Raw genomic sequence first — 57,671 nt, 5'->3', positions numbered from 1 at the left:
GGAAAAGGCATATCCCAGGGACCCTCCAATAATGACCCCCAATGAAACAACACGGATGAATTCCCACAACCCGCTGCCGAGTCCAGCCCAGCCAGCGTCTATGTATGATAATAAATAGAAAGCAGAAATATTGAATAAGACAACCGCTAACCCATCATTAAATAAACTCTCACCTTCAATCACGACTGCCAGCCTCTTCTTCACTCCTACACTTTTGAAGATGGACAGCACACTCACAGGATCCGTCGCACTCATTAACGCACCAAACACAAATGCCGCAGGAATCGGAAAACCAAAGAAATAATAGGCAGAAAACCCGATGATCAAAAAGGAAAGAAACGTTCCTCCGAAAGCAAGCGCCAAAACCGGTTCCTTATTTGAATTTAGTTGAGAAAATGGGAGTTTTAACGCTGCCTCCCCTAACAATGCAGGCAGAAAAAGTGTGATGATGACAAAATTAAAGACTTCTCCCTCTGTGATGAATTCCTTTAGGGGTTCTAAAATAGGGATGTTCAATAATCCTATTGAAGCTCCTACAATGACAAGTGCAATAGGGTAAGGCTGCTTGAATTTCTTAGCAATCGCCGTTATCCCCGCAGCGATCATCACTAATATCAGTCCGAGTTCAAAGATATGATGCAAATCTATTTCTTCCACGATACAACCTCCAATAAAAAGCATCTTCAGCTTATGATTACATTAATAACCCATCCGCTGTTACCTAAACCTTAAACTTTCCATCTACTACAATATTATGAAAAAAATAAACCCCTATCACATAAAAAGGCGATATCACCTATTTTGGTGAATCGCCTGAAATTCATTCATTTTATATACTTTTATAAAGGAGCTTACGGAGCAATGGAAATAACACGTCAGGAAGCTCTTCTATATCTGAGACCAAGATACTGTAGTTTCCATATATATTTCGGATGGTATTTCGCTGACCTTCATCAATAGGTCCATTTGATAAGAACACGTTGATGACTTCGATTCCTCTTTTCCTGGCATCAAGTACAGCTTCATGCGTATCGACGATTCCATTTTGATCATAATCCATCGCTGCCGGTTCACCGTCTGAAAAGACAAGAAGAAATTTTTGTTTTTCATTTCTTCTTAAGATTCTCTCCGTCATTAGTCTGACGGCAAATCCATCGCGGTTATCTTCTTCAGGTTCCAGTTGTAAAATCTCCGCTCCGGAGGATGGTTTCAGGGAAGCTGAATAATCCAGCACGGGCTTCAGATAATTAGGCTGGCTGGTCCTGGTTGCCTGATTGGTATCTTCCCAGAAACCCACTACTTCATGAGGGACCCGTACGGATTTCAAAGACTCGTGGAATAAAGTGATTCCCAATTTTGTTTGATCCATTTTATCAAACATCGATCCTGAGCAATCAACCAGGAGAGAAAAGACAGCATCTATTTCAGTCGATGGATTTTGCTTTTTGTAAAAAAGTCTTGGATTATCATCGGTTAAAAACCGCAGCAGTTTGTTGTTTAAGCGTCCAAAATGCAGGTCTGACCTTGGTTGAATCCTTTTATGCTCGAGCGTTTTTTCAATCATCTTCTGAAGTTTTTTCTGGAAAGGAGAGATTTCAGCTTTATAAGTGCGATAAAGCTGCTGCTCTTCAAAGCTTGGAATCGAAGGTGAAAGAAAATATGGAACTGCATAACGATTATCTTTTCCGTATTTACTTTCCCCCCCTCCTTTCAGTTCTTCATGTTCTTTCTCCGCTGATTTCACATTCTCATAATGTTCTTTGTCAGTTTCTTGAGCGGATCCCTGAACCATTGCAAGGGCCTGGTCTCCATCATCCCCTTCACGGACACCCTCACCCATTAAATCCGATTGTGACCCCTGATCCAAGTCGAATTGTAAAAAGGATTCACCTTTATCCTCCGTTTCCCTGTGCCATGTACGGAATTCTTCATCGATCACTTCTTCATCGCCTGTGCTTGCTTCCTCCAGGATATCGTGATTAGCCAGTGGATCCTTCCGTTTAAGGTCATCAAAGGTTTCAGCAGGCAGATCTATTTGTTCATATGCATCTTCCGGTAAATGAAAATATTCATTAAGCATATCTTTCTTTACGATTTCATTGACAACGTCAATGATTTCCAAACAAATCCTTACAACCTCGGCAGTTGAATCCGTTTCATAGAAGCGGGTAAGCTGGGATTGGAGGAACGGCATGGCCAAGTCGAGTTCTTCGTTAATGGATGGAGGCTCTTCCAGCGGCGACTGGGCATTCAACATAAGAAATAACGCATTAAATAAGGAATCAGTAAAAACGCTTTTAGTTAAGTTTACTTTGAGTTGAGCTTTAAAATACTGACGATATAACTCTCTTCTTGTTGAAAATGCCTGTTTGGTTCCCGGTCTTTTAGCCTTGCAAATCTCTTCCAGCCGCAAGTCTTCCCCCATTACAAATAATTGCTTTGAAAACTTCGGGATGGACGTTGTCTTAATCTTCTTAAGGTACTTCACCACTTCGTTATTGTCGGTTTCCGCTAGGTTTCCAACTGTCCTGAGGTATATATCACTTTTTAAACCGTTTACCTCATCGACTCTATTCCTATGATCCCAAAAATGGCTGACATACACGGTCTGCTGTTTATAATCTAAATAAGAAAAAGGCCCATATTTGAGTTCCATATCACCATTTTGGGAAAGGGTCTTTGCTAAATCAGCCATTTCCATAAATAGAAATGAATCAATGTTTTCATCGTTGAATTGAATAAACCTTTCCATTATTGATCCCTCATTCAAATAAGGTTTCCGCAATATTTTTTATGGCCGCTTTCTCGCGGTCATCTTCCAATTTATCGATAATACCACGCTGAATGGCCCGTTTAGCCGGTAAGAATACTGCCAGGTCACAAGCATCCAGCAGGGCGCGGATCGATGCCGCTTCCTCTGAAACCTGACCGTTTTTCACCTGAATCAATAAATCGGAGGACAAATCAACGAATTTACCGATCAGTTTCTCATCATTTAACTGGCTTTGGCTTTTAATGACTGAGGTCAATACTTCACCTTCGATATAAGGGACATCAATAACAACGAATCTGTTTTTCAGCGCTTCATTCAATGGGACAGTTCCTACATAGCCTTCATTGATTGCGGCGATCACTCCAAATGTGGGTGCAGCTTTGATCACTTCCCCTGTAAACGGATTCGTGATGCTTCGGCGGTAATCCAGTACACCATTTAGGATCGGCAGAGTTTCAGGCTTCGCCATATTGATTTCATCAATATATAAAAGGTGCCCTTTTTTCATTGCCTGGATGACAGGACCCTCAATGAATTCAATCGAGTTTTTGCCGTTTTTATCCGCGATTGTCTTATAACCAAGTAAGGCTTCCGCATCCAGATCGACGGAGCAGTTTATACTGTGCATCGGCTGTGTGAATATAGAGGATAAGGTTTCTGATAACTTGGTTTTACCTGAACCTGTAGGACCTTTTAAGAGAACGTTTTTCCCCATTGATAATGAGATGATGCTGTCTTCAATGATGTTATGATCACTTGAGGAGTAGCCTCCTTCCCCTATCAGGTATCCATATTGTGATCTATTAAATAATTCTTTTCTTTGGTTAACTATATCCATTACCGTTTCCGGTAGGGCTGTTTCGTAATTCATCCATGACATCCTTTCCAATTCATCTACTAGACACATCATACATGTAAGAGCGCTTACACTGCAAAAAAGGAGCTTTGAAATAAAGAGCGGAGGGGACAAAAATTAAAAAACCAACACAAAAGTACCAACAACTTCAGAGTAGTCCCTTAATACCGCTAATGATTTCCGTAACAAAACTTCGCTTTCCGCGGGCGGTTGGTGAGCCTCCCTCACGATAATGACAGGTTACTTAAAATACCTTTGTTTTTCTCTGGATTTCTTAAGTGTTCAAAAGAAGATACATGACATGGTCAAACAGATACACCCAGATTTAAATATATCTGGAAACATACTTGGCACTTAAATAGACTGGAAAGGGTTATTTCCAATAAAAGGTACTAAATAATATGATCGCACCTTTGGATCTCCACAAGCGACATGGTGGTGGACCCTCCCATTTCTCTCGGCGTCTATGCGCGCAAATTCCTTCGTTCGACCTGACCATGTGTGGATGCCGGATATGCTCCTCGGGTGGGTCTATGCCCTAATGCTCGGAATGTTGACCGGCTTATCCGTGCTTCTTTTGATTTACAAAAAAATTCGTTAAAAAACAGAGTATAATGTGAAACTATAACCTATTACGTATTAAGCAGCCTGCACATCAGTAATATGCGGGATATCACGAAGCATGCGTTCTTCACTAAAGGCACACTTCCGTGTCCCCATCACAAATAGAATTTTAATCAGTTTACGACCTAAAGCGACATAAGATTGTTTCCCCTTTAGAGGATTGTTTCTACGGTGTTTGTAGTAATTGTGCAGGGCCTTAAACCCTTTATTATGAAAGGCTAATGGGCGAGCGACTTGATATAAAATTGTACGTAATCTCCGCCGCCCTCGTTTGGTGATGGTCGTCTGCCCTTTATGCTTGCCGGATTGGTTTATCATCAGATTGAGTCCTGCTAATTTGATAATTTGTCGTGGATCTCTATAGTTTGAAAGGTCACCAATCTCGGCAAAGAAGCCAACAACTGTCATAGGCCCGACGCCTTTTATAGCCATCATACTATCGGCCCCAGGAACCATTCGAACAAGCTCTTCAAGTTCTCCCTTAAGGGCTTCTAGACGACCGTTTAATAATTCATACTGATCGACAAGATAGCGAAGTTCTTCACGAGCCATTCGAAGACCTACGGTCAGTCCAATACTGGAGGCAGCTGCCTTTTTCAGATGGCGCATACGCGCTATCCCAATATTTTTAGTTACTTTAGTTTTCACTTCTTTTAGAAGTTCATCTTCTGTTTTCTGTTGAATATCATCTGGAAGATATCCACACTTCAATAAATATAAAGCTGTTTTCCCATCCCACTTTTTAAATACAGTTAAGAATTCAGGGAAATAGCGATCCAGCGCATTATGAATTTGAGCTTTAATGGATGACAAATCCTCTTGGATGATGTCATAGAGTTTGACTCCTTCACGTAACTCGGCATACAACCCCTCAGGTAAGATGGGCTCATGATAACGACCCGCTCGCATGACTTGAGCGATGACTTTCGCATCTTTGGTGTCATTTTTGGTGGGCGAATCATCATCCAGTTCTTTTGATTTCTTCACCTTCATCGGGTTTACCACGACTGGCCTTTCACTCTGAGATTTCAAGAAATACGCTAGATTAATCCAATAATGCCCTGTGGGCTCCATACCGATCATCAGGTTGGGACGGGATGTTTGAGCGCTTAACTGCTTAGCCCACTCGAGTAATAGTTTGAATCCTTCTAACGTGTTAGGGAAAACCAAGCGCTTGGATAAGTCGATTCCCCGATCATCAATCGCCCTGGCAACATGCTTATGTTTGGCGATATCAATTCCTATAATTAGTGTCTGTTCATTGATTTGCTTAAGTCGTTCATTTTGTGTAAAATCCATAATAGAAGTCTCCCTTCGGTACTTAATTCGAGGTCATGCATGACACTCTCTATCGTACCAAGGGGGCTTTTTTTATGCACATCGCAAAAACTTCGATATTAACGCAATTTACTTTATAACAGGAATGCTCCTCGTCGCATTCGCTCCTGCGGGGTCTCACCTAACTCGCTTTCCCGCAGGAGTCTTCGTTTTGCACTCCAATCAACCGCTGGAAAGAGCTGACACCTAAATCTACATGTAAATTGAAAAACCAAACTAACTGCCAGCTAGAAGGCGAATTAATTCGGTAATTAGGATTTTACGGGGGCTAAAGCACTTTTGTTCCATCCCAGCCCCCATAGGATATTATACGGTTAAGTCGCAGCGGGTGAAGCTTCTTTGGACATGCATACCTGCCTTTTGATAGACGACCGTTGCATCGGTCAGGGAGTCACTGTCCACAGAGAGTGCGGCAGAAGTCATTCCTTTTTGTTTAAGGGCTCTGAATGCATGATGCAGCAAAACATTGGCAAACCCTTTTTTTCTCCATTTTTTCTGCACACCTAAATGAGTGATTTCACCTATTTTCGTTTCATCATTAACCGTGCAAAGTATAAAGCCAATCACATCACTTTCATACTTCAATAAGAACCACAGATGGGGATCAAATGAGTCCCTCCCGAATCTCTTTTTGAACTCTTCAAGACTCGTTGGGTGGTAATCAAAGTGATCCGAGAACACTTCTTCAAATATTGCATGCAGTTTCTCTGTATCACTCAAATGGAAGGTAGATATTCCTGGCTCCGACACAATCTGACTAATACCCTGCCCCTCCTTGTAATCATTCAAATCTAATTTCATTTGAAACCAATGGCGTAGAGGTTTGAAACCATATTCTTCAAGGGTTTCTTTTTCGGTCTCAAGGTTTGCCGATAAAACAATCACCTTTTCATCCTTAGAATCTTTCTTTTTTCTAACAGCCGATTGGCAAAGCTCATCCAGCAATTCATTCATATAAAGATTCATACTTTCATCAGGGGAAGTCAATAAAAGAGAAGGCAGGCGGTGATCTTTCACTGTCAGAATGGAAAAACCTTTCAATTCCCCATTTTCCCACAATCCTTTACGGTCCTTTTCGTCTATCGATGTTAACATTTCGCGAATTTCCATTTCGCTGGTTTGACTTTCTCCATATACCTTCGTTTCGTATTCCTTAAATAACCCTGTTATGGAAGACAAATCTTCAAGCATTGCCGTTTTTATAGTAAATGAATGCCGCACCAACCATATCCCCCTTTATGACAATTTAAAAAAAGCTGATTTCAACTCAAGAGAGAAATCAGCTTTATGATAATCTTATTTTATTTCCTCGAAGTATTCTTTATAGAATCCTCCCATTTTGCCGCTTTCATCAATTACAAAGTAATAATCTTCTGATTCATTTTTCACTTCGTATTCTTTCCCGATTTCAAGAACGTTTTCCACTGTGTATTTTTTCGCATCGGTATGTACACATTTAACCAGCTTCACTGCGCTGTTTTCTGTCCAAGTATGATGTATCATCTGAATCCTCCTAGTACCATTGTATGTATTTAGTATATTCTTCCCCAGTCTATTGTTCAACTGCAAACTTCACTGGTCCAAAGAATATTTCATTAACGTTGATCATTATTCTATTCTCATATCCAACCTGTCATTCTCTCACAATATATGGTATATTATAGGAGAAAATAACTCGAAAGGCGTTATTCAATGAAAAAAGCGATCTTCCAGATTCTCTTTATCTCTATCCTTTTCCTTGGCTATTATATGACCACTCATCGTCCGTCAGAAGAGCAATTTTACACATGGCTGGAGGAAAAATACCAGATAGACTGTAAAGAGAAAGTAACCTGCACAAGAAAAGCAGATGAAAACTCTGTATATACCCTGATCGAGACAGGCTCCAATATTAAGAGTGAATATTTGATATTTAATACAGTGGGAAAAATATACGAAGACCAACACGGAGACCGTACCACCATCAAAGCAATTGGTGTATTTGATCATTTTTACACGATTATTAAAGATGAATCCTCACCACATAGTTAAACCGATTTAACGATTCCGTTAAATCGGTTATTTATTTTCGGTACCTTATCCTTTTTCGTGTTAGTGAAGGATACCTCTTTTTCAAAAACAGATAGAAATAATAAAGAAGTACCGCCGAAACGATTACCCCGGCTATCATTCCAGCTTTTAAACTGACTTCTTCCACGATTGATTGAAAACTCACAGGAAAGTATCTTCCTATCTGAAAATAAACCAGTGCCCAAATGCCTGCAGAAGGTACGGCATACAACAAAAATTTTAATAATGTGATGCCCTTACCAGTACCTGCTATATAAGGCATTACAAGACGGATACCGGGTATGAAATAACTGATGGAAATAGCAAATAATCCATATTTATCAATCCATGTCTCACTTTTCAGGATAAGCCCCTGTGTCTTACTGCTTTTAAAGAAACGAAGCAGCAGTCTGGTTCCATATCGCTTTCCTATAAGAAAGCCGAACATACCATAGCTTATTAATCCGCTGTACATGAACAGAAAAGAGGTGTATGGATTGAAATGCCTCCATTCAGAAATATATCCCGCAAAAGCAGCTGCTATTTCATTAGGGACAGGCAGGCCCAAAAAAACGATCCAGCTAAAAAGAAACATGGCTATATATCCGAATTGGTCGACTAGATCAAGTAAGGTCTCCATGAAGCACCCCTTTTCTGTAAAAAAGGCTCAGTAAAAATGTTCCCACAAGCTTCCTTTACCCATTACTGGATTGAAGAAAACAAGCAATCAATTCGAGAAAATGATGGTTCTTACAAGATGCTATTCTGGTTGTTAAACTTATTTTAATTGCAGTGATTTATATTATGAGGACTTTGGCGCTTTTAGCAGACTTTTCACTTGCTCTTCAACCATTCCGAGGTCAATAAGCTGCTGCTGTAACTTTGAGTGATATGCTGCACTGACATGCGGAAGGCTCCCTCTTAAGATTTCCTGTGCATAATGTTCCGGAGGAAGTACTTCGTCGAACTTGGTCTTAACAATAAAAGTAAGCACATCCTCATACAGTTTCCCGCCAATGGTGACATCTACAAAAGCTGCCCTGTACCAGCCAGGAGCGACTCCTTCTCTTGTAAACAGATATTCAACCGCTTCTTGAGGCACATCATAAACGACGCCTTCCATTGTTCCTCCATCTTCAATGATATCCCCCCGGCCGCCATCATCTACTTTAAATAAATACCTCATGGAATATCCCTTCAACGTTCCCGCCCCAAGACAATTTTGAAAGTGATGTTCTACCTTTGCCAATTTGAATCGTGCATCGTCCATACACGAACCATATGCAAAATATAATATCCGCTGAGGCTTTTTATTAATAAATTGATGTACTTTCCAATCTCCCGAGGATATTTCGGATTGAAACATTTTTTCCTCTAACCCAAAGTATACGAAAGCTTCAATTGGACCTTGATCCGTACTCACTTTGCAAAGTTGACGATTATATAGATTTTCTTCCCTGCCTTCGATGTAATCCTCAATCTCATCGAGTTTGGCAAGCTGGACATCATTTATTTTATATACTTCGCCATATACTGTACCTTCACCTTCTTTAAGAGCTGGATAACCTTTATCGGTATCAAAAAGCTTCCCTTCTATCCATGCTTGTTCATACTGCAATTGAGCTTCATTTAGAAGCGAATGATTCACTTCATGTCTTCTTAATGTCCCATAAACAAATACGTTCACGCTATCTCTCCTCTTGCGATATTGATGATTAGATTTATTTTATCAAACTCGTTTTGATTTTTCAGTAATATGTGCCTTCGATTGTTCAAAAGCAGGATTTTTCATAAAAGGCAATAAAAAAAGCCGATCCTGATGAAAACGGATCGGCTTTTAAGAATGCGCTTACAAATTACTTTATCCTTTTGGGGCAATCGCTTTTTGGGCTTGTTCTTTCAATCTGAACTTTTGAATTTTACCTGAAGCTGTCATCGGATATGCATCCGTGAATTCAATGTATCTCGGAATCTTATGCCGTGATATTTTCCCTCTGCAGTATTCCTTGATTTCATCGGCTGAAGCCTTCTGGCCTTCTTTAAGGATGACCCAGGCCATAACTTCCTCCCCGAAAGTTTCGTCCGGAATTCCAATCACCTGAACATCGAGTATTTTAGGGTGTGAATACAAAAACTCTTCTATTTCACGAGGATAAATATTTTCACCGCCTCTTATGATCATGTCCTTTAATCTTCCGGTAATCCGGCAGTATCCATACTCATCCATTACAGCCAAGTCACCTGTATGCAGCCAATTATCGTGATCAATGGCAGCTTTGGTTGCTTCTTCGTTCTTATAATACCCTTTCATCACATGGTATCCCCTGGTACAAAGCTCTCCCTGTGTCCCGTTGGGCACTTCCCGGTCGGTGCCGGGCTCTACAATTTTAACTTCTACATGAGGAAGTCCTCTTCCCACTGTCTCGACCTTTAATTCGATGGGATCGTGTGTGCGCGTTTGAGTGATGACTGGTGAAGATTCAGTCTGTCCATATGCAATTGTGATTTCTTCAGCCCCCATTTTATTCATTACATCCTTCATTACTTCAATCGGACAGTTACTGCCGGCCATTATTCCTGTCCGCAGACTGCTCAGATCATAGTCATCGAAATCAGAAAGATTCAATTCTCCAATGAACATGGTTGGTACACCATGTAAAGCTGTACATCTTTCATCCTGTACAACCTGAAGAACTTGTGAGGGATTAAATTCCTGTACAGGTACCATTACAGCACCAACAGTTACACAGGCCAAGGTTCCCATCACGCATCCGAAGCAATGAAAGAATGGTACGGGTATACACAATCGATCTTCATTTGTCAGTCTCATACAGCCAGCCACATTATAGGCGTTATTGACAATATTTGAATGAGTGAGCATCACCCCTTTTGGAAAACCCGTTGTTCCTGATGTATACTGCATATTTATCACTTCATGAGGTGACAGGTTTTTCATCCTGTTGTCTAACTCTTCATCCTCCACTCCATTTCCCATTTCCATGATTTCTTCCCAATTGAATGTACCGGGATATTTCTTATTTCCCAATACAATGACATTCTTCAATTTGGGAAGCTTTGCACTATGTAACTTACCAGGTTCTGAACTATTCAGTTCAGGACAGATTTCATAAAGCATATCAATATAAGATTCACCCCGGTAGTCTTCCATCAGGATGATGGTTGTACTGTCCGACTGCCTTAATAAATATTCCAGCTCAGCTGTGCGATAATTCGTATTAACCGTTACTAATACCGCTCCCATCTTCCCAGTGGAAAACTGACTTAAAATCCATTCGGGGGTATTGGATGCCCAGATTGCGATGTGATCCCCTTTTTCCACACCGAGCTTCATGAAACCTTTGGCAGCTTGTCTGCATTTGCGATTCAATTCTTCATATGTCCATCTTAATCCTCTGTCAGCATAAACCACAGCCTCATTGTTGGGCTGTATACGGGCTTTCTCCTCAAGTAAAGCTCCAATAGTAGTTTGTAAAATGTCGGTCAAACGAATATCCCCCTTTGTTATAAATATCGTTTGTGTACATGCAAATGTTGTTCTATGCGTGTATATTATCACAAAAATTAAAATTTTCAAACTAATATAACCAGAAAAATATCCTTATCAGATATCTTATATTGCTCCAAGTTAACCTAAACTTTTTATTTAGACAAAATAATGATCAATTAAACCAATTTCTACAAATATCCTTAAAATACTACTTTGGATGGATTTAAACAAAAACACTTTTCAAAATCATATTTTCTATGTAAAATATATAGAAAATATAGAAAATTCTATATTTTAAACATTCTAGGAGGTTGGTCATGAAAATCTTAAGTAATGAACAGTTAGTGGCAGCTTATCGCGATGCTGAGAAACAAGGGAATGATCAGGACTGGATTCAATTATTAAGAAAAGAAATCCGCAATCGCGGATTAAAACCTTTTAGGAAATCATGACACTGGGAATAAAGATAAAATGAAATCATTCATTCTCACCCCCTGAGAATATCGCTGGACAGACTCCTTTAAAGAGTCTGTCTTTTTTTTCCTCATTCAAAGTTACTGCGCTTCTGGATATAGTAGTCCTCTATTTGCTGTTTTTGTTGACCATTTAAAAGACCGAGCTTATGAAATAAATAAGTATAATAAATTATTTTTTTTGCATGGCGAGGGTTCATTTTTGAAAAGCTCCTTTCGTCCAAATCTTTCCTTAAGGAAAAAAGTTTTCGTTTTACTATATTTTATGTTGAAGGTAAAAAAGAGTGAAAAAAGAGTGGATTATGAGGAATCTGCAGCCGGGAAATCGGCTGAACAAAAAAAGAGCTGATACATGGTTCATGTATCAGCCAACAATCATTCATCTATATTTCAAACAAAAGGCTTAACCCTCTAAAAGTAAATCTTCAGGGTTTTCCAGTAAGTTCTTAACCATTGCAAGGAATCCTACCGCTTCTTTACCATCAATGATTCGATGATCATAGGATAGAGCGATATACATCATTGGACGATTTTCCATTGTTTCCTTATCAATAGCTACAGGGCGAAGTTGAATGGTATGCATCCCTAAAATCCCAACCTGTGGTCCGTTTAAGATAGGAGTGGAAAGTAAAGATCCAAATACCCCGCCGTTTGTTATTGTGAAGGAACCGCCTTGTAAGTCTGAGAGTGAAAGCTTGTTATTTCTTGCTTTCGTCGCCAGCTCCATGATTTCCCCTTCGATTTCTGCGAAGTTTTTGCGGTCACAATCCCTTACGATCGGTACGACAAGACCATCGTCAGTTGAAACAGCCACGCCAACATCATAATATTTCTTAAGGACGATTTCATCACCATCAATTTCAGCATTCACGTAAGGATATTTCTTAAGGGCAGCTACTACAGCTTTTGTAAAGAAGCTCATGAACCCTAATCTCACATCGTGACTTTCAAAGAATTTATCCTTCTTGCGTTTACGCAATTCCATTACTGCTGACATATCAATTTCATTGAAAGTGGTTAACATTGCAGCTGTCTGCTGTACTTCCACCAGGCGTTTTGCAATGGTTTGTCTGCGGCGTGACATTTTTTCCCGTTCGACCGGCTTTCCATCATCTTTCTTTGCTGGAGCTTTTTTAGCTTCCTGTGCAGGTTTTGATGGAGCAGAAGCAGGCTTGTTTTCATAAGCTTCAATATCCTGTTTGCGCACTCGGCCAAGTGGATCGGTAGGAACTTGTGAAAGATCGATCCCTTTTTCACGAGCGAGCTTTCGTGCAGCAGGTGATGCGATTGGACGATTTTTCTTATCATCTTTTGCAGCTGGTGCTTCTTCTTGAGGAGATTTTTCTTCCGCTTTCTCCTCTTGTTTTGGAGCTTCCTTCTCTTCACCTTTTTGTTCAGATGGTGCAGGAGCTTCCCCGCCTTCTCCTACAATGGCAATGACCTGCCCTACTTCAACAGTATCACCTTCATCCGCTTTCAGCTCTTGAATGGTTCCTGCTTCTTCAGAGATCACTTCAACATTTACTTTATCTGTCTCAAGTTCGACAATGTATTCGCCTTTTTCAACGTAATCACCCGGTTGCTTCAACCATTGAGCAATCGTACCCTCTGTAATTGATTCTGCCAATTCTGGAACTTTGATTTCTGCCACTGTGATGTCCTCCTCTTTCTTATCGAGTTAACGCTTCATTAATGATACGTGCTTGTTCTTTTTTGTGTACAGTCGGTTCACCTTCTGAAGGACTTGAACGTCTTCGGCGCCCTACATATTGAACTTCAACGCCTTCTGGTGCCAAATCACGAAGTCTTGGTTCAACGAATGTCCAAGCTCCCATATTTTTAGGTTCTTCTTGAATCCATACTAGTTCTTTTAGATTTGGATATCTGCCCAGGATGCCTTCTAAGTCATTCTTAGGGAATGGGTAAATTTCTTCTAATCGAAGGATATGAAGCCATTCTGTTTCTTCGATACCCTGAAGCTTCTCTTCAAGGTCGATCGCGATCTTTCCGCTTCCCATCACGATTCGCTCTACTGCTTCATGGTTTTCGCCCAATCCCTTTTGTTCTAAAACGGAGTGGAATTCACCACTAGCGAGTTCTTCTGCCGTAACAGCGGCAAATTGATTCCTTAACAAGCTCTTAGGAGTCATGATAACGAGCGGACGTACTTCTTCCTTTTGAAGGATTGCCGCTTGACGACGCAGGATATGGAAGTACTGTCCTGCAGTAGAACAGTTAGCAACTGTCCAGTTATATTCTCCGCCTAATTGGAGGAACCTTTCCAGACGGGCACTCGAGTGCTCCGGCCCCTGTCCTTCATAACCGTGAGGAAGAAGCATGACAAGTCCTGTTTTTTGACCCCATTTAGCTCGGCCTGCAGAAATGAACTGATCGAACATTACCTGAGCCATATTGGAAAAATCACCAAATTGGGCTTCCCAGAGGACCAGTGTTTCAGGTGCAAACACATTGTATCCATATTCGTATCCCACAACTGCTGTCTCCGTTAATGGACTATTATGCACAACAAATGATGCATTGCTGTCCTGGATATGGTGCAATGGGATATATTCCTCACCGGACTTTTCATCGTGTAAGACGAGGTGGCGCTGTGCAAAAGTCCCTCTCTCAGAATCCTGACCGGTTAAACGAATCGGCGTTCCATCTTTTAATATCGATGCAAATGCGAGTGTTTCCGCATGTGCCCAATCGATTTTACCTTTACCCTCAAATACTTGGCTGCGTCTTTTCAAGATCTTCTCAAGCTTCTTGAAGACATTGAAACCTTCAGGCCATTGCAGTAATTCTTCATTTATTCCCTGAAGCTTATTGAATTCAACTGAGGTGTCCAGTTCAGGCAGTCCATTTGCTACATCTTCTGGAGGAGCAAGCACCGTATCTGGATCTTCATCTTTTGCAGGCACCTTTTCATAAGCTGCCTTCAGTACTTCTTCAATCTCGGTGTCCATCTTATTGATATCTTCCTGGGTTACAATGCCTTCGGAAACCAGCTTCTCAGCATACAGTTTTTTGACATTGGGGTGGTTCTGAATGATTGAATACATTTGCGGATTCGTGACCATCGGTTCATCCATTTCGTTATGACCGAATCTGCGATAGCCGATCAAATCGATGACAAAATCCTTGCCGAATGTTTTACGATATTCATAGGCTAAAACGGCTGCAGCCAAACAAGCTTCCGGATCATCAGCGTTGACGTGCACGATTGGCACTTCAAAGCCTTTCGCTGTATCAGATGCATATTTCGTAGAACGTGAATCACGGCTTTCTGTCGTGAATCCAATCATATTGTTGGCGATTAAATGAATCGATCCCCCGGTGTTATACCCTCTCAATCGACTCATATTAAGTGTTTCTGCCACTACTCCCTGACCAGGGAAAGCAGCATCCCCGTGAATCATCACAGCATAAGATGTTTCAGATGACTGTACAGGGTATCCGTTGTCTTCACGGTTCTCCTGCGCCGCACGTGTGTATCCTGCCACAATCGGGCTTACAACCTCCAAGTGGCTTGGGTTGTTTGCCAAAGTAACACGGGCTCTTGCAGTAGGCATTGCCTGCGGTGAGATTTCCCTGTCTGCTCCCAGATGGTATTTCACATCACCGGTCCAGCCGAAAGTGATTCCGATCGATCCCTCTGAAGGAATCAGGTCTTTGCTTGGAGCGTGCTGGAATTCAGCAAATATCATCTCATATGGTTTACCGATTACATGTGCGAGGACATTCAATCGACCGCGGTGAGCCATCCCGATATTCACCGTTTTGGCCCCGGTCTCAACCGAATAGCGTATTAATTCATCCAATAGCGGCACCATCGTATCCAAGCCTTCTATGGAAAAACGTTTTTGGCCAACAAATGTACGATGGACATATTTCTCAAATCCATCGACTTCCGCCAGACGCTTTAATAATGAAATTTTTTGATCTTTTGACAGCGGTGAAAAATAAGAACCTGATTCAATTTTTTCCCTCAGCCAATTTTTCTCTTCCAATTCATGCACGTGAGCATATTCAAATGCCAGCTTTTGTGTATAAACTTCCTTCAAGTGATTTACAGCCTGAAGTCCGTCTTTGATATGAGAGGGGGCATCCGGACATAAAAACTCTACAGGGATACTTTTCAAGTCTTCTTCGGTTAAATCGAATTCTGACAACTCAATCCTTCTTGTATCTTTATTCCGATCATTCAGCGGATTGATATCTGCCGCTAAATGTCCATATGTACGAATATTATCCGCCAGCTTAACAGCTGCTACCATCTTACTTAATGCTGTAGGCTGTGCAGGCAAAGTAAAAGAAGTATCTGCTTTTTGTGCACTCGCCATCACTGCGGCATCTTCAGCAGTAGGAGGCCCCCATTGTTCAAATAATTCCCTCAATTCAGGATCTACTCCTGCCGGATCCTCAAGGAATTGTTCATAAACCTCCATCACGTAGCCCAGATTTGGTCCATAAAAGGAATGCCATGGCTCGCCTTGGTTTGTCGATTGCTTTTTCATTGTGAAAAACCTCCAACTATTTGCCAGTTAGTATAATTTGGGTATCAGGTATTCTTCCATTTCAACAGTGGTTTATTGTTATGCAAGAATAGTAATTAACAAAGCATTAAAACGCTTACAAGGATATTTTATCACTGTACAGTAGTAATATAAAGTCTTAATGACAAATTTCTTAAAATTTTGTTTTCTACTCTGCAAGCTATCCATTTAACTTATATTCCCATAATAGATTGTGAAAAACTTCATATAAAAAACGATTATTCTGAAATAACTTTATATTAAGCGCTTTCTTACTCACCCTCTTATGAATGCCTAATAAGGTAACTTTTTTTCATAAACCATCTTACTACTCTTACTAAAAAAAACCAAATACTTTTTATCATTTTCACTAATTTTTATTATTTGTAAGAATTGTATATTAGAAGTGTTTCATAAAGCGAAGTTATTACACTCTTTCCCTTATTGTTAACTCTGTTAAACACCTCTCTGGATTTCAATGAAAGTCACAACTTTCCCCATGGCGGGCAAGCCGCCCGCTCTCCCCCAGGGTATGACTGTCACTCCAAACAATGAATGGAAACAATCGAAACCAATATGATTCAATTAACGCCCTTGGTCTATAGATTAACACCAAAGCATTTGAACTCTTCGCCCATACTTGCATAGAATATTACATCCTAAAGATTCCGGTTTATGATGAGCTTGCTGCTGGCGGTTTGCTTAGAGTGTACTTAAGAAAGGTGATGCTTATGTTCCCTTGGAGCCTTTTTCCATTCAGTAAAGATATGAAGGAACAAATGAATCAGATGAACCCGAAAGAAATTGATTCCTATGTTCAGGATATGATGAAAAAAATGTTTCCCGGCGGATGGAATAACATGATGAACCCTGCTGAAACAATGAAAGGTCATCAACCTTTCATACATCCAATGAGTAACGAACCAAATCATCATCATCAGGATTCAAAGGGTTCGTCACCTTCGCATTCAATTCCAGTCAATATTTTTGAGACGTTTGAAGATGTCTATATCCGATTGAAAATCCCTAATGATGAGTGGATGAAACAATTGAAGATCTATCATACATCCAATCAGGCCATCATTGAAAATATCCCTGAACATGGTGACCGGCAAGTACTCACTCTTCCTTCACTGGTAAAAAGGAAAGGAGCGGTTGCACAATTCAGGGATGGCATCCTTGAATTAAAGATTCCAAAAAGCATTGACATGCAATATACAGAAATAGACGTCTCAGATAAATATTGAGACGTCTACATTTCTGTGTTTTGCTCATTCACCTTTTTCAGGGAAACACGGATGATTGTCCCTGCCGGTTCATTCCTCTTGGCTTCGATCGTCCCTCCATAGTTATAAATTAACTTTGATGCAATTGCCAAGCCTAATCCGTATCCGCCTTTTTCTCTGCTCCTTGCTTTATCTACCCGATAGAAACGATCAAAGACTTTTTCCAGATCGGCTTCAGGTATTCCCATTCCTTCATCCTTCACATCGATGACAAGGTGTTCATTTAGTTCTGATAATTTAACTTCTATGCATGTGTCAGGTTCGGAATACTTTACTGCATTGTCCAATAATATAACCAAAACTTGTTCAAGATGCCTTTTCAATATTAACGCTTTGTTGTTCTGTTTCATTTCACTTCTGACCTGAAATACATAATCTTCATGCAGGAAGGCAAAATCACGGACGATTTTTTCCGCTGCAGACTTTATATGAACTTTTGAATTTTCATGATCTTTCATTTCTCGGTCCGCTCTTGATAACTCGAGGAGTTCATCGACAAGCCGTTTTACTCTTTCAAGCTCTTTTAATGAGACCTGTAAGGATTCTTCTAATATCGATGGGTCCTTCTTCCCCCATCTGTTTAATAAGGCCAGATGTCCCTCCAGTACTTGAATCGGAGTTCTTAATTCATGTGAGGCATCTTCCACGAACTGCTGCTGCTGCTTGAATGACTTTTCAATCTCGCTCATCATCTTATTAAATATTTGTGATAAATCACTTATTTCGTCGTGAGCGTTCGTGTTTTCTACCCGCCTCTGAAATCCACCTTGTTCAATGGATCTCATCGCCTCTGATAATTTATTCAACGGCCGTATGAAGTTTCTGGCCATTAAATAACCGAATAGTGCACTTAGAAGCAATGCGGCGGAACCGGTTATCGTCATCATCCAAAATAAGTTCTTCATGATTTTCTCATAACGATTGAGCGGCTGGATGATCTCTACATACCCGTCGAATTGTCTCGATCGTATTGGGGAATGTCCAATCAATATCTTCCTTCCATCCGATTCAATCATTTTGACTGTTTTATCTTTGACTGGCTGAAAAGGTATATAGAAGGAGGGCTCGTTTTCCCCTCTGATTTCCAATACCTGTTCACCACGCTGGTCAAGGATCCTGATGGTCTGATCCTTTTCTGCAATCTGCTTCATGAGATCTCTGCTGTCATGAATATCGACCAGTTGGATATCCTGGCCTCGCTGTTTTAAAAAAACCGTGATTTCATCCAGAACACGATTGAAATTGTTCTCTTCTTCATCAATCATCCATTTACTGATAGCATGATACTGAAAGAAACTGAACAAAAAGAATGCGAAAAATATGGCAGATCCGGCTGCCAGTGCCCACTTGACCTTTAATGAGGATGGTGTAAACCACCTTTTTAATGTGTTCATGTCCTCATCACATATCCGGTGCCTCTCACCGTTTGAATGATGCTCTCATCAGCTGTGGAATCCAGTTTATTACGGAGGTAACGGACATATACGTCTACAACATTGGTTTCCACTTCCGACTCATAGCCCCATACTTTATTCAGAAGGACCTCACGGGTCAGCACTATGTTTTTATTTTCCAAAAATGCAAGAAGCAGGTCATATTCTCTTTTTGTCACGATGATCTCGTTACCATCTTTATAAACTTGTCGTGATTCTTTATAGACTGTCAGGTCCTTATGTCCAAGAGTAGTGACCGTTGATTGAGGCAAATCGTTTTGAGACCTGCGAAAAACCGCTCTCAGTCTTGCGAGGAGCTCTTCTATCGCAAATGGTTTTACGATATAATCATCTGCCCCGCTATCAAGTCCCGATACTCTATCCATCACACTATCCCGTGCTGTGATCATGAGGATGGGGGTTTCATTGGACTGCCTGATCCTCCTGCATACTTCGAGGCCGTTGAGGCCAGGCAGCATCAGGTCGAGCAGTATAACATCCCATTCTTCATTTAAAGCCATATCAAGGCCATCTCTCCCGGTAAATGCGAGACCAGTATCATATCCTTCATATTTAAGTTCTAATTCAATAAAGCGTGATAGATTTTTTTCATCTTCAATTACTAAAACTCTTTTCATTCACTCACCTGCTAAATATACTGATTACATTATTTCTTTGTGAAGAAGTCATTGAACGACTGAAAAATTTCAATTCCCTGATAAGTGAACAATGACAAAGCAGTGAAACTAAAAAACAGGATGGGTATGAAGCGAATCCACATCATATGATTACCTCCCTTTTTTAACTCTCGGGTTAATCATCCTCTCTAAGTATTAAAATCTGATGAGAAAACGGTAAAAATTTTCTAAAACAAATGAAGTTAACATAATTTAATTATCGTAACTTCATTTTATGTTTTTTATCAATTCGAGTAAATCAGGAAGTTCTTCAATTTCATATTGAATCCCCTCCCCATCCCAATGTGCCGTTTTTCTCCATATGCCTTTCATTCCACACTGCTTGGCAGCCTTTACATCATTTATTGGATGATCCCCTACATAAACGGCACTGGAAGGTTCGACGCCTAGTTGATTCAAAGCATGCTTAAAGATTCGGGGGTCCGGTTTTTTGATTCCGAAGCTTTCTGAAATTAATATGATATCAAAAAAAGGAGCTATCTTAAGTGCCTCAATCGTACTGGTCTGTAAATCTACCCTGCCATTGGTGATCAGCCCTAAATAGTATCCTTCTCTTTTCAATGTCGATAATACATGATGCAGACCGGGAAAAGCTGCTGCGTGGCTCGCAAAATTCAATACATAATCCCTTACTAATTCTTCCGTACAAAAATGGTCCAGAGAAAAGAACTTGATTATCTGTTCATAGACGACATCCTTCCACACATACCCTCTTTGGTCCCACTCCATAAACTTCGAACAGAACTCTTCTTTGTTCACATCATATTCAGCAAATAAACGGTCGTATTGGTCTCTGATGAAATTCAATAATGATCGTTCCCTATTCAGCAGGGTTTCATCTAAGTCAAAAAGAATCGCCTTCAATACTTTTCTTCCTTTCATTTGAACGTTTAATTATTTTCATGAAGAGGTATTTATATCCATATATATATATTACCTTTACTTTAAAGAAAGGAGAGAAGTATATGATGGTGTGGCTCATACTGATCCTGTCTTTAATTATCTTTTTTGCCATCGTTGAGGAAGTAATTTATTTTATCCTGCGTACGAGAGTAATAGAAAATAATCATAAAGCCAAAGAAGGAAAAATAAAATCCCTTTATAAAAAGGTTAAATTAAAGCTTAGTCCTTCCTAGGATTAAGCTTTTTCTTTTGGGGAGTGATATAACGTTGAAACCAAATGGCTGACAACAATTCCTTCGATTGTTCTTATCATTCTATCAAAGTTTCTTAAAGCAGGTACGCGGCCAGATAACCTGAGCCCTATTCAGCCCTTGAAAGTGATTGAACAGCATCCATATGATAAGATAAATACTACTAAAATACTTGAAAGGGTGTTCATGGTGAGAATTGATTTAAATTGTGATTTGGGAGAAAGCTTTGGTGCCTATACAATCGGGCAAGATGAAGAAATGATGAAATATGTAACTTCTGTCAATATAGCATGCGGTTTCCATGCCGGTGATCCCCTCGTCATGATGCGGACAGTAGAAAAGGCTCTTGAGCATGACCTGAGGATAGGGGCGCATCCTGGATTGCCAGATCTCCAGGGATTCGGACGGAGAAACATCCATATCACCCCGCAGGAAGCTTATGCCCTGGTTCAATATCAAGTCGGCGCGTTGCAGGCAATGGTAATAGCACAGGGCGGAAAGCTAACTCATGTAAAACCGCACGGTGCATTATATAATATGGCAGCAAAAGACAGGGACCTTGCAAACTCTATAGCGAAATCAGTATTTGATATAGACAAGAGTCTCGTATTATTCGGTCTTTCTGGAAGCCAATTGACCGATGCAGGTTCAGAGGCAGGTCTTCCAGTTGCCCACGAGGTCTTTGCAGACCGCTCTTACCAAGCAGATGGAACTCTCACTCCAAGGTCTCTTACAGGTGCCGTCCTTCATGATGTTGACAAAGTGGAGGAACAAGTATTGAGAATGGTTGAGCATCAGGAAGTCAATACCATAACGGGAGAAGTCATTTTCATTCAAGCTGACACGATTTGCTTACATGGGGATAATATTGAGGGTGTCAGCCTGGCTAAGAGGCTTAGGGAAAAACTGGGATAATACCTGAAAAGTTTAAACAGGGATCATGTTGGATAGAAATCTGGAGAAGATATTTTTTGGAAGGAGTCATTCGAATGAGAATAATCGACTTAGAAACTCACAAACGTGATGAAATGATTGACATCACACGCAGCGTTCAGGAGTACGTCGGCCAATCCGATATTTCAGATGGACTGGCCGTCGTACAGTCACTGCATACCACCGCTGGAATTACAGTAAATGAGAATGCCGATCCCGATGTAAAGACGGACTTTATAAGACGGCTTGATGAAATATATCCCTGGAATCACTCCAAAGACCTCCACGGTGAAGGGAATACAGCGGCTCATTTAAAGACGAGTACGGTAGGGCATTCCCAAACAGTTATGATTAAAGATGGACGATTATTGCTGGGTACTTGGCAAGGAATTTATTTCTGCGAATTTGATGGCCCGCGAAACCGTAAATTTGCAGTTACCATCATTGGTGCATAGAATCCATTTTGGACACAGACTCCGGTGTTCAATCCGGAGTCTTTTCTTAAAGAAACCTGTCTCGCTCATCTTTACTTGGAATCATACAGGCATCCTTACGCCCGAACCATTTATAACGATTTGCGGCTATCCACTTATACAATCTGTCCCTGACCGGCTTCGGAATCATGAATAAAATACGGAAAATCTTCCATGGCCACTTTAATCGCGATGCTATTTTTAAAGCCGCAGTCGATTCCAAATAAACTTCCCCCTCCATGATCAACACGATACTGTCAGTGGATTCAGGAATGTGATATTGCTCCCTGAAGCGTTTTCCGGCCTCGCTCTGCAGAGAAGCAAACTTGAATTCCTGCATTGGATCCCTTTGCATGATAAAACGCACAGAGTTATTACATAAGTTACAAATCCCGTCGAATAAAATGATTCCCACTATTCCAACACCTCACCTCTGTATTTATTGTCTGAGAGGTTATTTCTTACATTCCATTAAATGATCTGTGACATTATAGCCATCCACATTCCAGGCCTCCTCTTTGAAAAAGAGGTTGGTTAAGCATCCGTTAAACAGCCGGAAATCCTTCAGCTTACTGCCATCTAAATGATACTTTTTAATGATTGCATGGATGACGGCACCATGTGAAACCATCAAGACTTTTTTATCCGGGAATTGTTTACTGATCTCTTTCAACCCTGCTTCTATCCTTTCGTCAAGCTCCTCTTTCGTTTCCATCCCCGGAAAGACGAAACCGGGATATTCCTTCTCCCTTACCTCTCTTGTCAAACCTTCACCTTCGCCAAAATACCGTTCTTTGAAATCATTCATTTCGATCATCGGAAGGTTAAGGGCTTCATTGATGATTTCAGCTGTTTCTTTCGCTCTCATCAGGGAAGTAGTGACGACCACATCCCAGTCCATGTCCTTCAGAAACTCCCTGCACTCCCCAGCTTGCTTCCTACCCGTATCATTAAGCGGGATATCCGTCTGTCCCTGAAGTCTGCCCTTCAGATTCCAGTCGGTTTGACCATGGCGGACGATACAAATTTGAGTCATTCTTACTCTCCCCTTTTATCACTTATCAGTTTAGATGTTTTACTGATTTTATCACATCCGAAACACGAATGGATAAGAAATAGCATATGCCTGTTCGATTCATGATTTTTTCTTACACATCCGGATGTTTTGTTTCTTTATTAAAGGGAAAATAATTAGAAAACAAGGAGGTTATAAAGATTATGAGACCTGAAGTAGGGATTGATAATCATAGAAAAGGATCTGAAATAAAGGAAATATTTGTAGATGCATTGCAGAGGGACCTTACAATGGAAGAAAATCTGCTCATCAACAATTGGGTACAGCACTTCAATAAGGAAGAAAGAGCCACGATCATCAATATGATGAAAGAAATGGTCAATAAACATAAACGCCATGACTAAACCGGATGGCAAACAAAAAGGAAAGCCCCGCACGCTTGGGACTTTCCTTTTGTTTTCTGTTAACCGCTCCTGTCTATTCCGTTGAGAGCGGATTTCCTTACAGGTTGCTTTTGATCATTAAAGATCATCTGTCTGTTCTAATAATCGATCTATGTCAAATCTATAAATTGGCGTGTGAATATCTTCTTGTGCAAGTTCTGCGGTATCTTCCAGTATTTCATCTATATTCATACTTAAAGTACCTCCCCCGGTTGTTAATATGATCTTTCTTCATTTCATGAAGTAGTTGATAATACATTGTTCGTTCATGTCAGATCATTTTTGGGGGTATTTTATTTTTTTATAAGTTCTTTTCTAGGTGAGTAAAATAAACAAGGACCGTTCCTTTCCGCGGGGAGGAAGTCAAGCCTCCTCGACGTACCGTCTGCGGGGTCTCGACTTTTCCTCTATTTCCCGTCGGAGTCAAGTGCCTTCCGCTACATTATACTCTGTGTTCTTATTGAAGTTAATAGGATAAATCCTGCAAAATTGGATTTCAAAAGTATTTCTATAAATAAAGTTATCAATTAGAAAAGTTCTAAAAACTGATATTATTCTTGCTCATTGATGCAATATCGATTTCTATATTCTTCTATCATTTCTTTATGACTCCCTACCATATTTGCAGGAAGGTTACTGAGCGGGTGAAATTCTAGTTTGATGGATTCAGACTGCTCGGCTTTCATTTCACCGTCAAATTCCTTTGTGAAGTAAGCGGTGGCCACAACATAAAATTCATCGCCATTTTCTGCTTTTATGAATTGATCTTTCCCGGAGTATACATTTAACAGGTGCAGATCACCCAATTGTAGATTGGTTTCTTCTTTTACTTCTCGTCGTGCAGTTTCTTCAGTGGATTCTGCGAGCTCCATCAAACCTCCAGGCAGCCCCCATTTCCCGCTTGGAAATCTCCTCTGCTGAAGAAGAACATTTTTATTGTCATCCAGTATGAGCACCACCGAGCCCGGAAGAATGAGAGGCCGGGTCCCTACCAGTTTTCTTAATTCCTCTATATAACCCATCGACGCACTTCCCTTCTATCACTATGTATAAAATAATAAAACCCAAGAAGCAAAGACGCTTCATTGGGTCATTTCAATCAACGTATGTCGCTATCAAATGGAGTTTCCGTGCCGTTTGTCTTATAAGTCGGATCTAATCTTTCAATTGCTTGGATCAGCTTGCGGTCACTCTCGGTTTTATGTTTCATAAAACTCATGGCTTTAAAGATGAACACAATTGTCAAAACAATGATAAATAGAGCAATTCCTAAATACAGAATACTAAAAAGTCCAAAAAAGATGCCGATTCCTTCCATACCCATGCCTGTTTCCATTCATTCCACCTCCATATCCATATTATATAGAAAAACGATTCATATTTACATTAAAATGGCAGTAGGCTTACTATTTACCATAAGTTTATGAGAGGTAGTGACACACTTCAAATTGATTACCATCCAAATCCATGAATTCAAAATACGTCACTCCCTCGTCGGTCAGCACTTCCCCGGCCTTCACATTGCGATTGAGCAGCTTTAATCTTGTTTCTTCCAAAGCATCTGAAAACAAAATCGTTTTTGTTGAAGAAGGACGCGCCTCTCCCTCCTGAATGGTTATTGGAGTTTCTCCCGCCCCCACCTTAAACACAATATAGCTCCCTTCTGAAAGATTTCCTCGAGTTCAAGCACCGTCTTATACCACTCCCGGGCACGATTTAAATCACTGACGGAAATATGTACCGTGTCTATTTTCGAAAACAATTGATATCACTCCTTCTAAAATAGGTTAATTCTTTAATAAAGTCAGGTGCCCAACAAGCTCTTTCGCTTCCCATTTATCCATCGGGGGCAGAGCGACTACCGTTAATGAACCTTTTTGAATCTCCGTTAACCCGCTGTCCCGGATACTGAAAAATCCATTCCCCTCCATTTTTTCAAGATCAGCTTGTTTTCCTTTTAGAATGATTTTTTTCATTCCTGATTGTAACCACTCAACGAAATCGGACTGTCTATCTTTAAATGAGGTGTTGGTCATGGCCATTTCGATGGTGCTGAGTGTTGCTGCATGTGCCACTTGTGCGGCGGTTTTTCCTTTAGACATGTTCAATTCTTTATTTACGACAAAATATTGGACAAGATCTCTATTTGCCACTATCCTTTACCCCCTTTCATCAATAGGTAATCCAATGTGATTATATAACAATACTAGCGTTTTTCATGGAAGAAAGGAAACTCAAAGAGAGATTATTTTCTTCTGATTTTCTCTACTTTATCTTGATGTACGGTCACCTTTACCTTCTCGCCAATCCGGTAGTCTGCATACCTGTCACAATCGATACTGTAAATGGCTGATATACGGTGATCTTTGAACTTAAAAGCACAACCTGAACCATCTCTTTTAATTTCACCACCGGAGCTGATCCCTTTTAGAAATCCTGAATCATCCCGGGGATAATACTTTTCTTCAATTGTCATCCACCTCTCACCTTTAGAAGGAATCAGTCCTTTGAAATTCAGCAGGAAGGTTAAACACACCAGCGAAAGACATAAAACCGCAATTTTCACTTTTTCTTTCTTCATGATCTCCCGGCCTTTCTGTTTGAAATCAACAGAGCCATTATATGAATTTCCAACATAACTGATGACAATTATTTTCGGGTTGCATTTCAGAGAAATAGAAGGTAGAATCTAAACTAACGAACGGTAGTTAGTTTTATGTTGGAGGTATTCATAGTATGAAACACGGAAACAAAAATAGAATTAAAAAAGCTGCTTTACGGTTATTTGGACAAAAAGGATATGAAGACACTTCCCTTCATGAAATCGCAAGCTCGGTCGGTATTAAAAAGCCATCCATTTACAACCATTTTGCAAATAAAGAAGATATTTTTTCTGCTGTATTAGATGATTTGCTGATCACCGAAACAACCGCTTATCACCAGCTTCAGCAGGAAATGGAACAAGGATTGCCAAAAGCGAATCTCAAACGTTTATTCGATCTTTATTGCAGTCGATTGATGACAACCGAAGAAGCATTGCTATGGAAGCGGGTCACCTTTTTTCCGCCTCCGCAATTCAAGGAGTTCATTGAAGAAAAGTTCTTTCAATTCGAAGATGCGATAACGGGCATTTTATCTGCCATCTATGAAGATGCCCTTGAATTGGATATTTTGCAAAAAGTCGACAAGAAGGACTTTGTGGCCTCATTTTTATGTTTGGTTGATGGGATTTTTCTTGAGCATCATTACTACAGTGAAGATATCTTCAAACAAAGAATGAATGCTGTTTGGAGAGTATATACTTTAGGGATTTTTAATGGAAAAGGAGAATGAAATATGGGCTGGATTTATGTCATCATTGGGGGGCTGCTTGAGATTGGCTGGGCAACCGGTCTTTCTTTATCAAAAGGCTTTACGGAGCTGCTTCCCAGCATCATTACTGCATCTCTAATCGTGATCAGTTTCTATTTTTTTTCAAATTCGATGAAACTGCTGCCGATCGGAACTGCCTATGCGGTATTTACAGGAATCGGGGCTGCAGGGACAGCCATAGTAGGGATGACCTTTCTGCAGGAAGAAGTAAATATGCTGAAAATCGGGTTCATCATTCTTCTTCTCAGCGGAGTGATCGGACTTAAGATGAGTGACAAGGAAAACCAAGATCAAAGGAGGTCTGAGGGATGGCCTGGATCGTATTAATTGCCGCAGGCTTATCAGAGGTGGTCATGGTGACATTCATGAAGTTGTCAGATGGATATAAAAAATTGTTCCCTTCTTTAATCAGCTTTTCTGCAGGTGCACTGAGCTTTTATTTATTGTCACTTTCCCTTATTCACATTCCTGTATCAACCGGTTATGGGATTTGGACCGGTATCGGTTCAGCCGGTGCGGTATTGATCGGAATGCTCTTTTTTAAAGAGGAAAAAAATCCTGTAAGGATATTCTTCATCAGTCTGATCATCTTCAGTATCATCGGCCTGAAGACTGTATCATAAAAAGTGTCCAGTTAGCGCTGGACACTTTAATTTATGATTCCATTACCGACAATCTCGGTTTCGATCTTCGGGATGATCGTGATCTCCTTATAATCTTCTTCCCAATTCAGCTTTTCCCATGTTTTCGGATGGAAAGCGATCAATTCCCTTCCAATTCCAAACAGATCTGCATTGGCTGTCTGGATGGTTTCCACCAGCTTTTTGGATCGCTTCACTAAATCTTTTTCGATTTTTTTATTGATCTTCTTTATATTTTTCTTATCTTTTAATTTATCAGCAGGATATTCACTGATGGTTATTCCGGCTTTAAGACTGATTTCAACCTTGATATCATCCGGGGAATCGGAAAGAATTTTCATTTTAGCCTTTGGTTTTATTATGTTATATGAAATGTAATCGTCAAGTGGTGACTTGTTTTCCTTCTCCACCTCTGAAATGAACCTCGCTCTTTTAGCTTTCTTATCTGCTAAGACAAGATATAAAGTAGACTGCATGATGCTTAATTTCCCAGTCATGGAGTGCTTATGGAAAATCGCATTCCCTTCTAGATTAATTTCTTCATCTTCAAGAGTAAACAATGGGAGAATAAAATCTTTTCCTGGGTCGAACATCAGCGTACATATAGTTTGAAGATTTTGTTCTTCAACTTCTGTCGCCCCTTCCGCACTTTCAATCGCTTCTGTTAGAAATTCAGAAATGAATGTATTTTTCTCTCTTAACTTAGAGAGAAAATCAGACCCGCGTCCTTCTGCAACCGCAATCTTGGCAGAAATGGAGCTGGATGGATCCCGGTAAAATACATCGAGGAATTGGTAAATATCTTTTTTCGCCAAATCTTCCCCAAGTAAAAAAACCCTGTTCTTGGAAGGTTCGAAATTACCATTGATTTTCCGGTCCATGCTCATTCTCGTTTCTCTTATGGTTTTCCCCTCCCCCGTGATCTCTACATTGGCACCCATTTCCCCATGGAAATCCCGTGTAATCGCAGTAGTGAAAATTTTATCATCTTCTATCAGATCGAATGATGAAGAATAAATGAGTCTTGAATCTTTCAACAATCTTTGATCCCAGCAGCCTGTAAGCGCAAGGTGGAATAAGAGTAAAACTCCCGCTATTCTGAACTTTTTACTCATGCACTTTTACCCTCCTTCTTCTTGAAGATAAACGATATACCCAAAAACAGAATGGGGATAGCCAGCACAAACACATAAGCGATATTGAGAACCCATGTATTAAATATGTCCATTTCCTCCGGCTTTCCTGGCAATAGTGCAATGATATAAGCGAAAAAACCCCAAAATACTGTACAGTGAACTCTTTTGAGCTTTTTAAACCTCCTGAATAGATAGCTGCAGTTCTCTGTACATAGAAACAAGTAACTGGTCAAGGATGTGATGACGTTTACGATCCAGAGGGAGGCAAACAAGAGGTCGATCCTCTCAATGACCTGGAAGTAAAGAGATTTAACATAATAGAGAACGGGCTGGGGAACGATTTTCAATTCTTCAGGACTAAATGTGACCAAGCTTGAAATGGTCAAGAACGTATAGACCACTGTAACAAACAAATTAGCTATGCTGACAGATTTCAATACCGCCGGACTTCCATTGTGTTTGAAATACGGGTATAAGATTAACAGCAGCTCAAAACCCAGCATCGAAAAATACGCTTCCTTCGCACCCTTCAGCATTGTCACGCCCCCTGAGGCCGCTATCGGGAACAGATAGCGCCAATCAACAGGGTAGATGAACAACACGACAATCGAAACGATGATCAGCAAAAAGATCAGGCCGGATACTACCACATACACGTTGCTGATCTCCATTACCTTTTCTTTCCCCAAATAGATTCCTGGCAGCAGCAGCAGCAGCATGACGACCCATTCCGGTGTCAGGTTCAGAGCCCATAATTTAATGATGGCAGTCGCATACATCATGACAAGACTGGTTACAAGTATTCCATAGATGAGGTAACCGATATTGATCAACACCCCTGCAACATTCCCCACCAGCAGCTTGGAGTATTCAAATATTGATTTCGAAGGAAATCTCCGCCCCAGCAGCCACAGCAGGGTGATGATGACTTGTACCATCCCCCCCGCGATCAATACAGAAATCCAGGCATCCCCTTTCGAGACTGAAAACACGTTGAAAGGAAGCCCGAGTATCCCTACACCGATTTGTGTCTGAATGATAAAGAAGGTTAATTGGACGGACGTCAGTTTAGTCTGTTTTTTCATCTTGTTTCCATCCTCTTGAGGCTGATGTTGCCCTCCATTTATATTGAGTTTTCAAGTCGTCCGGTCTTCTCTCTAGTTTCCAAATCGGCACCCTGATGAGTATATCTTTCAGCCTGCCTATGTCCAAAGGTGCAACCGGATATAGGTACGGGTGTCCCAAAGATTTTATTTTAGACAGATGAATGAAGATGATCATCAATCCGATGACGATTCCAAAGATTCCAAAGAAGGCCGCCATCAACATGAGCGGGAAACCTAATATCCTAAGCGAGGTACTCAGCTCATTGGAAGGAATGACAAATGAAGAAATGGCGGTGAGTGCTACAACGATAACCATCGTGTTGGATACAAGATTTGCTTCCACCACAGCCGTCCCAATCACGAGTCCTCCGACTACACCGATCGTCTGTGCAATCGGGTTTGGTAGTCTGATGGAAGCTTCACGCAGCAATTCAAGCGTCAGCTGCATGATCGCAGCTTCAACCAGAGGAGGAAAAGGTACATATTCCAGTGAACTTTTAATGGAAAAGATGATCTCAACCGGGATGATTTCATAATTAAAGGAGATGACCGCAATATAGACGGCAGGCAGACAAAGCGCAATGATAAAGCTGAATAATCTGACGATCCGAAAAAAAGAACTGATGAAGGAACGGTTATTATAATCTTCGGTTGTCTGCAGGAAGCTGAAAAACGTCACGGGAAATAACAGAACCGTGGGGCTTCCTTCCATAACAAGTGCCACTCTTCCCTCCATTAAATTCGCCGCAACCCGGTCAGGTCTTTCCGTATTCAGAAATTGTGGAAAGGGTGAAAATGAATCATCTTCCAAATACTCCTCAAAATACCCCGGTGATTGGATCGAATCCGCTTTTATATAACTGATGCGATTCTCAATGGTTTTTAATAAGTCAGGATCGGTTAGATTGGATATATATATCAACGCATATTTCGTTTTAGTCGTTTCACCCACAGTCGCATATTTTACCGTCACTTGCGGATTTGAAATTCTTTCTCTTATATAGTGAATATTCTTCGTAATACTTTCGCCAAATCCCTGATGTGAACCTCTGATCACTTTTTCATTGAGAGGTTCATTGAGTGTGTCATCGATTTTCGGCAAGGAGACCAAGTACATGGACTCCGACCCTTCTGTCATAATCAGACAATGACCGTCCACCATTGCATCCAAAGCTTCGTCCATACTATGTGTTTCGATGATCGAGTTTGCGCTTATGACATATTGTAGCTCTCCATGTCTATTTTCATTGATAGGTTTGATAATATATGATTGTAAATTCTTATTATCTATTACAGAATCAACGAACAAGATGATGAGAGCCTTTTCATTGAAAGTCAGTTCCCTGATCTTAAAATCCTGCGTGTCAAATAAACCCTGTTTAATTTCTTCGATCTTCTCTTCAAGGTTCTTTGAATACACCTTTTCTGTATCTATAAGCTGCTTAACCCTTCTTTTATTCTTCCTTTCAAATCCACTCATCCTAACACCTTCAATTGGTCTTGTTTCTAAATAGGTTCTCCATGAAATAGGCAGTTATGCATCTCCTTTTCAATCACCATCGATACTTAATTGTTTGAACGTAACCCTTGCACTTCCCATATTTCCTCGAGAATGAGGTGAAAGACTTCATTGAATTCATCAATGTTTCCTTGTTTTTTTCCGCAGCAGTTCTGTAAGTGGTTCTCTATTCGGACTAACTCATATTGGATCTCCTCAAATAAAGAACGAATCGTTTTAGTAGAAACCTCGACGATGCCTTTCTTTTTTAGAGTCAGTACTCTTTCGATATTATCTTTAAACGTTTCATTCAGCTCCAGTTCATTTAACATAATCCAAAGGTCATTAGGGGGAAAAGTGTAAGATTCCCACACCCATATACATGAGAGAAGCGGTCTTATGACATTTAAATATCTTTTGAGATCGACCAAAGGCTGCCGAGAGGCTAGATTCATATTCTTCTTCGCCATTTGGTAATAATGATTCATTACAGTGAAGGGTGAAAAACCATTTGTCGCCAGTTTTCTTATTCCTTTTACTGCGGCGTACTCCAGATATATGTTTTCTTCTGTCAACCATTCCATAATGGATGGATTCGACTTGTGGAGGAGCGATAATGCCTTCTTAATATCCCACCCGACGAATTCAGCCTTGTTACGGTGGATTTCAATAACATCTTTTTCATGATTAAGAGACAAATAATGTCGTACAGGGTGTACATATAAAAACCTGATATCGTAGTCACTTCGTTTTGATTCATACCCCCAGGCTCTGCTGCCTGCCTCCACGGCATAAAGGATTTTCACCCCGTACCGCTCTTCAATTTCCATCAATTCACTCAGTATTCGGACCATAAGGCGGCTTCGTTCCTTTCTTGATAGATATTAGTAGTAGTTTAACCCATCATTTTGTTATACTTGATAGCAACATTATAAATCCAGCATATGGCATAGGAACCTTACATAGCTGGCTGTCATTACTAATCAGATTCAGAGGTGAAACGATTGAACAGGAAGAAATTTTACACATGGAGTCTGCAAGTCCTCATCATCTTAACGATTATTTATGTAGGAACGAAGATTTCTTTTTTATTTCAACCAATAGGCGTCCTTTTCTCAACACTGTTTTTTCCGATCATCATATCGGGCTTTCTATACTTCTTGTTAAACCCTTTAGTCAACCTGCTGGAAAAGGCAAAGCTTCCGAGGACCCATGCCATCATTGTCCTTTATGCTTTAATTATCGGCCTTCTGGCATTGATCATCGGAAATGTCGCACCGATCATTTCAAGACAGGTGACGGGTCTGATCAATGAATTGCCCGAATATGTGAAACAAACCCGGGATTTTATCGAATACTTATCTCAAACAGAACAATTCAAATGGATGATGAATCAGGACTATGTTTCCATAAAAGATATCGAGAAACAGCTGGCTGATTTCGCCAATACCCTTCCTGACAATATAACAGCGGGAATCAAAGGCTTTTTCAGTATCCTGACAAGCATTGCCATAACCATTGTGACGGTTCCTTTCTTGTTATTCTTCATGTTCAAGGACGGACATAAGCTTCCAAAGGCTATTTCTAAGTTTCTTCCTCCTTCTTATCGCGAAGAAGGGCTTAAGACGTTAAAGGATACCAATGAAACACTTGCTGCCTATATCCAAGGTCAGTTACTGGTTGCATTGTTTGTAGGAACGCTCACCTTTATCGGTTATTTGATCATCGGGCTCCCTTTTGCCCTCGTCATGGCGTTAATTGGGGCAGTTACGAACATCATTCCTTATCTGGGACCATTCCTTGGTGCTGCTCCGGCAGTAATCATCGCCCTTTTTGATTCACCTACCAAAGCGATCCTTGTCATTGTCGTCATCACGATCGCACAGCAAATCGAAGGAAACGTCCTTTCACCACTGATACTTGGAAAACGGTTGGATACACATCCTGCAACGATCATCATTCTATTGCTTGTCGCAGGAAACTTAGCAGGTATTTTGGGAATGATATTGGCAATCCCTACCTATGCGGTCGCGAAAACGATTATCTTGAATCTGATTAAGTTTATCAAGCTCCGCCGTTCAGGTTTTGATGAATTGAGACGGGAATAAAACCTAAAAAAGTTACAACCTCAATGGTTGTAACTTTTTTAATTAGCACCCCAGTCGTTAATCGATCCTTGTCAATGGCCGGGATTCAGGTTATTTCTTTGAAGCTTTGAGCTCTTTCTGGAATGAGAGAACCATTCCGTAGGTCATCACTAACAGGATGACTCCAAGTGGAAGAGCAGTGATGATCGTTGCTGCCTGCAGTCCGCTTATTCCACCAGTTCCCATCAGGATTGCCGCAATCGCAGCCAGGATGATCCCCCAGCTGAATTTCACGAAAAATGGCGGATTCAGACTGCCATTTGAGGTTTGCATACCGAGTACAAAGGTGGCAGAATCTGCAGACGTGACAAAGAATGTAATGATCAGGAATAACGAAACGATGGATAAAAGGCCGCTTAACGGCATGAGATCATATACGTAGAATAAAGCAGTTTCCAGACTCTGCCCGGCTACGTCCATCCCTTTGACCACATCGAAGTACAGTCCTGTCCCGCCAAAGACACCGAACCACAATGCACACACCAGTGTCGGCACGATGATGACGGCTACAATGAACTCACGCACTGTCCTTCCTCTTGAAACTCTCGCAATGAATGTTCCGACAAATGGAGTCCAGGAAATCCACCAAGCCCAATAGAAAATGGTCCAATCCTTTACCCATTGATTATCTTCCTTTACAAAGGGAGAGAACCTGAGCCCCATGCTGGGAAGCTTCTGTACATAACTCCCGAACGTCGTCAAGAATAGTTCAAGGGCGAATTGTGCAGGGCCCAATAGTAAGAAACTAAAGAATAAAATAACTGCCAGGACCATATTGGCATTACTCAAGTATTTGATCCCTTTTGAGAGCCCTGTCGCAGCAGATGAAATGAATAGGACAGTGGCTATTCCCATAATGATAAGCTGCACAGAAAAGCTGATTGGAATATCGAAAAGATAGTTCAAACCGCTGTTGATTTGCTGTGCCCCGATTCCAAGTGAGATCGCTACACCGAATATCGTTGCAAAAACCGCTATGATATCGACAATATAACCGATCGGTCCTTTGATTCTATTTCCGATCACAGGGTATAATGTGGCACTCATCAGTCCCGGCATATCTTTCCTGAATTTATAATAAGCAAGAGCTAGGGCTACTACGGCATAAATTGCCCAGGCATGAAACCCCCAGTGCAAATATGTATAGCGAAGACCGATTTGCGCGGATCCGATTGTATTCCCTTCCCCGAACGGCGGAGTGGCATAATGGGAGACAGGCTCTGATACACCATAGAAAAGGAGACCGATTCCCATTCCGGCACTGAATAACATAGCAAACCAGGTCGCTCTTGAATATTCAGGTTTATCATCGTCTTTTCCAAGTTTGATTTTTCCATATTTACTGAATGCGAAGAATAATGCCACCACAAAAAAGAAAGTGGCAGAAAACTGATAAAACCACCCAAACTTATCAAGAAGGATTCCCTGAAGGTTAGACATGACAGAAACCAGGTTATCCGGGAATATCACTCCCCAGAGGACAAAAATGATACCGATAGAGATTGATATCCAAAACATAGATGTGAATTTCTTCAAAATTACTTCCCCTTTCCTTCAGAATGTTAAATCTTCTCGTAAGGATAAACATACATGCACGAACTTAGTAATTCCCAAATCTGTACAGGATTAACCAGTCGTCAAAGAGGGCTGTGCAGCTCTTACAATCTTAACCTCGTCCTTTCTTAAATTGTCCTAGGTTGAATATATATGTAATTGACTGCCCTCTCCAGGGGGTATCATGAGCCGTTTGTATCATTTTCTTAGATTCTCAATTAAAAATTCCCCATCCTCTCCTTTATTAAGGTACGCTTTTAAAAAAGGCGCTGCTGATTTAATAAGGAGGTAAATGAGTTGAAAAACTGCCTATTTCTCAAAACAGTGGTACTGATCCTTATTGCATTTCCATTCACAGGCTGCTCCAACTTTCAGGAAACACAGCCTGACATCTCTTTGCGTTCGGGTGGAGAGGATACCTCTAAGGAGTTGTCTGTAAGTGAAGCCTTGAAAAAGCAGGATGGAAGCCGGGAAACCGTTACAGGGTATGTAATCGGCCAGCCTATATCGGATTCCACGATTGTGAAAACAGATTATCCCAGTGATTACGCAATCGCTATTGCGGATTCACCTGACGAGACAGAAATGAATAAGATCCTACTTGTTCAAGTACCTTCCGGATTCCGGCCTGCATTCGGCCTTAGAAGCAATCCTTCCCTTCTCGGGCAGAAGCTCTCCATTTCAGGAACATTAACCAATTATTTTTCACAGCCGGGTCTGAAGGCTCCTGACGATTTTGCATTGGCAAATGATTCTGATCCAATTGAAGAACCTGAGCATCCCGATCCTCCCCAGCTTGAAGACTATTATCGCCAGGCAGAAGGAAAAACTGGCCAGGAATTAAAACGTACGCTTCATGACATCATTGATGATCACCATGAACTTACTTACAGTGCGGTTTGGGAAGCTCTCAGGAATACAGATGAAGATCCGTCAGATTCCACACGCGTCATCCTTTTTTATACAGGACGCTCCCAATCCAAAACGCATAATGGCGGGAAAGTGGATGACTGGAACCGTGAACATGTATGGGCCAAATCGCACGGAGATTTTGGTACGTCTCAAGGACCGGGGACCGACCTGCATCATTTAAGACCGACTGATGTGACCGTCAACTCATCAAGAAGCAACCTGGATTTTGATAATGGCGGTTCTCCTCACCCTGAGGCGCCCCTTACATTCTATGACAAGGATTCCTGGGAACCGAAGGATACCATCAAAGGGGATGTCGCACGTATGCTCTTTTACATGGATGTAAGATATGAAGGAGACAGTGGCGAACTGGATCTTGAATTGAATAATGAAGTTGAAAATAACAAAAAACCACTGCATGGAAAATTGTCAGTATTATTGGAGTGGCATCAAGAGGATCCGGTTGATTCATTTGAAATGAGGAGAAATCAACTTATTTTTGAGCGTTATCAGGGGAACAGAAACCCATTCATAGACCATCCGGAGTGGGTCGATGCGATATGGTGAAAAGCTGGATAAAAATAAAAATTTAATAGAATAATTTCACTTCATCCGGGCATCTTAATGGAGGACGGAGGTGATATACATGACAAACAACAACCAAAACAACCAAAAGCCACAACAACAAAAAAATGAAGCTGAATTCGCTCAAGAGCAAAACGCGGCTCAAAAAGCTCGTAAAGCTGCTCAACAGCAACAACAGCAGCAGAACCAAAACAATAAGTAATCAGACATATAATTCAAAGGTGTATACTTAATGAAAGAGTAAGGGACCGGTTTATTCCGGTCCCTTGCTCTTTTTCATTCATGATTTGCCGTTTATAAAAGGAAAATTATTTTAAACTGTCAGCAGGTTTATCCTTTTTATTGAATGGTCTGTAAGCGAACACAACAGCCACTGCAGCCGCAATAACATTAATCAATATACTGATGAACGGATGACCAGAAAAGCCGTCCTCTGTATAGAAATAAGTAAGTATCAACCCTGTAATGATGCTTAATAGTATGCTCGTTCCCACAAAAACTCCTGCAAAGATAAAAAACTTCTTAAAATAGCTCCACAAACTCCATCACTCCTCTGTTAATATTTTGAAAGCTGAGCAAGGTTTAGAAAATACGATTATGTACACTTTAGAAAATAATCATCAAAAAAAACAGAGTACGTTAAACGTACTCTGTTTGAAGTTTTACTATTTAATTACTTTTGAACGTTAGCTGCTTGTGGTCCACGAGCACCTTCAACGATTTCAAATGTAACGTCTTGTCCTTCTTCTAGTGATTTGTAGCCTTCGCCTTGGATAGCAGAGAAGTGAACAAAAACATCGTCTTGACCTTCAACTTCGATGAAACCGAAACCTTTTTCTGCGTTAAACCATTTCACTTTACCTTGTAGCATAAAACAAGTACCTCCTAGTGCAGTTGCACATAAAAATATTAATATTCTTGCTTCGATTAAGCTTCAAGACGAATGTTCTTCTATCATGTGAATTAACCGAACAAAAATAATTATTTATACTATAACAGACTGCTCTTCAAAACTCAAGAAAAGGAAAAAAAATAGGTCAAACTACTGTGTTTAATCGATTTTTTCCATTTCCCTCTCTTTGGAGTGAAGTTTTTTAATCATGCGGATCTGACCGCGATGATTGATTTCATCTTCAAAGACATGAAACCATTTAAAGAAGTTATTGCCTTTCTTGCCATACCACCAATCGGTTTCTACATAAAGCCATTCTTCAGGCAATTGCTTGAAGTGGTCCAGCGTTTTATTTCTCGTTTCGTTTAACCTGTCGAGATACTCACCGACTTCCTTTCCTCTGATCACTTCCGCAGCTTTCCCCAAACTTAAAGCAGGTTCCAACGTTTCCGCATAACGGTCCACTTCTTCATCACTCAGATCAGAGAAGGTCAGCGCCTGATAGATTTTTTCGACTGCATCAAAATGAGCCAAAAGCATTCCGGTTGAATTCGCTTCGTCATGCGCCCTGTAGTCCAGTTCTTCCACGGAGAGATTTTCAACTTCCTGTATCGTTGTTACCCTCGCATAGTCCATCATCGATACCAAAAGGCCAAAATCTTTTTTCATTCCATACTTTTCCTTGATTAAAAAAATTGAATCGTGCTCCATTGTCATGTCCCCTTTCAAATCCCCTTGTATACTATTAGATAAAAGTAACCCATTTCCTTCCTCTAATATGTTTTTGTGAATATTTGTATGCTTTGAAAAGACCTTTGCAACATAAATAAAAACAGAAAAGTAGAGCTTATCGGCCCTACTTTTCTTCTACCTGATGTATGATCTGATCATCTATCCGCCCGTCTTCATTTATGACTTCAATCGTGACAGCTTTCTCTTCCTTATCTTTGATCACTCGGATTAACTCATCCATTTTATCAGGCTGTTTAATTTTGAGAGTGGCTTGAACTTCATATTCTTCAGATTTTTTCAAATCTGCATCACTCTTCAATTCTTTATCTGTATAAACTAAATCGGTCCCCACAGCATTCCTGATCGTGCTTCCTTGAAGGAAAAAACGTGCCTGGAATGATGTTTCCGCCTCTAAAGTCCGATCTGTCAGTTTTCCTTGGAACGTAATGGTTTGATCTGCCTTGTTAATAATTACTTTTCCACCGGTGATCATCTCGGCTGCGTTTCGATTACAACCCGATAAAATGATGACAAATAATAGTGCGATGACTGCTGCTTTCTTCTTCAATTGATTATCCCCCTGCAAAGTACTTATGTAAAAGCTGTTGTCTGCCACGGTTGGGTTCCATGCAAAACGACATTTTTTACGAACAAAACGCCTTCCACAACAAAAACATTGAAATCAATAATATGAAAGATTCCAATGTCTTAATTCTCTTAAATTACACGAGAGCTTTCATTTCTTCTATCGCTTGTTGAAGATTTGCCCTTATTTCGACTTGATTGAAGTTGATCCCGATCTGAGTGATGGTTTGGGCAATTTCCGGACGAATGCCCGTCAGGATGGTTTTAACACCGAGCAGCTTTAACGCAGAAATGACCATGAAGATACGGTCAGCAACCATTGTATCCACAATGGCGACACCTGAAAGATCAATAAAGAGTTTAGTTAATTTTAATTTATTTGCCTGCAGAAGCGCTTCCTCCATGATAAGCCGGGCTCTTTGGGTATCGATGTTTCCGATGAGCGGCAGGACAGCGACTCCGGTGATCAACGGTACGACCGGAACAGACAATTCCAAAAAAGCACTTTTGGCTCTATCGAGTGTTTCTTTATGGTATGTCACATACGTCAGACTGAACGAATAAACAGCCTGATCGAGGAGAGGATCCAAAATTTCCTGAGCCTCAAACACTGTATCCAATGACATATTATATTTCTGGGCCTGGTGTTTAATCTCTTTCCAGATCCCTCTTCTGTATTGGTTGGTATCTTTCAGCGCTTCATCTAAAGGGGCTCCCATATTATATATACGTTCTCCAGTATCTTTACCCCATTGAGTCAGGACATCCAGATAGTGTTCCTTGTTCTGAAAATCAATGAGTGCTTCTCCAAATATATGAATAAACCCAGCACGTATTTCAAGAATTTCTTTCTCTATTGATGCAATCTTTTCTCTCTCTTCAGCTGGTATCTTGCTGAATCTTTCCTCATGAACTTCTTTGGCTATCTCTGATTTTTTATTAATGATTGCTTGTCCGATTTTTTTAAAATTCTCGTTCATTAGTTTCCTCCGTCAAATTCATCTCCTTTTATTTTATCACAAGAAAAAATCTGTTTCTTCAAAAAAGTATTAATCTGACAAAAATGATTTCAACAATCTGCAGGCTGATCTTTTAGCGGGATTAAAATAATTGGGGTTAAATAGGGGGATCGTGTTGACCGGGTAAAAGGTACTGAAAGAGCATGATTTTAGAGAGAATTTTAGATGGATGTACTTATCTAGAGTGATTCAATAAAATTCTCTCTCCTATTTATTTTGCGGCTTGTCACATGTAGGATACTATTTCACCGCCATCTTACCAGGATGTATGGTTTTATTGCAAACTGCTTTTAATATAAACATTTTTTCTTGAACACTCAGCATTCTCCATGATTTTGCACGAATGATCATTTTTTTCCCTCCTCCTGATTCGTTCTTTCTCTTGTCTTATGTTTACCTCATTTGAATCAGATACAAACCAAACAAATACCGACATCAAGGCAAATAAAAATACTTTCCCCGACAAATTTCTTTGTTGAAGAAAGTAAAAATGAGCTGATTGCGTCTTTTCTATATAGATTTTGTAGAAAACAAATTAATATTTTTTGTCTGAAACGATTCCAATGAAATGATGAAGTATCCTTGCAGTCAATCCCCAAATCACTTTGTCCTCATAATAGTAAAAGTGTTCCTTCAAATTCCTTGGCTGGAAATCATAATTCTCACCGCCCGGAATGCTTTTATATGGAAAGTTTTCTTCAGGTTCCATTGAAAATTTAATGTCATATAACTCCGGTTCTTTTTTTTGAAGATCCAATAAAGGGGTGGTGAACACTTCTCCCACTTCATCACCATTTGGCTTCAAATCCTTTATCCCGGTATTCAGCTTCCCTGCAAATGGGTAAATGATCGTACCAAAAGGAGAAACAAGGTAATCCAATGGGTGGACATCGGTGATGAACTTCTGTGAAATCCCCAATTCTTCCGAGGTTTCACGTTTGGCAGCAGACTTTGCATCTTTATCTGCTTTATCGATTTTTCCACCTGGAAAACAAATTTCCCCCGGTTGTCTTCGCAGTTTGTAAGATCTTACTTCAAACAATATGTGTGTTTCTTTATCCACTTCTATTAAAGGAACTAAAATGGCATATTCATTGAAGTTTTCACTGCCCAGTACCTTTGGGGTTCGTCCCTTTATTGATTGAATGATATCGTCCCCATTCATTTCTCCACCCCCATTCTTCTATTTCTTTATTATAATATGAACAAGGTAACGGACCAAATGATAAGATTCATGTTCCTTCAGCAAAAAAGCGGCATTAACATGATTGCCGCTTTTAGCATCTTTATATTTTCGTTGTGTCATCTCTTTCCCATCTCTCAATTCCATCGTCTTCGATGATACCCAGTGTGACATCGGTTATATCGGGGTCAGCTATCAGATTTTCCTGAATTTCAAATTTGATGTCATCCGCTTGTGATAACGGCAGTCCTTTTTTCAGTTCGAGATATGCTTCAACATGATAATATCTTCCTTCTTGAATAATCCTCATTTTGAATATATCCATGACCATATCATGTTTTAATATCATATTGGCAACCTTGTCTTCAACATCTTTTGGGGCAGCCACACCTATAAGCCCCACCATATTGTCATACCCCACTCTGAAGGCCACACCGACCATCAGGAACCCGATAATAATCGTCACGATCCCATCAAGCAGCTGAAACGCTGTGAAGTAGGAGACGAGTACAGCAGTGAGAGCAAGTACAGCTCCACTAACTGCGACGACATCTTCATAAAAGACAAGCCTGGTAGGAGGTGAAGCCTTTTTTACATTTTTGATTGCTCCCGGTATGATTCCCATGCCCTTTCGAATATCCCTGGCTTCCACCCCAATTTCTTTCATCACCTTTACTAAAATCGCTCCATCGATAATGATATTTAATAGTAATATGGATAGATTCAGCAGAATCCCCTTTACTTCTGCGGGGTGATTAATCAGGTGAACACCTTCTTTAATTGTTTCATAAGCCATGATGGATACAACAATGACGGCAATCATACAGAAAAGATTGATGACGCGGCCAAAGCCTGTCGGAAATTTCTTGGTGGGTTCCTTCTCGGACAGAACACTCCCTATGAACACAAATCCCTGGTTTACCGAGTCGGCCAATGAATGCATGGCCGAAGCAAACATCGCCCCGCTTCCGCTGACCACATATGCAAACCCTTTAGCTACAGCAAGTACAGTATTTCCAATCATCGCGTATAAAGAGGACTTATTCCCTTTTTTCACTAATTCCCATATCGATTGCTTACTCAAATGATCACCCCTATCTTTCAAACACTCCATTATCTTCGAGTATTGATTTAACTCCAGTTTGGATAACAAGACTTCAATCAAGTTTAGTATCTCTCCAAAGAATTAGTTTCATTAGTCAATTGACGAACCATTTTTGCTTTCTTATACTGAAAAAATATAAGGAATTCTCAGAGAGAAAATCACCCGCATAGAAATGGAGCACAAAAATGGATTTTACGATTCAACACCTTTCATTTTATTTGATTCAAGTAGATGGAAAAGGCGAAGAAGCAGATAAACATTTTAAACACTTTCAAACACTTTCCACAGAACAGTATGAGGAAAGCCACCTGAAGACTTTCCTGGATGGAGAACTGACAAAAATCGTAAAAAGGAAGGTTGATCGTCACGCCAAGTCGGATTCATCCCCAACGAAAATCGGACGGTTTATTGTAGAACCCGGCCACGAATTAACTTCAAACCCAAACTACAATTTATTTCATAAAACGAGATTTGCGGAAGATAAGGAAACATTCAGGGAAGCTTGTGACCAAATTGTTCAAATGTATATCGAGACGAGTGCGATTCGGGGTGGAGCTTTATTAGTGGCGACCGCTAAACTGACTAAATTCTTCGATGATCCATTTGTCTTCATTATGAAATGCGACTTTGAACCAAAGGTGGCGAGAATTACAGATGCATCCACTTTGATTCATAATGTCGAAATGGCCATAACCACCAAAAATATGAAATCAATTCAATACCCTTATATGCCTGAAGAAGGAATGATGGATTCCGCTGAACTGAAAATCCACCAAGCTTCACATGCCCGCTACTTTGAGGATTTCCTTAAATGGGTAGAGTATGAGAAATCAATGCCCGAGATTGTGAAGTCCCAAGTTTACGGCATGGTGAAGGAACATATTGAAGAATCATATGTAGAAGAAAGCGAAGAGCGGGTTGAGTTTGAGCAGGCAATGGAAGAATGGGCAATCAGTCCCAAACGGGAGCTGCAGGAAAGGTTCACAACTGAACAAGTGGTGGAAGCCACCTCCCAGATCGTCGAGCAATCACCTGAAGTCGAGCTTAAGGTAAAGCTTGATCATGTTTCTGTAAAAGCTCTTCTTTCGGACTTCGGTGACAGTATCCATTTAGCAAAAGTGAACGGCAAATATATCCTTATGATCGAAAGCGAGTCGGTGATGTTCGAAAAAGGGTTTTCACCGCTGGAATTTTTAAAACCAGACGACCTTCATGAAGTGATCCAAAGGATAGAATCAAAAGAATGACCCACAAACGTCACGGCTTAGTTCCGTGACGTTTTCTTTATGATACAACTATCGGACCTAATCAAGCGTCATGTTTTTTTTCGAAAAACAGTTGTTATACATGAGGAAATCAAATAAAATTAGTAAGAAAATTCTATCTATTACAGGAGAGTAACCATGTTAAATAAGAAGCAGCTAAATGATATTAGAACCCTGCAGAACATTTGTGAGGACCACGATGAGATAAGGTTGAAATTAAATTGGGACATGCTTGAAGAAAGGGGTCCACTTAATAATGATTTCTTCCATTATGAGAACGATCAGTTATCGGGGTATCTTGCTCTTTACGGTTTCGGTGATCAGTATGAATTATGTGGAATGGTTCATCCCGAATTCAGGGGAAAAGGAACCTTTACTCAATTGCTCTCGAAGGCGGTCATTTCTTTGAAAGACCGTGATGCCAGGTCCCTTCTCATCAACGTGCCAGGTACATCTGGTCCAGGAAAAACATTTGCTTCCTCCATCATGGCAGTATATGACTTCACCGAATATGAAATGAAATGGGACCCCTCAAGTCACTTCCCTTTGTCTGAAGAGGTGACGACGAGAGAAATGCAGGAAGAAGATATTCCATTCTGTATCAAATTAGACGTGGAATGTTTCGGTCAAAACCACTCTGATGCTGAAACCATGATGAAACAGATCAGTGAAGAGTCAACACAAAAAAGCTTGATGATCGAAGCTGACGGCAGAACTGTCGGAAAAATCCGTGTACAGCGACTGAAGGGGCAGAGTTTCATCTATGGATTTGCGGTTGACCCTTCACTTCAAGGTATTGGGATCGGTCGAAAAGCACTTTCTCGTACAGTCAGGGAAGAATCCCAATGGACAGAGGATATATTCCTTGATGTCTCAGCAACAAACAGCAATGCTTTGAAACTCTATGAAAGAAGCGGGTTTAGAACTATATACAGCCAGGATTATTATCGATACACTATTTGACTTTCATCAAAGGGTGGTAAAAATGAATGCTGACCCATTACCACCCTTTTTCATGAGTAAAATTTATGCTGAATGGACCACTTGGATTCATCCTCAATAGTAAGCACCCCATGAGAATACATCGGCTGCCTGCGTTTGTCTGTCGGTGAACCCGGATTAAATAATAAAACACCCTGATGGTACCGTAAATAAGGAATATGGGAATGACCGAAGACTACCAGATCAACCGGCTCATCACTAAAAGCTTCCTCTGCTCTTTTTTCAGTTGTTTTACCGCTTCCATCTCCATGAACGATCCCTATTTTCATTCCATTTACTAGTAATGTTATTTTCTTGGGGAGTATGTCTTTTAATTTCTCTTCATCTACGTTACCTGCCACACCGGTCACTTCCCCGAATTCCTTCAAACGGTTATACGTGTCGACAGTTTGAAAATCACCTGCATGAATAATACATTCACATTCTTTAAGATCATTTATTAGATCATCTGGAAATCCTTTTCCCTTCTTTGGCAAATGTGTGTCCGAAAGTATCGTAATTTTCATCCATTTTCTCCTTTCTCGATCGTAAAAGTCATATCATGTTTGGAACGGCTAATGTTTCAAATTGGCTGGTTGGTGGAAAGATGGAATTATCACGCATAAACGAGGGGATCATATGCTATTTTCACTGCAAAAACAATTCAAGCAACCGAAGGGATTCCTGGGATGGATCGTCGGAAAGGTAATGGAGTTCGACAACCGGAGAATCAATAAGTGGTCCATTCAGCGGCTGCCCATCAAAAAAGGAGACCACATTCTAGAAATAGGATTCGGTCCTGGTTATTGCATTAATAAGATCATAAAAGATTACCCGGGCTCGAAGGTAGACGGAGTCGATATATCATCCACGATGCAAGAGGCTGCCCATCACAAAAACAAGGCAGCCATCGAGGAAGGGAGAGTCCGTTTATTTGTCCATGACATCTCTCAATTCCACACAGGTGACGAGTATGACCATATTTTCTCGGTTAATAATTATCCGCTCTGGAATGACTCTGAAAAAGCGCTGTCCCATATATATCGCATGCTCAAGCCTGGCGGAACCCTTGTGATCACTGTACAACCCAGGGGTGATGAAGAAAAAGACAGCAGAGCCCACATGTACGCGGAACAAATTACGGACGAATTGATCTTTGCAGGATTTAAAAGCATTCAGAAATCCTACAAAAAAGTACGGCCTGCCTTGACTGTTTCCGTAAAGTGCACTAAATGATAGTGAACCTCCATGGATCCTTTAGGGAGGTTTTTTCATGCAGCAGCAATGTAAACATCCATTATCCTGTGCAAATCATCAACAGATTACCGTTCAAATCACGGAAGTTAAAATAGGAAAAGTCAGGAAATGTGATAATTTCTGACTCTACCGCTACTCCACTTGAAAGGAAATCTTCCCTTACCTTTTCAATATCTGCTGTATGGATATTACAAATGGGTACGGTGGATGGTGAAGGTATGAACGACTCTTCTCTTTCCAATGTCAGAGATGTGTCCCCCATGGAAAACGTATAGACAGGGAGATCATCTATTTCACGATATTGCTGTTGATCAATCCTCAATCCCAGTGTCTGCCCGTACCAATCCACAGATTTTCTTAAGTCTGCAACAGGAATGAATACAGTATTAATTTTATTTACTATCAATATCAAATCCTCCTTTTTTTCCAAAAAAATACGCCTTAGAACTGGATGTTCACTTTAACACTAACTTAATTTTCCAAATGAAACAACAAAAATGGAAGGGTTTAAACCCTTCCTTTTTTGTTACTTTCCTAATAGATATGTTTTGTAGCCGCCGCTTAAATTACTTGCTTTAAAACCATTGTTGGTTAATATTTTTACAGCGAGATATCCTCTCAATCCTACCTGACAATTGACATAAATGTGCTCTTGTTCAGGAAGTTCGCTTAGTCGATCTCTTAGTTCTCCCAAAGGGATGTTAACCGATCCCGTTATAAAACCAAACTCTCTTTCTTCAGGTTCCCTGACGTCTACAAGCACTCCGCCCTTTCTGATAACCCCGTCGATTTCATCATGATGTACAAGACTTAAATCCTTATCCACTACGTTTCCGGCAACATATCCAGCCATGTTTACAGGGTCTTTTGCAGATGAATAAGGCGGGGCATACGCTAATTCGAGATCTGCAAGATCCCATACTGTCAGCTTCCCTTTTAAGGCAGTTGCAATGACATCAATCCGTTTCTCTACCCATTTATACCCCACAGCCTGGGCACCGAATATTTCACCTGTCTCAGGTTGGAAGACCAACTTTAAAGAAAGCTGGCTGCCTCCAGGATAGTAGGTGGCATTGGAGTTCGGATGGATGTGTACCGCTTCATAGTTTACTCCCAGCCGTTTTAATAATTTTTCATTATTACCTGTTGCTGCGACGGTCAAGCCAAATACCTTTGCAACCGAGGTTCCCAAACTTCCTTTATAAATAGCCTTTCTTCCATTAATATGATCTGCAGCCAGTCGTCCCTGGCGATTGGCTGGCCAGGTAAGGGGAATCATAGCCGGGGTTCCCTGTACAAAATCCCTTACTTCTATCGCATCTCCGATAGCGTAGATGGTTGGGTCATCTGTTTGCAAGTGTTGATTTACCACTATACCTCCACGCTCCCCCAATGCTAATCCTGCTCTTTCTGCAAGCTCATTTTCAGGTCGGACACCTATCGATAAAATGGTAAGATCACTCGTTAATTCCTTGCCGCTCTGAAGCACGATTGTTCTTCCGCCATTTTTAAGTGCGTTAACTCCATCGTTAAGATATAATTTAACACCTTCATTATCCAGTTCCCGGTGTACAATAGCAGCCATTTCACTATCGATTGGTGCCATTACCTGATTCCCTAATTCCACTACAGATACATTGACACCTCGATGGTGTAAATTTTCCGCCATTTCAAGCCCGATGAAGCCGCCGCCGATAATCAATGCTTCTTGTGGTTTCTTTTCATCCACCCATGCTTTAATCTTATCGGTATCCGGCACATTTCGCAGAGTAAAAACATTCCCGGCGTCAGATAGACCATCCAGTGGAGGAATGATAGGACGTGCCCCAGGTGATAGTATGAGAGTATCGTAGCTTTCTTCATAAATCTCACCGGTTTCAACTTTTTTGATCGAAACGGTTTTGCGTTCCCGATTAATTTCAACGGCCTCACTTAAGTTGCGAATATCAAGGTTAAATTTTTTGGACATACCTTCCACTGTCTGAACTAATAAAGCTTCTCTGTTCGTAATTACCTCTCCGATATAATAAGGGAGACCACAATTGGCAAAAGAAATGTATTCTCCCTTTTCCAGCAAAACAATTTCATCTTCTTCACTTAACCGGCGCAGTCTTGCTGCCGCTGTAGCTCCCCCGGCAACCCCGCCTACGATCACTATTTTTTCTTCATTTGAAATTCCCCTTCTTTCTTCCATAAAAGAATTTGTTAAACATTTCACAAAGTGCAGCATTTGATTCCCTTCACACTTTTATTATATGTACCTGCCGATGAAAAATCAACATACCCCCATACGTATATTTTGTGACAAAAATATCTGCCAATTTCATTAATATTAAAGGATGATCAAAGCCTAGAAACATGGAGTATTTATTTTCCCTTATGAGAATGAAACAAGTTCCTATGATCAATAACCTCCGGACAGTAAGAAACAGCCAGCCCCTAAGGACTGGCCGTTCAGCTTTTTATTCTTCAGTGTTGCTTTCTCCAGTATTTGACTCTTCATCCGTATTCGATTCTTCTTCCATTTGTTCTTCTGTTCCCGTGTCTTCTTCCGTTTCACCGCTGCATCCTGCTGCAAATCCGATTACTGATACCGACGTCAAAAGCATTAATAACCATTTCTTCATTGATTTCATGTAAAGACCTCCTGATAAGATGCATTTGTAATACACCTCTATCATATCGATTTTTTGACGATAGAGAAGGATTTTTACCATAAATTAACTTTTCTTTAAAGCGTCTTTACATTTGTCCCAGCTTCCTAACACCGCTGTTGATTTCCGTGCAAGACTTCGCTTTCCGCGGGTGACCCGTGAGCCTCCTGATATGAACAAAACTGTCAATACAGGTGCTCCCCATTCGATTTTGAATTATTTTTGTCCGCCTTTAAGAAGCGAAGCCCCTACAGCTTCTTTTAAACTTTGCTTTGACTGTGCGTTTCCTACTGGTTTTCTCCTTTCATTTAGGATGAAACTAAAGGTAAGCACACGGCACGAAGGCAAAAATGTTCGACTGCGGTTAGCACTCTGATATTCGTGGATTCACACATTTTATCTTTCCGTATGAAGGACTTTCCCACTAACTCGTAACGTGCATTCATCTGACGAATCAGACTAGCACAGAGGAGGCACGTGGATGTTCCTTCCCGGTGTTGATCTTTGCCTTCGAGCCCTAAGCTCATCTCATCTTCGTTTCGTTTGGGCAAAACTGTATACAAGGAACACTAGATCACTTGAAACAAAGGATTTACTGATGAATCGGTTTGATTTCTTGCGAAATCGCCCAAATAAACCCAGCTAGTTCCCTGGCGACAGCGGTAATGGCTTTATTTTTTTCTTTCCCTTTAGAAACCAATCGGTAATATTTTTTATGGAGTCTGTTTTGCGCTTTCCAGGAGATTTCCTTCACAGTAAGCGGACTTCCTTGTTGACGCTTTTTTAAATCACCTTTAACGGCAGGTGAATATCGGTAACTCCAGGCAGCTTCAATTAACAGTTTTCTCAAATGTCGGTTACCGGCTTTTGTGATTTGCCCCTGGTGTCTGCGTTCACCACTTGAGTACTCACTCGGAATCAATCCGGCGTAAGCCATAAATTGAGGCGCCGTCTGAAAGCGTTGGAAACACGCTACTTCTGCGACAAGGCTGGTCGCCGTAATCAGTGCGATGCCCCGTAGTGATTGAAAAGCCTGGATCATCGGTGCGTGCACATTTTTTGTGGACTGTTCGCGAATCTCTTCTTCAAGTCTAATCACCCGCTGTTGAAGCTCTTTGAGTTGATGATAGTATTCCTGAAATACAACACGCGCAGATGAATACTCGAACTTCAGTGTATCAAGCCACCTGTAGTATTTAATTGTCCAACGATTCACACCATCGGGTGGCCGGATTTCGTGACGCATCAGGAATTTAGTCAGCCGGTGTCTGGCACGCAGCTCATCTTCTTTTGCATCTTCACGGCAGCGAACCAGATCACGCAGTGCTTCACCTTCTTCTGAAGGCACATGGATCGTTGTTAACTCACCAGCTCTATAGAGCTGAGCGAGTCGGATGGCGTCTCTTTTATCTGTTTTCACACGCTCCCCAGGCTTTTGAGGAATGAGTGATGGCGCAATAATATCACAATGCACACCCATTGAAGTCAGTAAGCGATAGAGTGGATAGCCTGTTGGTCCAGCTTCATAACACATGTACAGGTTTTCAGATTGACCAAGCTTTTTCACGAGAGACCGGAGGGCTTCAGCAGTATGAGGAATCATGCCATAGTACCTTGGAGCTTCACGTCCTACATCTGCGATGGCAACTGAAATTTTTTCTTTAGATACGTCTAAACCAATAAATTTTGTGGTATTCTTCATAATAAGCTAGCTCCTTTCGTAATGTAGCTCTGATTGGGTTTGATTGTGCTTACTTTCATATACCCAGTTAACCTACGAAGTTACGAATAAGGAGCTAGTTTTGTTCATGATAACTCGTCGCTGCGCTCCTGCGGGGTCTCACATTGGCCACTTCTCCCGCAGGAGTCTTCGTCTTGCACTCCAATCAACAGCTGGAGTCTCCTTAAACTCCATAAGGACCTTTAACATATCCTTAACAAATTGATTAACAGACTTTTAAGTCTATCTCTTACTTTGCAGCGAATTAATTTTTACGGCATCGATTAATTCTTTTATTTCGCTGAGCCTGTTCTCCTGAAGGAGGTCGATGATCCGGCTTCCGACTACAACTCCGTCACAATTCTCGGTCATTTCCGTTACATGCTCCGGGGTGGAAATACCAAAGCCGGCAAGGACAGGGACTTTACTATATTCTTTTAGTATTTGCAGATGATCGCCGATCTTTTCATTAACAGCATTTCTCGCCCCTGTCGTGCCGTTTATGGTCACGGCATACAAAAATCCTTCCGTCAGGTTTGCAAGTTCACTGATCCGTTCACGTGAACTGGTCAAGGTGGCAAGCTGGATGATCGCTATCCCATGTTTCTCTGCAGGCGCGGATATCAGATCAAGGTGCTCGACTGGCAGATCCGGGATAATCAGCCCGTCCACTCCAGCTTCTTCACATCGAGTAAAAAAGCGGTCGATGCCATATTTAAAAACCGGATTGATGTACGTCATGAACACTAATGGTACACCGATTTCTTCTCTTCTCCGGACCAGCTCATCCAATACCTGCTGCAAATTGACTCCTTTTTCGAGAGCCCTTATTCCTGCTTTCTGGATTGTAGGGCCATCAGCGACAGGATCTGAGAAGGGGATGCCGACTTCGATGGCCGTCGCCCCGGCTTCCTCTAGTTGTTTCAATGTATCTATAAAACTCTCGATCCCTCCATCTCCTGCCATGATATAGGGGATGAACAATTTATTTCCTTTATCCAATTCATATTGAAATGCCTGTTCCATGAACACCTTACCCATTCTCATTACCTCCCAGCAATTCCTTCACTTGTTCCACGTCTTTATCTCCTCTTCCCGACAGACAAATGACGACCGATTCGTCAGCTTTCATTTCCTTTGCCAGTTTCAACGCATATGCAACAGCATGTGAGCTTTCCAATGCGGGAATGATCCCTTCCGTTTGTGACAACTTCTTGAACGCATCCAATGCTTCTTTGTCAGAGATTGAAGTATATTGGACTCTATTAATATCCTTCAAATAGCTGTGTTCAGGACCGACCCCGGGATAATCGAGGCCGGCAGAGACGGAATGGGCTTCCTGAATCTGGCCGTCGTCATCCTGGAGGAGATACATCAAGCTCCCGTGCAGGATCCCCGGAGTTCCTTTCGTGAGTGTTGCCGCATGTTTATCTGAATCGAGGCCGGAACCGGCTGCTTCTACCCCATACAATTCAACATCTTTATCTTCAATGAATGGGTGGAACATCCCGATTGCGTTACTTCCTCCCCCTACGCACGCCACAATCGCCTGAGGAAGGGATTTTTCTTTTTCAAAAAATTGTTTCTTTGTTTCATGTCCTATCACACTTTGAAAATCCCGAACCATTTTAGGGAACGGATGCGGACCAAGAACCGAGCCGATGATATAGTGAGTATCCTCCACATTTGCGACCCAGTATCGGAGGGCTTCGTTTACTGCATCTTTCAATGTGGCGCTTCCTGCCGTAACACTGACCACTTTGGCACCTAGCAGTTCCATTCGGAAAACATTCAATTTCTGCCTCCTGATATCTTCTTCGCCCATAAAGATGACACATTCAAGGTTCAAAAGCGCACAGACTGTAGCAGTGGCTACCCCATGTTGACCCGCCCCTGTTTCGGCTACTATCTTCCGCTTGCCCATCCGTTCGGCAAGTAATGCCTGGCCGATTGTATTATTGATCTTGTGGGCTCCGGTATGGTTTAGATCTTCCCTTTTCAGATACAATTTTGCCCCGCCGACTTTTTTCGTTAAGTTTTCTGCAAAGTAAAGAGGATTTTCCCTGCCTACATACTCCTTAAGATAGTACCTGAGTTTGTGCTGGAATTCGTCGTCTTTTGAAGCTTCATTATAAGCCGCTTCAAGTTCCTTCACTGCTTTCATTAATGTTTCCGGAACATATTTTCCACCAAACTGTCCAAATAACCCTTTTTGGTTCGGCTGTGCATAAATCATTGTAACTCCCCGCTTTCACTATCAGTTTTTATGGCTCTTACTTCATTAATGAAATCCAATATCTTTTCTTTATCTTTGATACCGCCGCTTTCCACTCCGCTTGAAACGTCGACCATATAAGGTTTTGCTATGCTGACTGCCATTCTTACGTTGTCCTTCTTCAAGCCACCTGCGAGTATCAATTTATGATTACTGGATTGATAGTCTTTAAGATATTCCCAGTCGAAAGAGGTCCCGTTGCCTCCCCTGTACGGTCCTTTTCCACTGTCGACAAGCACGAATTCACCACTATATTCCGGCAGGATATTTAAATCTCTCTCTTCCGTGACCGCGACTGCCTTGATATAAGGAACGTTTAGGCTATTGCAAAAAGCAGGACTTTCATCTCCATGCAGTTGAACATAGTCGAGTTTCACCTTTTCTACAATGTCTTCCAGTTCCTCCTTAGAGGCATTCACGAATACACCGATTTTAAGAATACCTTCGTGAATTGAATTAGAGATGGCAGCCGCCTTTTCCACTGAAATTCTTCGTCTGCTTTCGGCAAAGATGAATCCCACAGCGTCTGCTCCTGCATCCACCGCCCATTGAGCCGCTTTCAAATCTTGTATTCCACACACTTTTACTTTTGTCATAACACTCCGCTCCTTGACACTTGAAGGGAGGAGAGGGTCTTTCCACTGTCTTCACTTCTCATCAAGGTCTCTCCGACCAATACTCCGTGAGCACCGGCTTTTGCCGCTCTTTCACAATCAGATTTATTTTTAATCCCGCTTTCACTGATGAGGACGGTTTTTTTATTTTTAATCATGGCTGCCAGGTTCTCCGTTACATCCAAACTGACTTCAAACGTTTTTAAATTGCGATTATTGATTCCGATGATGCTCGCACCCATATCCAAAGCAATTCTCATTTCTTCTTCATTGTGGACTTCTACTAATACTTCAAGCCCCAGATTTCCTGCATAGTCGAACAAAGAGTGAAGAGTTGCTTTATCAAGGGCGGCCACGATCAGAAGGATGATGTTGGCACCAGCATCATGAGCCCTGTCGATTTGTATGGGATCTATGATGAAATCTTTGCACAGGATCGGGAGACTGACCTGCTTCCTGACCTCTGCCAGATCATCCATCGTTCCTTTGAAGAATGGGGTGTCCGTTAATACTGAAATGGCGGCTGCGCCTGCTTGTTCATAATCCTTCGCCTGAGCGACGGGTTCCACCTCCACTTTGATATCACCCTTTGATGGCGAAGCCCGTTTTATCTCTGCTATCACCTGTAGTCTGTCTGCTTTCATTAGAGAGTCATATAAACCGCGTGATTGCTTAAATGATTGATTATATGTTTTGAAACCCCGTTCTTTCAGTTCTTTCACTTCACTCATTTTCTTATCTATGATTTCTTGAAGAATGTCAGCCACTTAAATCACCTGCTTTCTCTTTTGCCCACTGAACGTGATCAGCGAGTGAAGAATTTCTTTCGCTTTACCTGAGGTTATGCTTTTCCGTGCTTCTTTGATTCCTTCTGCTATAGTGGATACACTTCCATGTGCGTATAAAGCGATTCCTGCATTGAATAAAACGGTGTCAAGGTAAGGCCCTTCTTTTCCTTCTAAGACCGCTTGAAGAATTAGCGCGTTATCAGCTGCTTCTCCCCCTTTAATCATTGAATTGGGATAATGGGGCAGACCGACATCTTCACCTTTGACCGTAATAGGAGTGATTCTGCCTTTATCGAGCAGCACCAGATGATTTTCTCCTGCAAGAGATGCCTCATCCATGTGATCCGCACCGTTTAAAACAATTGCCCTTTTTCTTCCTAGTTGATTCAATACCTCTGCCATCGTTTCAAGCTTATCTCTTCTGTACACCCCGATCAGCTGAGTTTCCAGCTCCACTGGATTTGTTAAAGGACCGATCAGATTAAAGATCGTAGGAATTTTTATCTCCTTTCTGACTTTCATGATCCTTTTGAGCCCGGCATGGATATGGGGGGCGTAAAGAAATGCGATATTACATTCTGCCAAAAGGGTGTTGATTTCATTTGCATTGAAATCCAGTGATACTCCCAGGTGCTCCAGAACATCGGCACTGCCCGTTCTACTTGAAATGCTCCTGTTTCCGTGCTTAGCAACTTTCACTCCCGCACCTGCCAGTACAAAGGCACTCGTTGTACTGATATTGAAACTGTTTGAACCGTCTCCACCGGTTCCGCAGTTATCCAATACTCCGCACATTTTGTTACTTACCGGCAAGGCCTTCTCTCTGAGCACCTGGACCAGGCCTGTAATTTCATCCACCGATTCACCTTTCATTTTCAACAGTGTCAAGAAACACGCGATTTGACTGTCAGTCGTTTCTTCACTGAATAATTCATGTGCAGCTCTTCTCATCTCATCTCGCTCTAATGAATGTCCGTTAGATAGCTTTTGCAGAAACTGTTTCACGGTTATTCCCCTTTCTCATCTCATCTATGAAATTTTTCAGCATTTTCCTGCCAGTCTCGGTCCCTATCGATTCCGGGTGAAATTGAACCCCGAAAACGGGGTAACGCATATGCTTAATGGCCATGATCTCTTTGTCATCCATCGACACAGCGGTTATTTCTAACTGAGGCGGAAGGGAACCTTTTTCAATGACCAGTGAATGATACCTCATCACGCCGAGTGGCTGACTTAAATATTGAAATAGTCCATGACCGTTATGGCTGATCAACGATGTTTTACCATGCATGATACGTTCTGCAATCACGATGTTTGCACCAAAGGCCGCTCCGACTGCCTGATGGCCCAGGCACACACCCAGAATCGGCACGCTAGTGTGAAGATTCTGTATAATATCGATGCAGATACCCGCATTCTCAGGTGTACCGGGTCCAGGAGACAGGATGATTCCGGATGGTTTTAGTTCCTGAATTTCTTCGATCGTGATTTGATCATTTCTTTTAATCTGGACTTCCTCACCAAGTTCCTTTACATACTGATACAGGTTATATGTGAAGGAATCATAATTGTCGATAAGCAGGATCATTCTCCCACCTCCAATAGGGATTTTGCTTTATTGAGTGTTTCTTCATATTCACTTTTAGGGTCAGAATCATAAACAATACCGGCACCAGCCTGAACATAAGCGGTATGATCCTTCAATATCAGTGTCCTGATGGCCAAAGCAAAATCCAGGTTGCCATTCACCCCTATATAACCGATGGCTCCGGAATAAACCCCTCTTTTCTTTACCTCAAGCTCATTGATGATCTGCATGGCCCGAATCTTGGGAGCACCGCTTACTGTTCCGGCCGGTAAGCAGCTTACCAGTGCTTCAAGCGGGGTCACTTCTTCTTTCAGGACCCCTTTCACTTCTGAAACCAAATGCATGACATACTTATACCGCTCTACCAGCATATATTTTGATAATTTGATCGAACCCGGTTCGCACACCTTTCCTAAATCGTTTCTTCCTAAATCGACCAGCATCCTGTGCTCAGCTACTTCCTTTTCATCAGAAGACAGTTCAATTTCTAAAAGATGGTCTTCCTCCTCATTCGTTCCTCTTTTTCTCGTACCGGCTATTGGATTGGTTGTAATCTTCCGGCCTTGAACTTTCACCAGACTTTCAGGAGAAGCCCCGAGCACCACATAATCCTCGAAATCTATGAAGAACATGTAAGGAGACGGGTTGGATTGACGCAGCCTTCTGTAAAAGCTGAACGAATCTTCAGTAAAATCTGCCTGCATTCTTTGAGAAAGTACGACCTGGAAAATATCCCCGTTCCTGATATATTCTTTGGCCGCTTTTACTTTTTCGATAAATTCCTGTTCAGATAGTTGAGATTGAAACTGCAAGCCTTTCAGCTGCACCTTTTTTACATCAAGGTAGACGTTTGTAATCTGATTCTCCACTTCCCTCAGCTTTTCTTCCAGCTTGCCTTTTTCAGAGCCGAGAACTACGAGATACATTTTCTGTTCAGCATGATCGAACACAATCACTTTTTCGTAAAACATTAAATGTATATCAGGCATATTCATTTCATCATGAGGTACAGATCCAATATCTTCATACTCGCGGATCGAATCATAACCGAGATACCCGATGCCTCCCCCTGCAAATGGCAAATCAAGTTCCTGTTGATCCACTCTGGGTATAAGTTGTTGGATAATCTCTATGGGACGCCCTTTGCGATTTTCTTTTTCACCTGTATGGTGATTAATGATTTGCACATCATCGCCGCGTGCTTTGCATTCTAAAAAAGGATCGCATCCAACGAATGAATATCTTCCTGACTGCTCATGCTTCAAAGAACTTTCGAGCAAAAACTTTTTCGACCCCTTCAAAGATTGAAAAAGCGAAATGGGTGTATATAAATCACCATTTAATTCTTTCACTGCATAATTGACTGCTTCCTGCTGTTTCACTTTCCATTCCTCCAATCAAATAAAAAAGTCCCCTATAAGCACAGATGTGATGTGCTCATAGAGGACGATGCTGACCGCGGTGCCACCTCAGATTGGAGTAATAAATATACTCCCTCTTCATTTCGAATACAGGGGTTAAAACCCGATATTCTATCCGTATAACGGCGGAAAACCGTATGACCCTACTTCATCATTCAAGTCATCTCTCATAAGTCCATTCGACTTAAGCTATCCTGTCAAGGTCTCACCGGTCCTTAACTCTCTGTAAAGCTTCACTTAAGCTTACTACTCTTATTCGACGATTTACTATATGGGTATTTTAGAAACAAATAAAAAAGGGCATCTCATTCCTTATAAAAAGGACGAGATACCCGTGGTGCCACCTTTGTTGACTGCCTGAACAGTCCACTCTTCCGCATCGAAGCCCATAGCTTGAATGCGTGTCTTTTATAACGATAAGACATTCGCCAAAGCCTACTCTCCAAAGGATTTCGGTTTGGAGGCTCGGAAGTCCATTCCCCAAAGCATTCACACTAGTTCTCACCAGCCACTAGCTCTCTTAAGTGTCTGCAAAGGGTACTCCTCTTCGTCAAAGCCGTTCGCTCATTTATTTATTGTTTAATATACTAATTCGTTTCATCAGAGATGTCAATAAAAAAGTTATAATCCATAAAAATTTCTAAGAATCAGTCAGGTTTATCATAAGGGAATCACATATAGGCTCATATCCAATCTCCATATAGATTTTGTTGGAGGTCGGATTCTCCAAGTCAGTATACAAGGTACAGAATTCAAACTCTTTCAGCAGTATCCTGCTCAACCCTGCGACAACCGCAGATGCATATCCGTTTTTTCTATATGGTTTAGGGGTGTAAACGAAATTCACGGTGATGCCGTTATCCGTCCATCGACCTCCCCTTGCCATCGATACAGGTTTCCCGTCAACTTCCCAAAAATATAGATATTTTTCATTCGAAATCATATCTTTGGCCCTTTCGAGAGCGTCATTTTCGGTTAACGTGTGTACCCCGGTTTCAATCGTAAAAGCTGCTATCCATTCTGTCAGCAGCTGGAGATTTTCCTCCT

The 57,671-nt window shown here is 41.1% G+C and carries 62 protein-coding genes and 2 other annotated features (2 of these 64 cut by a window edge); of the genes, 16 read left to right on the top strand and 46 right to left on the bottom strand.

Annotated elements, in window-relative coordinates:
- From HWX64_RS20810 to HWX64_RS20785, 6 genes are all read right to left on the bottom strand, one after another.
- Positions 1-657: the 5' end (the start) of a sodium:proton antiporter gene (locus HWX64_RS20810; RefSeq protein WP_175991401.1), read on the bottom strand. Its footprint begins 918 nt before the window's first position; the window shows 657 of its 1,575 coding nt (coding positions 1-657); the start codon lies at positions 655-657; the stop codon falls past the left edge of the window.
- A 172-nt stretch (positions 658-829) separates the two neighbouring features.
- Positions 830-2,752 carry a nitric oxide reductase activation protein NorD gene (locus tag HWX64_RS20805; protein ID WP_175991400.1) on the bottom strand — a complete coding sequence of 641 codons (1,923 nt, stop codon included), beginning with the start codon at positions 2,750-2,752 and terminating at the stop codon, positions 830-832.
- 10 nt (positions 2,753-2,762) lie between these two features.
- Positions 2,763-3,644: an AAA family ATPase gene (locus HWX64_RS20800; RefSeq protein ID WP_175991399.1), complete on the bottom strand. Its 882-nt coding sequence runs from the start codon at positions 3,642-3,644 to the stop codon at positions 2,763-2,765.
- Positions 3,645-4,268: 624 nt separating this feature from the next.
- Complete coding sequence (locus tag HWX64_RS20795) at positions 4,269-5,552, bottom strand: IS110 family transposase (RefSeq protein WP_175989851.1); 1,284 nt, start codon at positions 5,550-5,552, stop codon at positions 4,269-4,271.
- 345 nt (positions 5,553-5,897) lie between these two features.
- Positions 5,898-6,812: a GNAT family N-acetyltransferase gene (locus HWX64_RS20790; protein WP_175991398.1), complete on the bottom strand. Its 915-nt coding sequence runs from the start codon at positions 6,810-6,812 to the stop codon at positions 5,898-5,900.
- 75 nt (positions 6,813-6,887) lie between these two features.
- Positions 6,888-7,094: a DUF6501 family protein gene (locus HWX64_RS20785; protein ID WP_175991397.1), complete on the bottom strand. Its 207-nt coding sequence runs from the start codon at positions 7,092-7,094 to the stop codon at positions 6,888-6,890.
- Positions 7,095-7,283: 189 nt separating this feature from the next.
- On the opposite strand from HWX64_RS20785, the gene HWX64_RS20780 reads away from it, so the two are divergent.
- Positions 7,284-7,622 carry a hypothetical protein gene (locus HWX64_RS20780; protein ID WP_175991396.1) on the top strand — a complete coding sequence of 113 codons (339 nt, stop codon included), beginning with the start codon at positions 7,284-7,286 and terminating at the stop codon, positions 7,620-7,622.
- Positions 7,623-7,653: 31 nt separating this feature from the next.
- Here the strand turns inward: HWX64_RS20780 and HWX64_RS20775 are convergent, their stop codons facing one another.
- The 3 genes from HWX64_RS20775 to HWX64_RS20765 form a co-directional block, all read right to left on the bottom strand.
- Complete coding sequence (locus tag HWX64_RS20775) at positions 7,654-8,280, bottom strand: DedA family protein (protein WP_175991395.1); 627 nt, start codon at positions 8,278-8,280, stop codon at positions 7,654-7,656.
- Between the two features lie 162 nt (positions 8,281-8,442).
- Positions 8,443-9,327, bottom strand: a complete 885-nt coding sequence (locus tag HWX64_RS20770) for a gamma-glutamylcyclotransferase (RefSeq protein ID WP_175991394.1) — start codon at positions 9,325-9,327, stop codon at positions 8,443-8,445.
- A 174-nt stretch (positions 9,328-9,501) separates the two neighbouring features.
- Positions 9,502-11,136: an AMP-binding protein gene (locus tag HWX64_RS20765; RefSeq protein WP_175991634.1), complete on the bottom strand. Its 1,635-nt coding sequence runs from the start codon at positions 11,134-11,136 to the stop codon at positions 9,502-9,504.
- A 329-nt stretch (positions 11,137-11,465) separates the two neighbouring features.
- Between HWX64_RS20765 and sda the strand changes: the two genes are divergently transcribed.
- Positions 11,466-11,600: a sporulation histidine kinase inhibitor Sda gene (gene sda, locus HWX64_RS20760; protein WP_172251557.1), complete on the top strand. Its 135-nt coding sequence runs from the start codon at positions 11,466-11,468 to the stop codon at positions 11,598-11,600.
- Between the two features lie 424 nt (positions 11,601-12,024).
- On the opposite strand, the gene odhB is transcribed toward sda, so the two are convergent.
- Together odhB and HWX64_RS20750 are read right to left on the bottom strand one after the other, a co-directional pair.
- A complete protein-coding gene (odhB, locus tag HWX64_RS20755; protein WP_175991393.1) occupies positions 12,025-13,272 on the bottom strand; it encodes a 2-oxoglutarate dehydrogenase complex dihydrolipoyllysine-residue succinyltransferase in 1,248 nt (415 codons plus the stop codon).
- A gap of 19 nt (positions 13,273-13,291) precedes the next feature.
- Complete coding sequence (locus HWX64_RS20750; RefSeq protein WP_175991392.1) at positions 13,292-16,141, bottom strand: 2-oxoglutarate dehydrogenase E1 component; 2,850 nt, start codon at positions 16,139-16,141, stop codon at positions 13,292-13,294.
- A 749-nt stretch (positions 16,142-16,890) separates the two neighbouring features.
- Between HWX64_RS20750 and HWX64_RS20745 the strand changes: the two genes are divergently transcribed.
- On the top strand, positions 16,891-17,406 hold the full coding sequence (locus HWX64_RS20745; RefSeq protein WP_175991391.1) for an Hsp20/alpha crystallin family protein: 516 nt from the start codon (positions 16,891-16,893) through the stop codon (positions 17,404-17,406).
- Between the two features lie 5 nt (positions 17,407-17,411).
- Here the strand turns inward: HWX64_RS20745 and HWX64_RS20740 are convergent, their stop codons facing one another.
- The 3 genes from HWX64_RS20740 to HWX64_RS20730 form a co-directional block, all read right to left on the bottom strand.
- Complete coding sequence (locus HWX64_RS20740; protein WP_175991390.1) at positions 17,412-18,839, bottom strand: HAMP domain-containing histidine kinase; 1,428 nt, start codon at positions 18,837-18,839, stop codon at positions 17,412-17,414.
- Positions 18,836-19,516 carry a response regulator transcription factor gene (locus HWX64_RS20735; RefSeq protein WP_175991389.1) on the bottom strand — a complete coding sequence of 227 codons (681 nt, stop codon included), beginning with the start codon at positions 19,514-19,516 and terminating at the stop codon, positions 18,836-18,838. Before HWX64_RS20735 ends, HWX64_RS20740 begins: the two co-directional genes overlap by 4 nt.
- A gap of 267 nt (positions 19,517-19,783) precedes the next feature.
- Entirely contained in the window at positions 19,784-20,440 is a 657-nt protein-coding gene (locus HWX64_RS20730; RefSeq protein WP_175991388.1) for an HAD family hydrolase, read from the bottom strand.
- A gap of 101 nt (positions 20,441-20,541) precedes the next feature.
- Between HWX64_RS20730 and HWX64_RS20725 the strand changes: the two genes are divergently transcribed.
- The 3 genes from HWX64_RS20725 (at position 20,542) to HWX64_RS20715 (ending at position 22,118) form a co-directional block, all read left to right on the top strand.
- Positions 20,542-20,712, top strand: a complete 171-nt coding sequence (locus HWX64_RS20725) for a hypothetical protein (protein ID WP_175991387.1) — start codon at positions 20,542-20,544, stop codon at positions 20,710-20,712.
- Positions 20,713-20,916: 204 nt separating this feature from the next.
- Complete coding sequence (locus HWX64_RS20720; protein WP_175991386.1) at positions 20,917-21,645, top strand: 5-oxoprolinase subunit PxpA; 729 nt, start codon at positions 20,917-20,919, stop codon at positions 21,643-21,645.
- Positions 21,646-21,719: 74 nt separating this feature from the next.
- Complete coding sequence (locus HWX64_RS20715) at positions 21,720-22,118, top strand: secondary thiamine-phosphate synthase enzyme YjbQ (RefSeq protein ID WP_175991385.1); 399 nt, start codon at positions 21,720-21,722, stop codon at positions 22,116-22,118.
- A gap of 46 nt (positions 22,119-22,164) precedes the next feature.
- On the opposite strand, the gene HWX64_RS20710 is transcribed toward HWX64_RS20715, so the two are convergent.
- Both HWX64_RS20710 and HWX64_RS20705 read right to left on the bottom strand, forming a co-directional pair.
- Positions 22,165-22,551, bottom strand: a complete 387-nt coding sequence (locus HWX64_RS20710; protein ID WP_368495601.1) for a thiol-disulfide oxidoreductase DCC family protein — start codon at positions 22,549-22,551, stop codon at positions 22,165-22,167.
- Positions 22,552-22,590: 39 nt separating this feature from the next.
- Positions 22,591-23,172 (bottom strand): histidine phosphatase family protein, encoded by a 582-nt coding sequence (locus HWX64_RS20705; protein WP_175991384.1) that lies wholly within the window; start codon positions 23,170-23,172, stop codon positions 22,591-22,593.
- A 182-nt stretch (positions 23,173-23,354) separates the two neighbouring features.
- Between HWX64_RS20705 and HWX64_RS20700 the strand changes: the two genes are divergently transcribed.
- Positions 23,355-23,555 carry a hypothetical protein gene (locus HWX64_RS20700; protein ID WP_175991383.1) on the top strand — a complete coding sequence of 67 codons (201 nt, stop codon included), beginning with the start codon at positions 23,355-23,357 and terminating at the stop codon, positions 23,553-23,555.
- Positions 23,556-24,145: 590 nt separating this feature from the next.
- Here HWX64_RS20700 and HWX64_RS20695 read toward each other — a convergent pair.
- From HWX64_RS20695 to HWX64_RS20675, 5 genes are all read right to left on the bottom strand, one after another.
- The gene (locus HWX64_RS20695) at positions 24,146-24,616 is read right to left on the bottom strand and encodes an NUDIX hydrolase (RefSeq protein ID WP_175991382.1); all 471 of its coding nucleotides are present in this window, start codon (positions 24,614-24,616) and stop codon (positions 24,146-24,148) included.
- Positions 24,617-24,693: 77 nt separating this feature from the next.
- Positions 24,694-24,930 (bottom strand): hypothetical protein, encoded by a 237-nt coding sequence (locus tag HWX64_RS20690; protein ID WP_175991381.1) that lies wholly within the window; start codon positions 24,928-24,930, stop codon positions 24,694-24,696.
- Positions 24,931-25,015: 85 nt separating this feature from the next.
- Positions 25,016-25,243, bottom strand: a complete 228-nt coding sequence (locus tag HWX64_RS20685) for a hypothetical protein (RefSeq protein WP_175991380.1) — start codon at positions 25,241-25,243, stop codon at positions 25,016-25,018.
- A gap of 138 nt (positions 25,244-25,381) precedes the next feature.
- On the bottom strand, positions 25,382-25,747 hold the full coding sequence (locus HWX64_RS20680) for an aminoacyl-tRNA hydrolase (RefSeq protein ID WP_175991379.1): 366 nt from the start codon (positions 25,745-25,747) through the stop codon (positions 25,382-25,384).
- A gap of 92 nt (positions 25,748-25,839) precedes the next feature.
- Positions 25,840-26,175, bottom strand: a complete 336-nt coding sequence (locus HWX64_RS20675) for a hypothetical protein (RefSeq protein ID WP_175991378.1) — start codon at positions 26,173-26,175, stop codon at positions 25,840-25,842.
- Between the two features lie 155 nt (positions 26,176-26,330).
- On the opposite strand from HWX64_RS20675, the gene HWX64_RS20670 reads away from it, so the two are divergent.
- From HWX64_RS20670 to HWX64_RS20660, 3 genes are read left to right on the top strand one after another with little or no spacing between them, the layout of a single operon-like run.
- Entirely contained in the window at positions 26,331-26,927 is a 597-nt protein-coding gene (locus HWX64_RS20670; protein WP_175991377.1) for a TetR/AcrR family transcriptional regulator, read from the top strand.
- 3 nt (positions 26,928-26,930) lie between these two features.
- Positions 26,931-27,293 carry a multidrug efflux SMR transporter gene (locus tag HWX64_RS20665; protein ID WP_175991376.1) on the top strand — a complete coding sequence of 121 codons (363 nt, stop codon included), beginning with the start codon at positions 26,931-26,933 and terminating at the stop codon, positions 27,291-27,293.
- Complete coding sequence (locus tag HWX64_RS20660; RefSeq protein ID WP_175991375.1) at positions 27,275-27,589, top strand: multidrug efflux SMR transporter; 315 nt, start codon at positions 27,275-27,277, stop codon at positions 27,587-27,589. The genes HWX64_RS20665 and HWX64_RS20660 overlap by 19 nt, the downstream gene beginning before the upstream one ends.
- Before the next feature lie 26 nt (positions 27,590-27,615).
- On the opposite strand, the gene HWX64_RS20655 is transcribed toward HWX64_RS20660, so the two are convergent.
- The 4 genes from HWX64_RS20655 to HWX64_RS20640 form a co-directional block, all read right to left on the bottom strand.
- Positions 27,616-28,722 (bottom strand): Ger(x)C family spore germination protein, encoded by a 1,107-nt coding sequence (locus HWX64_RS20655; protein WP_175991374.1) that lies wholly within the window; start codon positions 28,720-28,722, stop codon positions 27,616-27,618.
- Positions 28,719-29,828, bottom strand: coding sequence for a GerAB/ArcD/ProY family transporter (locus HWX64_RS20650; RefSeq protein WP_175991373.1), 1,110 nt, complete (start codon positions 29,826-29,828; stop codon positions 28,719-28,721). The genes HWX64_RS20655 and HWX64_RS20650 overlap by 4 nt, the downstream gene beginning before the upstream one ends.
- On the bottom strand, positions 29,812-31,329 hold the full coding sequence (locus HWX64_RS20645; protein WP_175991372.1) for a spore germination protein: 1,518 nt from the start codon (positions 31,327-31,329) through the stop codon (positions 29,812-29,814). The genes HWX64_RS20650 and HWX64_RS20645 overlap by 17 nt, the downstream gene beginning before the upstream one ends.
- Positions 31,330-31,415: 86 nt before the next feature.
- Positions 31,416-32,201: a DNA polymerase beta superfamily protein gene (locus HWX64_RS20640; protein WP_175991371.1), complete on the bottom strand. Its 786-nt coding sequence runs from the start codon at positions 32,199-32,201 to the stop codon at positions 31,416-31,418.
- Between the two features lie 150 nt (positions 32,202-32,351).
- Between HWX64_RS20640 and HWX64_RS20635 the strand changes: the two genes are divergently transcribed.
- Positions 32,352-33,455: an AI-2E family transporter gene (locus HWX64_RS20635; RefSeq protein WP_175991370.1), complete on the top strand. Its 1,104-nt coding sequence runs from the start codon at positions 32,352-32,354 to the stop codon at positions 33,453-33,455.
- Between the two features lie 90 nt (positions 33,456-33,545).
- On the opposite strand, the gene HWX64_RS20630 is transcribed toward HWX64_RS20635, so the two are convergent.
- Positions 33,546-35,030 (bottom strand): BCCT family transporter, encoded by a 1,485-nt coding sequence (locus tag HWX64_RS20630; RefSeq protein WP_254871226.1) that lies wholly within the window; start codon positions 35,028-35,030, stop codon positions 33,546-33,548.
- A 408-nt stretch (positions 35,031-35,438) separates the two neighbouring features.
- On the opposite strand from HWX64_RS20630, the gene HWX64_RS20625 reads away from it, so the two are divergent.
- The gene (locus HWX64_RS20625) at positions 35,439-36,527 is read left to right on the top strand and encodes an endonuclease (protein WP_254871256.1); all 1,089 of its coding nucleotides are present in this window, start codon (positions 35,439-35,441) and stop codon (positions 36,525-36,527) included.
- A 79-nt stretch (positions 36,528-36,606) separates the two neighbouring features.
- Entirely contained in the window at positions 36,607-36,747 is a 141-nt protein-coding gene (locus HWX64_RS20620) for a hypothetical protein (RefSeq protein ID WP_175991369.1), read from the top strand.
- A 106-nt stretch (positions 36,748-36,853) separates the two neighbouring features.
- On the opposite strand, the gene HWX64_RS20615 is transcribed toward HWX64_RS20620, so the two are convergent.
- The 7 genes from HWX64_RS20615 to HWX64_RS20585 all read right to left on the bottom strand — a co-directional run bounded on the left by HWX64_RS20615 (position 36,854) and on the right by HWX64_RS20585 (position 42,040).
- A complete protein-coding gene (locus tag HWX64_RS20615) occupies positions 36,854-37,084 on the bottom strand; it encodes a hypothetical protein (protein ID WP_175991368.1) in 231 nt (76 codons plus the stop codon).
- Positions 37,085-37,218: 134 nt separating this feature from the next.
- Positions 37,219-37,416 (bottom strand): cold-shock protein CspD, encoded by a 198-nt coding sequence (gene cspD, locus HWX64_RS20610; RefSeq protein ID WP_032088076.1) that lies wholly within the window; start codon positions 37,414-37,416, stop codon positions 37,219-37,221.
- A 180-nt stretch (positions 37,417-37,596) separates the two neighbouring features.
- On the bottom strand, positions 37,597-38,148 hold the full coding sequence (locus HWX64_RS20605; RefSeq protein WP_175991367.1) for a DinB family protein: 552 nt from the start codon (positions 38,146-38,148) through the stop codon (positions 37,597-37,599).
- A 145-nt stretch (positions 38,149-38,293) separates the two neighbouring features.
- Entirely contained in the window at positions 38,294-38,737 is a 444-nt protein-coding gene (locus tag HWX64_RS20600; protein WP_175991366.1) for a hypothetical protein, read from the bottom strand.
- A 154-nt stretch (positions 38,738-38,891) separates the two neighbouring features.
- Positions 38,892-39,734, bottom strand: coding sequence for an STAS domain-containing protein (locus HWX64_RS20595; RefSeq protein WP_175991365.1), 843 nt, complete (start codon positions 39,732-39,734; stop codon positions 38,892-38,894).
- 574 nt (positions 39,735-40,308) lie between these two features.
- Entirely contained in the window at positions 40,309-40,938 is a 630-nt protein-coding gene (locus tag HWX64_RS20590; protein WP_175991364.1) for a CoA pyrophosphatase, read from the bottom strand.
- Between the two features lie 121 nt (positions 40,939-41,059).
- Positions 41,060-42,040 (bottom strand): cation diffusion facilitator family transporter, encoded by a 981-nt coding sequence (locus HWX64_RS20585; protein WP_303049511.1) that lies wholly within the window; start codon positions 42,038-42,040, stop codon positions 41,060-41,062.
- A gap of 206 nt (positions 42,041-42,246) precedes the next feature.
- On the opposite strand from HWX64_RS20585, the gene HWX64_RS20580 reads away from it, so the two are divergent.
- Complete coding sequence (locus HWX64_RS20580; RefSeq protein ID WP_175991363.1) at positions 42,247-43,308, top strand: DUF3900 domain-containing protein; 1,062 nt, start codon at positions 42,247-42,249, stop codon at positions 43,306-43,308.
- 156 nt (positions 43,309-43,464) lie between these two features.
- Positions 43,465-44,289 (top strand): GNAT family N-acetyltransferase, encoded by an 825-nt coding sequence (locus HWX64_RS20575; RefSeq protein ID WP_175991362.1) that lies wholly within the window; start codon positions 43,465-43,467, stop codon positions 44,287-44,289.
- 50 nt (positions 44,290-44,339) lie between these two features.
- On the opposite strand, the gene HWX64_RS20570 is transcribed toward HWX64_RS20575, so the two are convergent.
- The gene (locus HWX64_RS20570) at positions 44,340-44,834 is read right to left on the bottom strand and encodes a metallophosphoesterase (protein ID WP_175991361.1); all 495 of its coding nucleotides are present in this window, start codon (positions 44,832-44,834) and stop codon (positions 44,340-44,342) included.
- A 112-nt stretch (positions 44,835-44,946) separates the two neighbouring features.
- On the opposite strand from HWX64_RS20570, the gene HWX64_RS20565 reads away from it, so the two are divergent.
- The gene (locus HWX64_RS20565; RefSeq protein ID WP_175991360.1) at positions 44,947-45,543 is read left to right on the top strand and encodes a class I SAM-dependent methyltransferase; all 597 of its coding nucleotides are present in this window, start codon (positions 44,947-44,949) and stop codon (positions 45,541-45,543) included.
- Between the two features lie 61 nt (positions 45,544-45,604).
- Here HWX64_RS20565 and HWX64_RS20560 read toward each other — a convergent pair whose 3' ends face one another.
- From HWX64_RS20560 to HWX64_RS20505, 12 genes are all read right to left on the bottom strand, one after another.
- A complete protein-coding gene (locus HWX64_RS20560; RefSeq protein WP_175991359.1) occupies positions 45,605-45,970 on the bottom strand; it encodes a VOC family protein in 366 nt (121 codons plus the stop codon).
- 120 nt (positions 45,971-46,090) lie between these two features.
- A complete protein-coding gene (locus tag HWX64_RS20555; protein WP_175991629.1) occupies positions 46,091-47,758 on the bottom strand; it encodes an FAD-dependent oxidoreductase in 1,668 nt (555 codons plus the stop codon).
- A gap of 268 nt (positions 47,759-48,026) precedes the next feature.
- Entirely contained in the window at positions 48,027-48,200 is a 174-nt protein-coding gene (locus HWX64_RS20550; RefSeq protein WP_175991358.1) for a hypothetical protein, read from the bottom strand.
- Positions 48,201-48,810: 610 nt separating this feature from the next.
- Entirely contained in the window at positions 48,811-49,920 is a 1,110-nt protein-coding gene (locus tag HWX64_RS20545; RefSeq protein ID WP_175990997.1) for an IS110 family transposase, read from the bottom strand.
- 261 nt (positions 49,921-50,181) lie between these two features.
- Positions 50,182-50,979 carry a tryptophan synthase subunit alpha gene (gene trpA / locus HWX64_RS20540; protein WP_175991357.1) on the bottom strand — a complete coding sequence of 266 codons (798 nt, stop codon included), beginning with the start codon at positions 50,977-50,979 and terminating at the stop codon, positions 50,182-50,184.
- Positions 50,972-52,174: a tryptophan synthase subunit beta gene (trpB, locus tag HWX64_RS20535; RefSeq protein ID WP_175991356.1), complete on the bottom strand. Its 1,203-nt coding sequence runs from the start codon at positions 52,172-52,174 to the stop codon at positions 50,972-50,974. The genes trpA and trpB overlap by 8 nt, the downstream gene beginning before the upstream one ends.
- Entirely contained in the window at positions 52,171-52,809 is a 639-nt protein-coding gene (locus HWX64_RS20530) for a phosphoribosylanthranilate isomerase (RefSeq protein ID WP_175991355.1), read from the bottom strand. Before HWX64_RS20530 ends, trpB begins: the two co-directional genes overlap by 4 nt.
- Positions 52,806-53,594, bottom strand: a complete 789-nt coding sequence (trpC, locus tag HWX64_RS20525) for an indole-3-glycerol phosphate synthase TrpC (protein ID WP_175991354.1) — start codon at positions 53,592-53,594, stop codon at positions 52,806-52,808. The genes HWX64_RS20530 and trpC overlap by 4 nt, the downstream gene beginning before the upstream one ends.
- Positions 53,595-54,620 carry an anthranilate phosphoribosyltransferase gene (gene trpD / locus HWX64_RS20520; protein WP_175991353.1) on the bottom strand — a complete coding sequence of 342 codons (1,026 nt, stop codon included), beginning with the start codon at positions 54,618-54,620 and terminating at the stop codon, positions 53,595-53,597.
- Positions 54,592-55,203 carry an aminodeoxychorismate/anthranilate synthase component II gene (locus HWX64_RS20515; protein ID WP_175991352.1) on the bottom strand — a complete coding sequence of 204 codons (612 nt, stop codon included), beginning with the start codon at positions 55,201-55,203 and terminating at the stop codon, positions 54,592-54,594. Before HWX64_RS20515 ends, trpD begins: the two co-directional genes overlap by 29 nt.
- A complete protein-coding gene (gene trpE / locus HWX64_RS20510) occupies positions 55,200-56,585 on the bottom strand; it encodes an anthranilate synthase component I (RefSeq protein WP_175991351.1) in 1,386 nt (461 codons plus the stop codon). Before trpE ends, HWX64_RS20515 begins: the two co-directional genes overlap by 4 nt.
- 57 nt (positions 56,586-56,642) lie before the next feature.
- Positions 56,643-56,893: a binding site (T-box leader), on the bottom strand.
- A 47-nt stretch (positions 56,894-56,940) separates the two neighbouring features.
- Positions 56,941-57,187: a binding site (T-box leader), on the bottom strand.
- Positions 57,188-57,264: 77 nt separating this feature from the next.
- A protein-coding gene (locus HWX64_RS20505; protein WP_175991350.1) for a GNAT family N-acetyltransferase crosses the window boundary here: on the bottom strand, positions 57,265-57,671 show its final stretch. 460 nt of this gene lie beyond the right edge of the window; 407 of the gene's 867 nt are visible here — the last part of the coding sequence; its start codon lies off the right edge, out of view; the stop codon is at positions 57,265-57,267.

Origin of the sequence: Bacillus sp. Marseille-Q1617, assembly GCF_903645295.1 — a bacterium.
Classification (GTDB): domain Bacteria; phylum Bacillota; class Bacilli; order Bacillales; family Bacillaceae_B; genus Rossellomorea.
This window is presented reverse-complemented; position numbering and strand designations above follow the sequence as displayed.

What these genes read in the sequence shown, in the direction of transcription:
- HWX64_RS20675 (WP_175991378.1), bottom strand. Translation starts at nt 26,175, where the DNA reads ATGAAGAAAGAAAAAGTGAAAATTGCGGTTTTATGTCTTTCGCTGGTG.
- HWX64_RS20750 (WP_175991392.1), bottom strand. Translation starts at nt 16,141, where the DNA reads ATGAAAAAGCAATCGACAAACCAAGGCGAGCCATGGCATTCCTTTTAT.
- HWX64_RS20670 (WP_175991377.1), top strand. Translation starts at nt 26,331, where the DNA reads ATGAAACACGGAAACAAAAATAGAATTAAAAAAGCTGCTTTACGGTTA.
- trpA (WP_175991357.1), bottom strand. Translation starts at nt 50,979, where the DNA reads ATGGGTAAGGTGTTCATGGAACAGGCATTTCAATATGAATTGGATAAA.
- HWX64_RS20590 (WP_175991364.1), bottom strand. Translation starts at nt 40,938, where the DNA reads ATGAATGGGGACGATATCATTCAATCAATAAAGGGACGAACCCCAAAG.
- trpB (WP_175991356.1), bottom strand. Translation starts at nt 52,174, where the DNA reads ATGATTTATGCACAGCCGAACCAAAAAGGGTTATTTGGACAGTTTGGT.
- HWX64_RS20740 (WP_175991390.1), bottom strand. Translation starts at nt 18,839, where the DNA reads ATGAACACATTAAAAAGGTGGTTTACACCATCCTCATTAAAGGTCAAG.
- HWX64_RS20735 (WP_175991389.1), bottom strand. Translation starts at nt 19,516, where the DNA reads ATGAAAAGAGTTTTAGTAATTGAAGATGAAAAAAATCTATCACGCTTT.
- HWX64_RS20665 (WP_175991376.1), top strand. Translation starts at nt 26,931, where the DNA reads ATGGGCTGGATTTATGTCATCATTGGGGGGCTGCTTGAGATTGGCTGG.
- HWX64_RS20660 (WP_175991375.1), top strand. Translation starts at nt 27,275, where the DNA reads ATGGCCTGGATCGTATTAATTGCCGCAGGCTTATCAGAGGTGGTCATG.
- HWX64_RS20550 (WP_175991358.1), bottom strand. Translation starts at nt 48,200, where the DNA reads ATGAAATCAATGAAGAAATGGTTATTAATGCTTTTGACGTCGGTATCA.
- HWX64_RS20555 (WP_175991629.1), bottom strand. Translation starts at nt 47,758, where the DNA reads ATGGAAGAAAGAAGGGGAATTTCAAATGAAGAAAAAATAGTGATCGTA.
- HWX64_RS20725 (WP_175991387.1), top strand. Translation starts at nt 20,542, where the DNA reads ATGATGGTGTGGCTCATACTGATCCTGTCTTTAATTATCTTTTTTGCC.
- HWX64_RS20575 (WP_175991362.1), top strand. Translation starts at nt 43,465, where the DNA reads ATGTTAAATAAGAAGCAGCTAAATGATATTAGAACCCTGCAGAACATT.
- HWX64_RS20640 (WP_175991371.1), bottom strand. Translation starts at nt 32,201, where the DNA reads ATGGTCCGAATACTGAGTGAATTGATGGAAATTGAAGAGCGGTACGGG.
- HWX64_RS20775 (WP_175991395.1), bottom strand. Translation starts at nt 8,280, where the DNA reads ATGGAGACCTTACTTGATCTAGTCGACCAATTCGGATATATAGCCATG.
- HWX64_RS20545 (WP_175990997.1), bottom strand. Translation starts at nt 49,920, where the DNA reads ATGAAGAATACCACAAAATTTATTGGTTTAGACGTATCTAAAGAAAAA.
- HWX64_RS20595 (WP_175991365.1), bottom strand. Translation starts at nt 39,734, where the DNA reads ATGAACGAGAATTTTAAAAAAATCGGACAAGCAATCATTAATAAAAAA.
- HWX64_RS20720 (WP_175991386.1), top strand. Translation starts at nt 20,917, where the DNA reads ATGGTGAGAATTGATTTAAATTGTGATTTGGGAGAAAGCTTTGGTGCC.
- HWX64_RS20785 (WP_175991397.1), bottom strand. Translation starts at nt 7,094, where the DNA reads ATGATACATCATACTTGGACAGAAAACAGCGCAGTGAAGCTGGTTAAA.
- HWX64_RS20700 (WP_175991383.1), top strand. Translation starts at nt 23,355, where the DNA reads ATGAGACCTGAAGTAGGGATTGATAATCATAGAAAAGGATCTGAAATA.
- HWX64_RS20580 (WP_175991363.1), top strand. Translation starts at nt 42,247, where the DNA reads ATGGATTTTACGATTCAACACCTTTCATTTTATTTGATTCAAGTAGAT.
- HWX64_RS20565 (WP_175991360.1), top strand. Translation starts at nt 44,947, where the DNA reads ATGCTATTTTCACTGCAAAAACAATTCAAGCAACCGAAGGGATTCCTG.
- HWX64_RS20715 (WP_175991385.1), top strand. Translation starts at nt 21,720, where the DNA reads ATGAGAATAATCGACTTAGAAACTCACAAACGTGATGAAATGATTGAC.
- HWX64_RS20695 (WP_175991382.1), bottom strand. Translation starts at nt 24,616, where the DNA reads ATGGGTTATATAGAGGAATTAAGAAAACTGGTAGGGACCCGGCCTCTC.
- HWX64_RS20805 (WP_175991400.1), bottom strand. Translation starts at nt 2,752, where the DNA reads ATGGAAAGGTTTATTCAATTCAACGATGAAAACATTGATTCATTTCTA.
- HWX64_RS20650 (WP_175991373.1), bottom strand. Translation starts at nt 29,828, where the DNA reads ATGAAAAAACAGACTAAACTGACGTCCGTCCAATTAACCTTCTTTATC.
- HWX64_RS20530 (WP_175991355.1), bottom strand. Translation starts at nt 52,809, where the DNA reads ATGACAAAAGTAAAAGTGTGTGGAATACAAGATTTGAAAGCGGCTCAA.
- sda (WP_172251557.1), top strand. Translation starts at nt 11,466, where the DNA reads ATGAAAATCTTAAGTAATGAACAGTTAGTGGCAGCTTATCGCGATGCT.
- cspD (WP_032088076.1), bottom strand. Translation starts at nt 37,416, where the DNA reads ATGCTACAAGGTAAAGTGAAATGGTTTAACGCAGAAAAAGGTTTCGGT.
- HWX64_RS20645 (WP_175991372.1), bottom strand. Translation starts at nt 31,329, where the DNA reads ATGAGTGGATTTGAAAGGAAGAATAAAAGAAGGGTTAAGCAGCTTATA.
- HWX64_RS20800 (WP_175991399.1), bottom strand. Translation starts at nt 3,644, where the DNA reads ATGAATTACGAAACAGCCCTACCGGAAACGGTAATGGATATAGTTAAC.
- HWX64_RS20605 (WP_175991367.1), bottom strand. Translation starts at nt 38,148, where the DNA reads ATGGAGCACGATTCAATTTTTTTAATCAAGGAAAAGTATGGAATGAAA.
- HWX64_RS20690 (WP_175991381.1), bottom strand. Translation starts at nt 24,930, where the DNA reads ATGGAAACAGGCATGGGTATGGAAGGAATCGGCATCTTTTTTGGACTT.
- HWX64_RS20780 (WP_175991396.1), top strand. Translation starts at nt 7,284, where the DNA reads ATGAAAAAAGCGATCTTCCAGATTCTCTTTATCTCTATCCTTTTCCTT.
- HWX64_RS20655 (WP_175991374.1), bottom strand. Translation starts at nt 28,722, where the DNA reads ATGAGTAAAAAGTTCAGAATAGCGGGAGTTTTACTCTTATTCCACCTT.
- HWX64_RS20570 (WP_175991361.1), bottom strand. Translation starts at nt 44,834, where the DNA reads ATGAAAATTACGATACTTTCGGACACACATTTGCCAAAGAAGGGAAAA.
- HWX64_RS20795 (WP_175989851.1), bottom strand. Translation starts at nt 5,552, where the DNA reads ATGGATTTTACACAAAATGAACGACTTAAGCAAATCAATGAACAGACA.
- HWX64_RS20515 (WP_175991352.1), bottom strand. Translation starts at nt 55,203, where the DNA reads ATGATCCTGCTTATCGACAATTATGATTCCTTCACATATAACCTGTAT.
- HWX64_RS20745 (WP_175991391.1), top strand. Translation starts at nt 16,891, where the DNA reads ATGTTCCCTTGGAGCCTTTTTCCATTCAGTAAAGATATGAAGGAACAA.
- HWX64_RS20705 (WP_175991384.1), bottom strand. Translation starts at nt 23,172, where the DNA reads ATGACTCAAATTTGTATCGTCCGCCATGGTCAAACCGACTGGAATCTG.
- HWX64_RS20620 (WP_175991369.1), top strand. Translation starts at nt 36,607, where the DNA reads ATGACAAACAACAACCAAAACAACCAAAAGCCACAACAACAAAAAAAT.